We start from the raw sequence: 57,671 nt of genomic DNA on the forward strand, positions 1-57,671 counted from the left end.
CTTCATGGCCGCGCTCTCCGCCGTGCGATACAACCCCGACCTCAAGGCCTTCTACGAACGGCTTATCGGAAACAAAAAGACACCAAAAGGCGCACTCCTCGCCGTGGCCAGAAAGCTCGTCACCATCGCAAACGCGGTCCTCCGGCCTCAGCCCGAACCCGCCACAAACTGAGTTGATGACACATTTCAATTTTAGGGGGTCATCCTGAGGGAGCCCCCGCGACCATCGTTGCGATGGTCGCGCGCCTTTGCGGCGACGCGACGCGTCGCCGGGGGCGACCGAAGGATCTCGTGAGGTGGGGTCCCCTTCCACCGTGTCACGGAACGGCAATCCCAGTTCGGAGCCCTGGCGGGGATTGGGCCGGGATTGGCGCGACCCGCGCGGCGTACTATACCAATCCCCTCGACCAAAGCCGGGGGCGCGGATCATTGGCCCCCGGTGCCGCCGCCGTCGCCGCCCAGCCGAGGGGGAACCGCCATGCCGACCGAGGACCAAGCCCTGAGCCTGGCGCAGGGGCTGTGCACCCGCCTGTGTCATGATCTGGCCGGCCCGGTGGGCGCCATCGGGTCCGGGGCGGAGCTGCTGTCCGAGGAAGGCGGCGCGGACCCCCAGGTGGTCGCGCTGCTGTCCGACAGCGCGGCCAGCGCCACCGCCCGCCTGCGGCTGCTGCGCGCGGTGCTGGGCGCGCCGACGGGGCGCGGCCTCGCCCCCAGCGAGGCCAAGGCCCTGCTCGCCGCCCACCTGATGTCGCGGGCGGGCCATGCCCGGGCGCCGAGCCTGGACTGGGGCGTGGTCGGCACCGGCGACGACGACGCCATCCGGGCGCGGGTGCAGGTGCTGCTGAACCTGTGCCTCGCCGCGCTGGACGCCGTGCCCCGCTGCGAGCGGCTGACGGTCACCGACCAGGGCGGCGGATCGTTCGAGGTCACGGCCAGCGGGCCGGGCGCGCCGCGCGAAGCGCCGCTGGGGGCGCTCACCGACGGCGCCGCCGGGACCGACGACGGCGACCTGGATCCGATGACCGTCCAGGCGGTCTACGCCGGCCGGCTGACGCGAGCGCTCGGGTTCGGGCTGCGGGTGGAGCGTCTGCCGGGCGTGCTGCATATCCTGGGGCGGGCGGGTGGCTGACCCGGGTCAGCCCGGCCGCCCCACCGCGCACAACAACCGGATCCTTTATTTTTCCGGAAAGGATTCTCGTGGTATAAGTCACCGGACTATCGTGCGGCATGGTCCGGTTTCGTATGCCCTGTCTTTCCGTGCCCTGTTTTTCCGTGCTTCGTGCTGACCGCCTTGGTGATGACCGCCTTGCGGCCCTTTTTCCGCTGCCAGAAGGCAGGCCCCCCATCGCCCCTCGGATGTCTGTGGCCGGCACGTCGGTCGCCGCGCCCGCCTCCGGGGCTCAGAGGAGAATCCCGATATGGATGATCTGCTCAGCGAATTCCTGACCGAGACCTCGGAAAGCCTGGCCACGCTGGACGTGGAACTGGTCCACCTGGAGCAGAACCCCAACGACCGGGACATCCTCTCCAACATCTTCCGGCTGGTGCACACCATCAAGGGCACCTGTGGGTTCCTCGGCCTGCCGCGCCTGGAGAGTCTGGCGCACGCCGGCGAGAACGTGTTGGGCAAGTTCCGCGACGGGGAACTGGAGGTCTCGGCCGAGGCCGTGACGGTCATCCTGCACACCATCGACCGCATCAAGGACATCCTGAACCACCTGGAGCAGACCGAATCGGAGCCCGAGGGCACCGACCAGGACCTGAAGGAGCAACTGAACGCCCTGGCCGCCGGCCGCTCCATCGCCGACGCGGCCCCGGCCGCCGCCGCCACGCCGCCGGCCGCGAAGGCCGAGCCCGCGCCCTCGGGCGGCGGTCCGGTCCAGGACGACAAAGGATACCCGGTCGCCGCCGAACTGCTCGCCGAGGTGGAAGAGGCCCTGAACAAGGGCAAGCGCGCCGCGACGGAAGAGGAAATCGCCGCCGAGGCCGCCGCCGAGGCCGCGCGCGAAGCCGCCGCCCAGGCCTCCAAGGCCGCCGCCGGCATCCCCGACGATCCGGGCGCGGCCGCCCCGCAGGCCGAGGCCCCCAAGGCCGACGCCCCGAAGGCGGAGGCGCCCAAGGCCAAGAAGGCCCCGCCCGCCAAGGCCGCCGTGCCCGCCAAGACCGATCAGGCCCCCGCCGGCGACGGCGCCAAGAAGGAATCCGTCGCCGCCCAGAGCATCCGCGTCAACGTGGAGCTGCTGGAAAAGCTGATGACCCTGGTCTCGGAACTGGTGCTGACGCGCAACCAGCTCCTCCAGATGGTCCGGGGCAGCGACGATTCGGAATTCGCCGCCCCCCTGCAGCGGCTGTCGCACATCACGTCCGACCTGCAGGAAGGCGTGATGAAGACCCGCATGCAGCCCATCGGCAACGCCTGGGCCAAGCTGCCGCGCATCGTGCGCGACCTGGCCACGGAAATGGGCAAGAAGATCGACCTGCAGATGTTCGGCGCCGACACCGAACTGGACCGGCAGGTGCTGGAGCTCATCAAGGACCCGCTCACCCACATGGTGCGCAACTCCGGCGACCACGGTCTGGAGTACCCGGATGAGCGACTCGGCGCCGGCAAGCCCGAGGTGGGCATCATCAAGCTGAACGCCTATCACGAGGGCGGGCACATCATCATCGAGATTTCCGATGACGGCCGCGGTCTCAATCTGGCGCGCATCAAGGAAAAGGCCGTCGCCAACGGTCTCGCCAGCGAGGCCGAGATCGAGGCCATGAGCGACCAGCAGATCGCCCAGTTCATCTTCAAGGCCGGTCTGTCCACCGCCGAGAAGGTCACCAGCGTCTCCGGGCGCGGCGTCGGCATGGACGTGGTGCGCACCAACATCGAGAAGATCGGCGGCACCGTCGAGCTGAAGACGTGGCCCGGCAAGGGCTCCACCTTCATCATCAAGATCCCGCTGACCCTGGCCATCGTGTCCGGCCTGATCGTGGAAAGCTCGGGCGAGCGCTTCGCCATCCCGCAGATCTCGGTCCTGGAACTGGTGCGCGTCACCGACAAGTCCGAAACCCGCATCGAGCGCATCAACCGCGCCCCGGTGCTGCGCCTGCGCGACCGCCTGTTGCCGCTCACCTCGCTCGCCGTGCTGCTGCGCCTGGACGAGGACCGCGACAGCATCGAGGATGAGGTCAAGGGCCAGGACGAGACCTTCATCGTCGTCACCCAGGTCGGCACCTATACCTTCGGCATCATCGTGGACCGGGTGTTCGACACCGAGGAAATCGTGGTCAAGCCGGTGGCGCCCATCCTGCGGCACATCAGCATGTTCTCGGGCAACACGATCCTCGGCGACGGCAGCGTCATCATGATCCTGGACCCCAACGGCATCGCCGGGGCGATCGGGGAGACGACCATGGGCACCGCCGGCGCCGCCGCCGAGACCATGACCGCCCGCGAGGGCCATACGGCCACCGACACCACCTCGCTGCTGATCTTCCGCGCCGGCTCCAACGAGCTGAAGGCCGTGCCGCTGGGGCTGGTGGCCCGCCTGGAGGAAATCGAGGTCGAGAAGGTCGAATACAGCTACGGCAAGCCGGTGGTGCAGTACCGGGGCGAGCTGATGCCGCTGATCGGCGTGGACGGCATGATGGGCATGAAGACCGAGGGCCGGCAGCCGGTGCTCGTGTTCTCCGACCGCGAGCGCTCCATGGGCCTGATGGTGGACGAGATCGTCGATATCGTGCAGGAGCACCTGAAGGTCGAGCTGAAGGCCGAGCAGATGGGCGTGATCGGCACGGCCGTCCTGAACGGCAAGGCGACCGACATCATCGACACCGGCTACTATCTGACCCAGGCGTTCGGCGACTGGTTCGGCAGCCTGGACGGCCAGGAGCAGGGCGGCGGCAAGGCGCGGTCGGTGCTGATGGTCGATGACAGCCCGTTCTTCCGCAACCTGCTCAGCCCGCTGCTGTCTGCCGCCGGCTTCAACGTCACCACGGTGGGCAGCGCGGCCGAGGCCCTGGACCTGCACGAGCGCGGCAAGACCTACGACGCCATCATCAGCGACATCGAGATGCCGGAGATGAACGGCTTCGAGTTCGCCGAGGCGGTGCGCGAAACGGCCAACTGGTCCGAGTTGCCGCTGATCGCCCTGTCCTCGCATGCCACCGAACAGGACCTGGAACGCGGCCGCGCGGCCGGGTTCGACGACTACGTGGCCAAGTTCGACCGCGACGCCCTGCTGGTCTCGCTGCAGCAGATCATTGCCGAGCGGACGGGCGAGCACCAGGACGCGGACACCGGCGCGATCTAGGCGCCGGCCATCGCGGAGACCCGTAGGGCGGGTTCGCCGCGCCCGTTTCCCTTGGGAAACGCGGCGGGGCAACCCGCCGACGGCGGAGACCCGCGGGGACTCCGTGGCGCCTCAGTCCAACGGTGAGAGGGTCCGTCCCTCGCCGTCTCTTTCGGGCTGTGTCCGCCGCCGCTGCTGACCTTTGCCGGTTGCGTCGATACGCGGACCGCTCTGTGTTCTTCGTGTCTCTGTGGTGAACCCTGCGCCGCCGAACCGGGGAACACACCACAGAGGCACAAAGGACACGGAGCGTTGGTCACTCGGCCGATCCCGTCGGCAGGCTGACGAAAGGGGGTTCGCGAGGACCGGCGAAGGCGGCGCGATGCCAGGGTTTCGGGCGGGTGATCACCGCCCGCCCGGCATCATGGCCGGATCCCCCGCCGCCGCGCCTACTCCGCCGCCCCGGCGGTGGTGGTGGCGGTGGCGTCCTCCTTGACCTTCTGGGTCGAGCGCGCCCCGCCCGAGCTGCCGGCCGCGTTCAGGCGGCGCACCCGGTTCACCGACGACAGGATGGCGTTCAGCGAGGCCTGCACGATGTTGGTGTGCCGTCCGACGCCGTACATGGGCGCGTGCCCCTCGGCCTTCATCTCCACATAGGCATAGGCCTGCGCGTTGGCGCCCACGCCGAGCGCGTGCTCGGAGTAGTTCACCACCTCAAGCGCCATGCCCAGGTCCTGGCGCAGGGCATCGACGAAGGCATCCAGCGGGCCGTTGCCGCGCCCGCTGATCTTCCGCTCTTGGCCGCTGACGCTCAGCACGGCGTCCAGCACGCGCACGTCCGAGGCGTGGGTGTCGGGCACGGTGCGGTATTCCTTCAGCGCCATGTCGCCTGGATGCTGGGCGAGGTACTCCCCTTCGAAGATGTCCCACAACTGCTTGGCCGTGACCTCGCCTTCGCTCTCGTCGGTGATGTGCTGCACCACGCCGGAGAACTCGACCTGCAGGGTGCGCGGCATCTGAAGGGCGTGGTCCCGCTCCAGGATATGCGCCACGCCGCCCTTGCCGGACTGGCTGTTGATGCGGATGACGGCCTCGTACGTCCGGCCCACGTCGGTCGGGTCGATGGGCAGGTACGGCACCTCCCACACGCCGCTGTTGGACTGGCGCAGGGCGCGCAGGCCCTTGTTGATGGCGTCCTGGTGCGAGCCCGAGAACGCCGTGAACACCAGTTCGCCGGCGTAGGGGTGGCGCGGATGGATCGGCAGGCGGGTGCAGTACTCGGACATCCGGACCAGCTCCGGCATGTTGGAGCAGTCCAGGCCCGGGTCGATCCCCTGCGTGAACATGTTGAGCGCCAGTGTGACCAGGTCCACGTTGCCGGTGCGCTCGCCGTTGCCGAACAGGGTGCCCTCGACGCGCTGGGCTCCGGCCATGAGCGCCAGTTCCGTGGCGGCGATGCCGGTGCCCCGGTCGTTGTGGGGGTGGACCGAAATGATGAGGCTGTCCCGGTTCTTCACGTGCCGGCAGAACCATTCGATCTGGTCGGCATAGACGTTCGGGGTGGCCATCTCCACCGTGCTGGGCAGGTTGACGATCAACCGCTTGTCGGGCGTGGGCTGATAGACATCCATGACCGCCTCGACGATCTCCACCGCGAAGTCCAGTTCGGTGCCGGTGAAGCTCTCGGGCGAGTACTGGTAGACGATCTCGGTGTCGGTCTCGTCGGCGAGGCGGTGGATCAGTTCGGCGCCCTGGCGGGCGATGTCGATGATCCCGGGGCGGTCCATGCCGAACACCACGCGGCGCTGCAGCGTCGAGGTCGAGTTGTAGACGTGGACCACCGCGCGCTTGCAGCCCTCCAGCGCCTCGAAGGTGCGACGGATGAGCGGTTCGCGCGCCTGCACGAGCACCTGAAGGGTGACGTCCTCGGGCACCATGTCGTGCTCGATCAGGTAGCGGGCGAAATCGAAATCGGTCTGCGAGGCGGCCGGGAAGCCGATCTCGATCTCCTTGAAGCCCATCGCCACCAGGGCGTTGTACAGCCGCGCCTTGCGCTCGATGCCCATGGGCTCGACCAGGGCCTGGTTGCCGTCGCGCAGGTCCACCGAGGCCCAGATGGGCGGCTGGGTGATGGTCGCCGACGGCCAGCGGCGGTCGGGGAGGGCGATGGGCGGGAACGGTTTGTACTTGGTGGTGGGGTCCACTCGCATGGGACGGTCTCCGGTCGTCGCGGGGGCGTCTGTCGCCCGGGTCTACAGGATCATCTACAGGAATCGGGGCGTGGCCGTGATACGGCCGCCGGCGGGCCACGGCGAAGCGGGCCGGCGACCGCGCCCTAGTCGCGGCGGCGCGGGACGCGCGACAGGCGCGGCGGGAGACGGGCGGCCCGGATCGGCCGGACGGTCGGGATGGGAGCTCATGGGGCGGACCTTGCGGGACGGCGGGGCTCTGGACGGGCCGTGGGCAGTGCGGAGCACACGCGCACGGTGGGGCTCGCTAGCGGCTTAGAGCCAGCGAGAGGTCCAGGCGTAGGGCCAGCGTCCTGATCGGCAGGGTCGTGAACATACGGGAGACGATGGCGATCCGGGACGGAGGCGTCAAGCCCTGAATGCCCGCGCCCAGGGCAACGGGTTCAGGTTAACATGACGGCCTGTTCCGCGCCGCCTGAGCAGGCCTCTCGAGATCCCTCGTCTCGCTTCGCTCACTCGGGATGACACACTAAAATGATAGGATGTCATCCTGAAGCCGCGAAGCGGCTGAAGGATCTCGGGGTGCAGGTCTCCGACCCCCTGCAAAGACCTGGAAGAGCGATCCCGTTCACCTGAGCCCGTCGCCCTGTGCCCGCGCCGCCGAGGCCATCGGATGTCGGGCGGGTTCGCCCCGCCCATTTCCCAGGGGGAAATTGTGGCGGGGCAACCCGCCGCAAGGCAGCGATACGGCGGGTTGGGCCTTCGGCGCGAACCCGCCCTACAAGGTCTCGCCGGTCGCCAAACGTGCCTTCACCCGGTTGCCCTGTCCCTGCCCCGGCGCCGCCGTCAGGTCCCGCAGAAGGTGCGGTAGCGCCCGGGGCCGGCCGGGTCCGGGGCGGTGTAGGCCTCCAGACCCGGGCGGGGCTCATGGGGGGCCGCCAGCACGGCCAGCAGGGCGTGCAGGGGGGCGAGATCATCCCGCTGGGTGGCGGCGGCCAGGGCGTCTTCCACGATGTGGTTGCGCGGGATGTAGGCCGGGTTGGCGCGGCGCATCGCCGCCACCGTCGCGGCGTCCGCCTCGCCCCGCCGGGCCCGCCAGCGGTCCAGCCACGCCCGGGCGCGGTCGTCCGGATGCGACCCCGCCGCGCCGGGCAGCGTGCCGGCGTTCGTCAGGGTCCGGAAGGTGTTGGTGTAGTCCGCCCCGGTCTCCTGCATCCAGGCCAGCAGGTCGTCGATCAGGCTGCCGTCCTCCGGCGCGGCGTCCGGCAGCCCCAGCTTGCGGCGCATCATGGCGGTCCAGCGGGTCTCGTACAGGTCGCGGAACGCGCCGATGGCCTCCTCCGCCCGGGTCACCGCCTGATCGGCGTCGGTGTGGATCAGGGGCAGCAGCGCCTCGGCCAGCCGCGCCAGGTTCCATTGCGCGACGGCCGGCTGGTTGCCGAAGGCGTAGCGACGGCCGTGGTCGATGGAGCTGAACGCGGTCGCCGGGTCATAGGCGTCCATGAAGGCGCAGGGGCCGTAGTCGATGGACTCGCCCGACAGCGTCATGTTGTCGGTGTTCATGACGCCGTGGACGAAGCCGACGCGCATCCAGTCCACCACGAGGTCCGCCTGCCGCGCCGCCACCCGGCCGAGCAGGGCGAGCGCCTGGGCGTCCGGCGATGCCTCGGACAGGTCGGGGTCGTGGCGCTCGATCGCATAGCGCACCAGCGCCGCCAGCCCCGCCGTGTCGCGCCGGGCGGCGGCGTACTGCACCGTGCCCACGCGCAGATGGCTGGCCGCGACCCGGGTCAGCACGGCGCCCGGCAGGGCATCCTCGCGGTAGACCGGCTCGCCCGTGGCCACGACCGCCAGACTGCGGGTGGAGGGAATGCCGAGGGCGTGCAGGGCCTCGCTGATGACGTATTCCCGCAGCATCGGCCCCAGCGCCGCGCGGCCGTCGCCCATGCGCGAATAGGGCGTGCGGCCCGAGCCCTTGAACTGGATGTCCACCCGGCGGCCGTCCGGGGCCAGGTGTTCGCCGAGGACGATGGCGCGGCCGTCGCCCAGCATGGTGAAGTGCCCGAACTGGTGCCCGGCGTAGGCCTGGGCGAGGGGCGTCGCGCCCTCCGGCAGCGCGTTGCCGGCGAACAGGGCCGCCAGGGTGTCGGCGTCCGGGGTGGCGTCGGCCGGAGCCAGGCCGAGCGTCGCCGCCAGCCCGTGATTGAAGATCACCAGCCGGGGCGCGCGCACCGGCGTGGGGCCGAGGCGGGTGTAGAAGGCGTCGGGCAGGCGGGCATAGCTGTTGTCGAACCGCCAGGTCAGGGCCGTCATGGGCGGGGGGTCCTTGTTCTCCTGATCGGCGAAGAACCGGACTCGCCCGGTTCTTCGCCTCCGCCGCTTCGCGGCGCCGGCGCGGTCGCGCCGGCCGCTCGGCGACCAGACCAGGCTGGTCGCCGAGCGGGACTGCACTCTCCCCGTCGAGGTGGGAACGCGGGGCGGCCCGTCCAAGGCCCGCGCGCGCGGGGGGCGGTTACATCCGCGCGAAGCGGTGCAGGCCCAGCCCGCGGATGTCGATGGCCGGGACCCGCCCGGCGATCAGGTCGGCGGTGATCTGGGCCGAGCCCGCCGCCATGGCCCAGCCCATATGGCCGTGCCCCGTGTTCAGGAACAGGTTGTCCAGGCCCGGCACCGGCCCCAGCAGCGGCACCGAATCGGGCGTGGATGGCCGCAGGCCGCACCAGGGTTCGGGGTTGCTGTAATCGCCGCCCTCGGGGAACAGGGCGCGGGCGTTGCGCAGGGTCAGGGCCACCCGGGCCGGGTTCATGTCGGTGGTCCAGCCCTCGAAGGCGGCGGTGCCCGCGCAGCGCAGCCGGTCGCCCAGCCGCGCGTAGACCATGCGCACCTCGTCGTCGATGAGGCTGACCGTGGGGGCCCCGGTGGCCCCCCGGGTGTCCAGGGTGATGGAATAGCCCTTGGCCGGGTAGATCGGCAGCGCCAGCCCGATGGTGCGGGTGACCCGGGGCGAATGGCTGCCCAGCGCCAGCACCACCGCGTCGGCGGAGATGGGGCCGTCGCTGGTCGTCGCCCCCATGACCGCGCGCCGCGTCCTCAGCGAGCGATAGAGCCCGTGCACCGTCACCCCATAGCGGAAGGTGGCCCCGTGCCGCCGCGCCTCGGCCGCCATGGCGCTGGTGAAGCGGTGGGCGTCGCCGGTCTCGTCGCCCGGGCTGTAGAACGCCCCGGCCAGCGAGGGCGCGGCGTGGGCCAGCGCCGGTTCCATCGCCACGGCCTCGTCCACCGAGATGGGGCGGCGCTCCAGCCCGGCCAGGGTCATCACGTCGGCGACGGCGCGCGCCCGCGCGAAGCCGCGTGGGTCGCGGTGGATGTGGATGATGCCCGTCTGAAGCGCGTCGTAGTCCGGGTCGATGGCCTCGCGCAGGACGGCCATGCGCTCCCGGCTGTACAGGGCGAGGCGCACCGCCCGTTCCATGTTGCGGGTCTGGGCGCCGCGTCGGCAGTTGAGCAGGAAGCGCAGCATCCAGGACCACAGGGCGGGGTCCGGCCGCAGCCAGCAGACCTGCAACGGGGCGTCGGCGCGCGCCAGCCACTTGAGCAGCAGGCGCGGCACGTGCGGCCCGGCCCAGGGCTCGGCGTGGCTGGCGGCGAGCTGGCCGCCGTTGGCGTAGCTGGTCTCCAGGCCGGGACCGGGCTGGCGGTCCACGACGGTGACCGCGTGCCCGTCCCGGGCCAGCAGACAGGCGGTGGTCGCGCCGATCACCCCGGCGCCGAGGACGAGGACGTGCAAGGAGGAGACTCCGCTCGACCACAGGGCGCGATCGGCATGCCGGGCGCGTGGAGGACCGCCCCCACCTGGGGCGGCGCCCCGCGCGCGCCGGCCCGACCGGCCCCGCCGGTCAATCCTTCAGGGCCGCGACCCCCGGCAGGGTCTTGCCTTCCAGCCACTCCAGGAAGGCGCCGCCGGCCGTGGAGACGTAGGAGAACTGGTCCCCCACCCCCGCGTTGGCCAGGGCCGAGACGGTGTCGCCGCCGCCGGCCACGGTCAGCAGCGTCCCTTCGGCGGTCATCTTGGCGGCCGCCTGGGCGACGGCGTTGGTGGCGGCGTCGAAGGGCTTGATCTCGAACGCGCCCATGGGGCCGTTCCAGACCAGCGTCTTGCAGCCGGCCAGCTTCTGGATGACCGTCTGTGCGGACAGCGGGCCCACATCCAGGATCATCCTGTCCGCCGGCACGGCGTTGATGTCCACGGTCTCGTTGGCGGCCCCCTCCTTGAACTCGGCGGCGACCACGGCATCCACCGGCAGCACGATCTCGCAGGATTCGGCCTTGGCCTTCTCCAGGATGGCGCGGGCGGTGTCGGCCATGTCCTTCTCGCACAGACTGGAGCCGACCTCGACGCCCTGGGCGTGCAGGAAGGTGTTGGCCATGCCGCCGCCGATCACCAGCATGTCCACCTTGGCGACCATGTTGCTCAGCAGGTCCAGCTTGGACGAGACCTTGGCGCCGCCGACGATGGCGGCCACCGGGCGGACCGGGTTTTCCAGCGCCTTGGCGAGCGCCTTCAACTCGGCTTCCATCAGGCGGCCGGCGGCCGAGGGCAGCAACTGGGCCAGGAACTCGGTGGAGGCGTGGGCGCGGTGCGCGGACGAGAAGGCGTCGTTGACGTACAGGTCGCCCAGCTCGGCCAACTGGCGGGCGAACGCGGGGTCGTTCTTCTCCTCGCCGGCGTGGAAGCGCACGTTTTCCAGAAGCGCCACGTCGCCGGGCGCCAGGCCGTTGACCAGGGTTTCGGCGCCCGCGCCGATGCAGTCGTCGGCGAAGGCGACGGAGACCCCGCCCAGCGCCTGGGACAGCGGCTCCAGCACCGGACGCAACGTATAGTCCGGATTGCGCTGGCCCTTGGGGCGGCCGAAGTGGGACATGATGACGACGCACGCGCCCTTGTCCATCAGGGCCTTGATGGTCTCGGCGGAGCGGTCGATTCGGGTGGTGTCGGTCACGACACCGTCGCGGACCGGCACGTTCAGGTCGGCGCGCACCAGCACGCGCTTGCCGTTCACGTCCAGGTCGTCGATGGTCTTGAACTCGGGCATGAGCGTCTCTCCGGATCACAGCGGGCCAGACGGGCCGCACCCCTTCAGACCGCGCCCGCGCACCCGGACCCGGGCACGCGGGCGAGGCCCCTGGGGGCGGTCCGCCGTCGCGGTCTTTTCCCTCGGACGGCCGACGCTAGATGGTCTTGGCCATCGCGATGGCGGTGTCGGCCATGCGGGTGGAGAAGCCCCACTCGTTGTCGTACCAGCTCATGACGCGGACGAAGGTGCCGTCGATCACCTTGGTGCCGGTGGCGTCGAACACCGAGCTGAAGTCATTGTGGTTGAAGTCGCTGGAGACCAGCGGCCCGGTATTGACGTCCAGCACACCCGTCAGCGGGCCGGCCGCGGCGGTGGTCATGGCGGCGTTGATCTCGTCGGCGCTGGCGGACTTGGTCAGCTCGCACTTCAGGTCCACGAGCGAGACGTTCGGAGTCGGCACGCGGATGGCGACACCGTCCAGCTTGCCGGCCAGTTCGGGCAGCACCAGACCCACCGCCTTCGCGGCCCCGGTCGAGGTCGGGATCATGTTGTCGGCCGCACCGCGGGCGCGGCGCAGGTCCTTGTGCAGGGTGTCCACGGTGCGCTGGTCGCCGGTGTAGCTGTGGATGGTGGTCATGAAGCCGCGCACCAGGCCGAACTGGTCGTTCAGCACCTTGACCACCGGAGCCAGGCAGTTGGTGGTGCACGAGGCGTTGGACACCACGGTGTGCGCGGCGGTGAGCTGGTCGTGGTTGACGCCGTAGACCACGGTCAGGTCGGCGCCGCTGGCCGGCGCGGAGACCAGCACGCGCTTGGCGCCGGCGTCCAGATGGAAGGCGGCCTTGTCGCGGTCCGTGAAGATGCCCGTGCACTCCATCACGATGTCCACGCCCAGGTCGCCCCAGGGCAGGTTCTTCGGGTCGCGCTCGGCCAGGACCTTGATGGCCTTGCCGTTGACGACGATGGAATCCTCGGTGGACGACACGTCCATGGGCAGCACGCCGTGGACGGTGTCATACTTGAGAAGGTGCGCATTGGCCTCCGCGGAGCCGAGGTCGTTGATCGCCACCACCTCGATGTCGGTGCGGCCATGCTCCAGCAGCGAGCGGAGCACGAGACGTCCAATGCGGCCGAAGCCGTTGATGCCAACACGAACAGCCATTCAGTGTTCCTCCTCGAAGACGCGGTCCGGGGGACGGGTCTTTGTCTTTGATGTGACGATTGAGAGGCGGCTTCCGCGCAGGACGACTCGCGTCGGGAAACGGGGGGTCCGACGCGCCTTCCTCCCATCCAACCGGCGGGCCCCATCGCAACGGACGCGAAACAAGGCCCGGCCGGGGGAAACCTGCCCTCCAGGGTGGCGACACCCTAGCAGAGCGCTCCGAATTTTCCCACCCCCAAGCGACCGACCGCGACCCACGACAATCCCATGACATCGCGGGGGTTCCGGCGTTACGCTCGCCCGTCCGACGCCAGGGGGAGGCCGCCATGTTCCGCACTGCCGAACTGGGCCGCAAGGTCAGCAAGGAAGAGTTCGACCGTCAGGCCGGACCGTTGCGCATCGAACTGCTGGAACTGCAGCAGACCCTGCGCGCGGCGGACTTTCCGGTGATCCTGGTGTTCGCCGGCGTGGAGGGCGCCGGCAAGAGCGAGAGCATGAACCTGCTCAATGAATGGCTCGACCCGCGCTGGATCGTCACCCGGGCCTACGGGCCGCCCTCGGACGAGGAGCGCGAGCGCCCCGAGTTCTGGCGCTTCTGGCGCGACCTGCCGCCCAAGGGGCGGATCGGCCAGTTTCTGTCGGCCTGGTACTCCCGGCCCTTCATGGAGTTCGCCACCGCCGCCATCGACGACACCACCTTTGACGAGCGCATGACGCGGGTGCAGGCGTTCGAAAAGACCCTGGCCGACGACGGCGCGCTGATCCTGAAGTTCTGGATGCACCTGGGCAAGGACGCCCAGAAGAAGCGCCTGAAGTCGCTGGAGAAGGACCCGCGCCAGAGCTGGCGCGTCACCGCCCAGGACTGGAAGAACTGGGAGATGTACGACTCCTTCATCCGCGCGGCCGAACAACTGATCGCGCGCACCTCGGTGTCGGCGGCGCGCTGGACCATCGTCGAGGGCCAGGACGACCGCTACCGGGCGCTGACCGTGCTGTTCAGCCTGCGCGACGCCCTGTTGCACCACCTGGAGCGCCGCCGTCTGCAGCGCCAGACCCGGACCGAGGCCTACGCCAGCCTGGTCGCCCGTGATGCGACCGGCCCCGGGGCGCGGGCCGCCGCCGGTGTCGGCGCCGGGATGGGCGGGCAGGTGCTGCCCAATCTGGTGGCGGGGCTGCCGACCGTGCTCGACACCCTGAAGATGGACAGCGCCCTGGAGAAGAAGGACTACCGCGCCGGCCTGGCCCAGCAGCAGGGGCGGATTGCCTTGCTTCAGCGCCGGGCCCGGGTCCAGGGGGTGTCCACCGTGCTGGTGTTCGAGGGCTGGGACGCCGCCGGCAAGGGCGGCTCCATCCGCCGCCTGACGCAGGCCCTGGATGCCCGGCAGGTGCAGGTGATCCCGGTCGCCGCGCCCACCGACGAGGAACGCGCCCAGCATTACATGTGGCGCTTCTGGCGCCAGTTGGGCCGCGCCGGCCGGGTCACCGTGTTCGATCGCTCGTGGTACGGCCGCGTGCTGGTGGAGCGCGTGGAGGGTTTCGCCGCCGAGGACGAGTGGGCGCGCGCCTACGCCGAGATCCGCGATTTCGAGGAACAGATGGTGCAGCACGGCATGGTGCTGTGCAAGTTCTGGCTGCACATCACCAAGGACGAACAGCTTTCCCGGTTCAAGACCCGCGAAGAGACCCCGTACAAGCGCTGGAAGCTGACCGAGGAGGACTGGCGCAATCGGGAACAGTGGGAGGCCTACGAGCACGCCATCAACGAGATGGTGGAGCGCACCAGCACCCACACCGCGCCCTGGACCCTGGTCGAGGCCAACGACAAGCGCCACGCCCGCGTCAAGGTGATCCGGACCGTGGCCGACGCCATGGAACGCGCGATCGGCAAGCCCAAGGGGTCGGGGTGACGCGGTAGGGCGGGGCACCCCGCCGCATTGCCGCCACGCGGCGGATTTCCGGATGGTGGTGGTCAGGCTCCTCACCCCCTCCTCAGCCCTCCCCATTCCATGGCGATCACGTCCACTCCTATTTTTCGAACCGGAGCGGCCGTCTCCGGCACGATGATGGAGGGCGATCCCTATGATGATTGAGCCGCGCTCTTGGTGTTCTTTGTGTCTTGGTGGTGAATGATCCGACGCTGCCGGATCATCCAGCGCCCTCCCTGAAGACGTGTGAATCAGATAGGCATTCCCTGGGCAGGGAGTCCGGTGGGCGTTGCGTGGACCCGGACTCCTGCCCCATTGATGGGGGAGGTCGGGAGGGGGGCCGGGCGGCGACCGCGACGCCAGAGGGGCGGCCCGGACCGGGCGGAAAAATGTCCCGGGGTGCCGTCCCGTCCGGTCTCCGGATTCGCGGGATGGTCTCGGCGGGGCCGCACCGAAAGGCCTGAGGGCCGACATGGTGCTCTGAACCCGTGGCCCCGGGCGCTGTCGCCGGGGCCTCGACAGGACGGACGGGCGTGCCTACATCTGGCCCGAAATGATTGCCGTCCCCGGCCCTCAGACCAGGAATCCCGCCATGGCCGCCACCGAGACCCTGACTTCGGACCGCCCCGACGCCGCCGCCCCCGAGGAGGTGGTGCCCGCGCCCGATGCGCTGGCCATCACCCCGGCCTGCGCCGCCCGCGTCAAGACGCTCATCGACGGCGAGGGCGGCGACCCCGCGCTGATGCTGCGCGTGATCGTGGATGGCGGCGGCTGCTCCGGGTTCCAGTACCGCTTCGACCTGGACCGCACGGTGGCCGAGGACGACCGCGTGTTCGCCGAGCACGGCATCCGTCTGGTGATCGACGAGGCCTCGCTGGAGCTGCTGGGCGGCTCGGTCGTGGACTACGTCGAGGACCTGATGGCCGCCGCCTTCACCATCCGCAATCCCAACGCCACCGCCACCTGCGGCTGCGGCACGTCGTTTTCGGTTTAGGAGGCGTCGCCTCCGCCGCGCCTCGCGGCGCCGCTGCGGTCGCCCTTGCCTCGCCCCAGTCCGGCGTCATGCTGACCGTTGAGGCCACGGCACAGGAAGAACAGGCAGAGAGAGCATGCGGCGGCGATGGGTGGTCCCGATCCTTCTGGGACTGGCGATGAGTCTGGGGGCCATGGACGGCGACAGCACGGCAAACGCCCAGGTCCCGACCAGCGCGCGCGCCGCGCAGGCCATGGCGCGGGTGACCCCGGACCTGAAGGCCGACGTGGCGGCCGCCGACCTGCCCTGGGGCGCGCCGGTGTTCCTGCGCGTGTTCAAGCACGAGCGGGTGCTGGAAGCCTGGCTGGAGACCGCGCCCGGCGGGCCGTTCACTCTGTTCCGGACGTGGCCGGTCTGCGCCGTTTCGGGCGATCTGGGGCCCAAGACCGCCGAGGGCGACGGGCAGGCGCCGGAAGGATTCTACTTCGTGCCGCCGGGCCGGATGAACCCCCACAGCCGCTTTCACCTGTCATTCAACCTGGGCTACCCCAACGCCTTTGAGCAGGCCCGGGGCTGGACCGGCAGCGCGCTGATGGTGCACGGGGACTGTGTGTCGATCGGGTGCTTCGCCATGGGCAAGCGCCTGCTGCCGATCGGGGCGGACCGCAACGACCCGATCAACGAGATCTGGACCCTGATGACGGCGGCCTTCGAGCACGGCCAGCCCTTCGTGCGGGTCCATGCGCTGCCGTTCCGCCTGACGCCGGAGGCGCTGGCGGCGCGGGCGGATCATCCCTGGGCGGGCTTCTGGGCCAATCTGGCCGAGGGATCCCGCTGGTTCGAGGACACCGGCCGCCCGCCGGACGTGACCGTGCGCGACGGCCGCTACGTCTTCGGGGCGGATTAGAGCGGGCCCACCAGTCACGCCCGCCCAGCGATCGGGGTGACCCTGCCCGATGGCATGGGTTCGGTTTGATCGAAATCAATGTGGGGTCCGGGACAGGAGCGTAACAGAGTTTCCTCATACACGGTCCGGCGTGCGGCCGGACTCCACGCCCCCGGGGCGCGGCGGCGGATCGCGGACGGTGCGCGCCGCCGTGTGATCCTGGGGCCGTGCGATCAGGAAAAGGGTCAGCAGGCATGACGGCACCCGACAGCGTGGCCCGGACGGCCACCGGCGGCGCAAAGCCGGGCGAAACAGGCGGATCGGACGGCCAGCCCGCGAAAATCTCCCTCTACGGCGATTACGAGAAGGTCTACCCCCGCAAGAGCGAGGGCCCGTTCCGCCGCATCAAGACGGCGATGAACTGGGTGTTGCTGTCGATCTTCTTCATAGGGCCGTGGCTGCGCTGGGACCGGGGATCGGATGCGCCCGATCAGGCCATCCTGATCGACATGCCGGGGCGCAAGGCCTACTTCTTCGCCATCGAGATCTGGCCGCAGGAGGTCTACTACCTCACCGGCCTGCTGGTGCTGGCGGCGATCTCGCTGTTCTTCGTCACCGCCCTGCTGGGGCGGGTGTGGTGCGGCTTCGCCTGCTTCCAGACCGTGTTCACCGACATCTTCGTGGCCATCGAACGCGCCATCGAGGGCGACCGCAGCACCCGCATGCGCCAGGATCGGGGCCGGATGACCGGCGCCCATCTGCGCCGCAAGGTGGTCAAGACCGCGGCCTGGCTGGGCGTGGCCTTTCTGGTCGGGCTGGGCTTCACGCTCTATTTCGGCAACGCGCCCTCTCTGCTGCTGGATATCCTGACCTTCGACACCGGGCTGGCGCCCTACGGCACCATCGCGGTGGTGGGCGGCTTCTGCTTCCTGCTGGCCGGGTACGCCCGCGAGCAGGTGTGCATCTACATGTGCCCCTATGCCCGCTTCCAGTCGGCGATGGTGGACGACGAGTCCATGATCGTGACCTACGAGGCGTGGCGCGGCGAGCCGCGCGGCAAGGCCCGCAAGACCGAGGACTTCAGCCAGCGCGGCCACTGCGTGGATTGCACGCTATGCTATCAGGTCTGCCCCACGGGCGTGGACATCCGCAAGGGCACCCAGCTCGCCTGCATCGGCTGCGGCCTGTGCGCCGACGCCTGCGACAGCATCATGGACCGCTTCGACCTGCCCCGGGGGCTGGTCCGGTTCGACTCGGTCAAGAACCAGGCCCGCCGCGTCCAGGGCGAGCCGGTCACCGTGCGCTGGCTGCGGCCGCGCACCCTGATCTACACCGCCGCCCTGGCCATCGCGGTCGTGGTCATGGCGGTCGCGCTGAGCACGCGCTCACGGCTTGAGGTGAACATCCAGGCCGAGCGCAGCCCGCTCTATGTGCAACTCTCGGATGGCTCGATCCGCAACGGCTATACCGTCAAGATCCTGAACATGGAGCGCATCGACACGCCGTTCGTGCTGGCCGTCGAGGGTCTGCCCGAGGCCGAGATGGACGTGATCGGCTACGACACCGATCCCGGCCAGGACGCGCGGGCGACCCTGCCGGTCACGGGCGACAGCGTGGGCTCGTTCCGGGTGTACGTGTCGGCGCCGCCGGAGACGCTGGACGGCGCGGCGACCCCGTTCACGTTCCGGGTGGAGAACGCGGCGACGGGCGAAACCACCACCCAGTCGGCCAACTTCAACGCGCCGGAGTAGCGCGCTCCGGGGCCGCCCGCCGTCCCGGCGGGCGGCATCAGGGGGCTTCGGGATATGCCAGGAGGCGGGCGCACAGGCCGCGCAGGTCGATGACCGTGATGTCCCCGGACTTCCGGTATTCGTCGTCGCCGGAATAGACAATGAACGATCGGTCGGGTCTCAGGTCGTCGCAGGCATGATGGAAACCGCGGTCAAGCTTCGGGGTCAGGCCGCGCTTGATCTCGACGGCCCACCGCGTCCCGCCGGGGAGATCAAGGAGGAGGTCGATCTCCGCCCCGGCGGTGGTGCGGTAGAAACTTGCCTCCGTGCCCGCCGGCGCCGCGCCCAGCAGGTTTTCGATGACGAAACCCTCCCAGCTTCCGCCCGCCACCGGATGGCCGAGCACGGCGTCGCGATCGCCGAGCCCGAGAAGGCTGTGGATGATGCCGGAATCGCGGACATAGACCTTGGGCGAGCGGACGAGGCGTTTGCCGACATTGGCATGAAACGGCGGCAGGCGGCGCACCAGCAGCAGGTCAACCAGCAGGTCGAGATAGCGCGCGACGGTCTTGCCATCGACGGCCAGCCCCCGGCCCAGATGCGCGGCGTTCAGCAAGCCGCCCTGGTCATGGGCGAGCATGGTCCAGAACCGCCGCAGAGTCTCCGCCGGAATGCGCGGGCCGAGGTCGGGGATGTCGCGTTGCAGATAGGTCCGGATGAAGGCCTCGCGCCAGACCGTGCTGGCCTCGTCGCTGTCGGCGAGAAAGCTGTCCGGAAAACCGCCGCGCACCCACAGACGTTCACGCGCCGCCGGATCGACCTCCAGCACGTCGAGCGGGTTGAGGTCCACATAGGCGATGCGCCCGGCCAGACTCTCCCCGGACTGACGCAGCAGGTCCATGGACGCGGAGCCGAGCAGCAGGAACTGTCCGGCCTTGCGGCCCTTGCGCCGCCCCTTGTCGATCAGGCCGCGCAGCGCCTGGAACAGCTCCGGCATGCGCTGAACCTCGTCGAGGATGACGAGTTTGTCTGAATGGCCGGAGAGGTAATAGACGGGGTCGTCGAGCTTCTCGCGGTCGGGCGGGGATTCGAGGTCGAGATAGACGCTCTCCCGCCGTTCCGCGATCCATTCGGCCAGGGTCGTCTTGCCAACCTGCCTCGGGCCGAGCAGAGCGACGGCCGGAAACTGGTCAAGACGGGCCAGCAGCGTTTCGGTCAGGCGGCGCGGTATCATCCTTGCAAATATGGCATGATGTGCCGGATTTGCAAGGATGATTGACGGGGAGACAGGGCTCCGAATCCAGAGGACAGGGGTGTCATGATTCGTGCCTCATCACGAGATCCTTCGCGCCCTTAGGGCGCTCAGGATGGCACACTCTATTAATAGTGCGTCATCCTGAGGGAGCGAAGCGACCGAAGGATCTCGAGAAGTGGGTTCGACCCAATCAGTGTCACAGAACCGTAATCCGGGTTCGGAGCCCTGGACGGCGAGGCGGATGGCGGAACCGGCCTCCGCTCCCCGCTTGCGGCCCCGGCCCGATACGGCGACCCGATGACTCGGGGTCACCCGATCAAACGGACGACGCAGGGGAGGGACCCGTCCGGTCTGCCCCCTCCGCCGCCTTTTCCAGCACGGCGACGAAGAAGCCGTCGGTGTCGTGGTCGGCCGGGGACAGGCGCAGGGCCGTAGCGTCCGGCCCGACCGGGCAGGTTTCGGCGGGCAGGCCCGCCTCGCCCCAGGCCCGCGCGACGGGGACCGCCGTGAAGCCCTCGCCCGCCGGGCCGTTCAGGAACGCCGCCACGCGGTCCTCGTTCTCGCCCCGCAGCACCGAGCAGGTCACATAGATCAAGCGGCCGCCCGGCTTGACCAGCCGGGCCGCGCGCGCCAGCAGGCCGTCCTGCTCGGCGGCCAGACTCTCCAGGGACTCGGGCGCCAGCCGCCAGCGGGCGTCGGGATTGCGCCGCCACGCGCCGGTGCCGCTGCACGGCGCATCCACCAGCACGCGGTCGAACCCGCCGGTCTGGCGCTTCAGCCACTTGCGGCCGGTCTCGTCGAGCACATGCAGGGTGGCATTGTGGACGCCCGCGCGGCGCAGGCGCACCTTGGCCCGGTCCAGGCGCGGGGCCGAGACATCGCAGGCGACCAGACGGCCGCGCCCGGCCATGGCGGCGGCCAGGGCCAGGGTCTTGCCGCCGGCCCCGGCGCACAGGTCGCACACCGCCATCCCGGGCGTCACCCCCGCCAGCGCGGCCGCCACCTGGGAGCCGGCGTCCTGCACCTCCACCAGCCCGTCCCGGAAGGGGGCCGTGGCGGCCAGATTGACCCGGCCCGCCACCCGCAGCGCCAGGGGCGCCAGCGGGCCGTCCGTGGCCTTGATCCCGGCTTCGGCCAGGGCGGCGCGGGCGCCGTCGCGGTCGGTCTTCAGGGTGTTGGCGCGCAGGTCGAGCGGCGCTTCGGCATTGAGCGCCGCCAGCGCCGCCCGCCAGTCCGGCCCCAGGCTCTCGGTCAGGGCCGGCAGCAGCCAGTCGGGCAGTTCCAGGCGGGCGGCCTCGGGCATCTCCCGGGGCTCCAGCGGCTGGCCCACCAGCCGGTCGGCCAGCGTACGCTCCGCCGAGGTCAGGGGCTCGGGGTCGTGCCCCTGCCCGGTGAACAGCGCCTTGATGGCCTTGGGCGGCAGCCGGTCGGTCAGCACCAGATCGGCGATCAGCCGTTCGCGCGGGCTGCCGTCGCCGGTCCACCAGCCCAGCCGGGCGTGACGGCGGAGCAGGCCGTAGACCCGCTCCGTCACCGCCCGGCGGTCGCCCGCCCCCATATAGCGCCGCGCCCGCAGGAACGTCTGCGCCACGGCATCGGCCGGGCGCGGGTCGGCGGCGATCTCGGTCAGCAGGTCGAGGCTGGCGGCCAGCCGGGCACCGGGGGTCATGGCAGGGATCCGGACAACGGGACGGGGGGCGATGAGCCGTCCCGTCTACCGCGTGCGGACGTCCACCGCCAGCCTTTCCACGGGCGCCGTGGCCTCGATCATGCCCCGGTCGGCCAGGAACCGCCCGAAGGCGGCGTAGCGCGGCCCGTCCACCACCGCCGGGCGCAGGGCGAAACGGGGCAGGGTGTCGGCCCAGGCGCGGCGGTTCAACTCGTCGTCCAGGTCCGGATAGGCGCCGATGAACATCTCCCAGGACTCGTCGGGGTGATTGATGAGGTAGGCCGTCGCCTGCTCCAGCGCCCGCAGCACACCGGGGAGCCGGGGGTCGTCCAGGCGGTCGGTGTTGGCGACCAGGATCAGCTCGTCATAGACCGGCACGCCGTGTTCCTCGGGATAGAACGCGCGGCCCGGCTGGCCGACGATGTCCATCTGGTTCAGCTCGAAGTTGCGGAAGGCGCCGACCACGGCATCCACCTGCCCCGAGAGGATCGAGGGCGACAGACTGAAGTTGACGTTGACCAGGGTCACATCGTCCGGGCTGACGCCGGCGTCCTCCAGCATGGCGCCCAGCAGCGCGTCCTCGAACCCGCCGACCGAGAAGCCCACGGTCCGGCCCTCCAGGTCGGCGAGCGTCTCGATCGGGCCGTCCGCCAGCACGACCACCGAGTTCAGCGGCGTGGCCACCAGGGTGCCGACGCGGGCCAGCGGCAGGCCCCGGTCCACCTGGATGTGCAACTGCGGCTGATAGGACACGGCGAGCAGCGCCTGTCCGGCCGCGACCAGCTTGGGCGGGTCGTTGGGATCGGCCGGGGCCACCAGGTCCACATCCAGACCCTCGTCGGTGAAGAATCCCTTCTCCTTGGCCACCACCAGCGGCGCATGGTCCGGATTGACGAACCAGTCGAGCAGGATGGTCAGGGATTCGTCGGCCGCCCGCGCGGGCAGGGCGGTCAGAGCCAGGGTGGCCGCCAGCAGGGGCGCGGCCAGGGTGCGGACGGACCGCGACAACCGGCAATCAGCGAGCGTCATGAGAGTATACACCTGTTTAAAGCATCCATAGGAGCGGGGCACCGTACGGCGGCCCATCCCACAATGCCACGACGAAACTCCAGGTCGTCGCGAAAAATGCGGACGCCGGGCCCGCCGTGGAAGAGTCGCCCGGCTGGGTCGCATGATTCCTGTCAATGCGCGCGCCGCCGGAACGGGATACCCGTGGGCCCATGAGTCGCGGGCGTCGGCCCGCGCGATGTCCAACCGGCGAAGGAGGTCTTTTCATGGCCATCCGCGATACCCGGGACCGCTTCGGTCTCGTCTCCGTCTTCAACCACTGGGTCCTGGTCGCCGTCGTGCTCGGCCTGCTGGTCACCGGCCTGCTGCTGGCCGAGGTGCTGCCCGAGTCGGCGCGGCCCTATCTGGTGCCGCTGCACAAACAGGTCGGCCTCGTTTCCGCCGTCCTGATCGGCTGGATGGTGATCTGGCGCTGGACCCAGAAGAGCCGCCCGGGCCCCATCGAGGGCACCAGCAAGCCCGAGGCCCTGGCCCGCGCCGGCATGCATGCGCTGCTGCTGATCGGCGCCGGCGTGCTGGTGGTGTCCGGCGTGATGATGTCGATCCTGTCCGGCCACGAGGTCAGCGTGCTGGGCCTGTTCACCATTCCGCCGATCGGCGAGGACAAGGCCCAGGCCGCCCTGCCGCATCTGGTGCACGAGGTGGTCGGCTGGGCGATGGTCGCCGCCGTGGCGCTGCATGCGGCCGTCGGCGTGAAGCATCACGTGCTGAACAAGGACGAGACCCTGACCCGCATGCTGGGCCGGGGGGCCTGATCGCGGCACGACACCCTTTCGCCGCGCGGTCCGGCCCCCGGGTCGGTCCGGCGCGGGCCCCGGCCGGCGGGATGTCTCCCCCCGCCGGCCGGTTTTTTCTTTGATCGCAGGCGGCGCCCCGATTTGGGGCCGGGGTCAACTCGCCCTGCTGACCAGCGTCGGTCCGCGCCGCTCGCGGTCCTGGCCGTGGCGCGCGGCGCTCCGGCGCTCTTCGTCGGTGATGTAGTCGCGGGTGATCGGCACCGCATCCAGCGCCTGGGTCAGTTGCGCCTGGAACACCACCTGCCGGTCGAAGCGGAACACGGCCTCGCAGCCCGCCAGATAGAACGTCCACATGCGGAAGAACCGCGCGTCGTAGAGGTGGGCGACCACCTGCTCGCGCTGGGCCTCGAAGCGCTCGCGCCAGTGCCGCAGGGTCTCGGCGTAGTGGACGCGCAGCACCTCCAGGTCGCACATGACCCAGTCGGCCCGCTCCAGGGCATCGCTCATCTCGGACAGGGCCGGCGTGTAGCCGCCCGGGAAGATGTACTTGCGCAGCCAGGCGTTGGTGCCGCCCGGACGCTCGGCCCGGCCGATGGTGTGCAACAGGAAGACGCCGTCCTCCTTGAGCAGGCGGCGGGTCTGCCTGAAGAACGCAACGTAGTGGTTCACACCCACGTGCTCGAACATGCCGACCGAGACGATGCGGTCGAAGGTCTCCGTCACATGGCGGTAGTCCTGAAGCCGGAACGCCACCAGATGGGACAGCCCCTCCGCCTGGGCGCGCTCGCGGGCCACGCGCAGTTGCTCGGTGGACAGGGTGATGCCGGTGACTTTCACCCCGTGTTCCCGCGCCAGATGCAGCGCCAGCCCGCCCCAGCCGCAGCCCACGTCCAGCACGGACAGGCCCGGTTGCAGATGCAGCTTGGCGGCGATGTGCCGCTTCTTGGCGAGTTGGGCGTCCTCCAGCGTCTCCACGCCCGGCGGCCAGTAGGCGCAGGAGTACTGCTGGTCCGTATCCAGGAACAGCCGATACATCTCGGCCGACAGGTTGTAGTGGTGGGCGACGTTGCGCTGGGCGCGCTCCACCGGGTTGTGCTGGTGCAGCCAGCGCAGCGCCCGGTTCACGGCCCAATGCAGCCGGATGAAGCGGCTGTCGCGGCTGTGGCGGAACACGTTGTGGACCAGCGTCGCCACCATGTCGTAGACCGAGCCCTCCTCCAGGATCAGGGTCCCGTCCATGTAGGCTTCGCCGATGGCCATCTCGGGTCCGGCCAGGAACCGGCGAGGGAAGGCCGGATCGGTCACCCGCAGGGTCACGGGCCCGGGGGCCGGTCCGGTCCTCGCGCTGGTGTGGATGGGCGGCCCGCCGTAGTGCCGCGCGCGGCCCTTGTGGTCGATGAAAGTGATCGCGCCCTCGCGCAGGATCCGTTTCAGGAGCATGTGCAGGATCATGGTCCACCTCTCCCCGTTCCCGTTCGACCAGGGGCGGGGGGCGCTGGGATGGTCCATGCCCTGCGGTGTCCTGCGATCCGATCTGGCAGGGGTCAGCCCCGGATACCGGCTGACCAAAAGACAGGCCTGCTCCCGCCGCCCTCTCCCGACGTCGAGACCCTGGTCTTTGGTGTCTGGTGGTGTTGCCCTCCATGGGGTGCCGACGGCACCGCCGGATCGAGTCGGGCCCGGGTCATTCCGGCCCCGCATACCTTAAGAGGATGGGGAGTCGCCGCCACCGAATCAAGCCGATCCGGGGGCGGACACCGCGCCACGGCCCGGAATCCCCAGCCCGTGAGCCCCGGGTCTTGGCGGGAGACTGGGCGGCGCGGCGGGCCGGTGATCCCGCGTCTGCGACGATGGCACTGATACTGGAACTTGTCTTGCGCCCGCGCAGTCGCCCAAGTCAAGCCGTGGGCGCGGGCAAGTCACCATGACGGGGGCGAGGCCGAGTCTCTGGACGAAGCGCACTAAAAATAAACAATTCCAAGGAAAAAAATACTTATACGTGCGCGCGCGTCCCGGTATACTGGAGGCCGTTTCCCCATCCACGGAGGCTTGCCATGCGCGATGCTCCCCTGGCCCGGCCCGACGCGGCGGCCGAGCGCACCGCCTATGAACAGCGGCTCGCCCAGGCGACGGCGCCCAACGAACGGGCCATCGCGCGCCTGCTGCTGGGCAGTCTAGCCGAGCGGTGCCAGGACTGGCCGGAGGCCGTCACCCAGTACCGGCACGCCCTGGACGCGGCGCCGTCGGCGCGGGATCTGGCCTATTTCGGGCACAACAATCTGGGGTTCTCGCTGATCCAGATGCAGCGCTTCGACGAGGCCGAACCGCACTGCGAGGCCGCCATCCGCCTCAACCCCGACCGCCACAACGCCTTCAAGAACCTGGGTCTGGTGCGGCAGGCGCAAGGCCGCTGGCCGGAGGCCGCCGGGCACTTCATCACCGCCTATGAGGTCTGCCCCAGCGACACGCGGGCCTGGCACCTGCTGTCCGCGCTGGTCAGCGCCCATCCGGAGGTGCTGCGCCCCGACACGGGGATCGCGGCGCGCATGGTGGCGCTCGACCCGCCGGGCGCCCGTCGGGAGGGCCGGGCCGATGGTTGACGCGATCCGCAATCCCACGCCGGAGCAGGTCCGGGACATGATCCGCGCCTCCGGGCATCAGGCGGTCCGGCGCATCACCGACCCCCGCACCGGCGACGTGTATTGCTGGCCGGCGGAGCAGGCCACCCACGCCGAGGGCGCGGCCGACCTGCTGGTGCCCTATGACCGCCCACCCGGCGCCGGCGACATCCTCACCCTTGATGACTGATCGGCGGTGAACCGGCCTCCACACGGGAGCATCCGCATGTTTCACACCTATGTCACGAATGCCCGGGGTGTCGCCATCGACATCGACCGGGCCCGGTTCCTGGCCGACACCGACCTGTGGAACGAGGCGGTGGACCGCTGCAGCGCCCGGGGTGAGACGGCGGCCCAGCCGGTCTGGGACGCCTACTGTGCGCTCCACGCCGAGGCCTACGGCGCGCCTTTCCCGCCCCAGGAGCGTGAGACGCCGCTATAAGCGGCGTCTCACCGCCTCCCGCGCCGTCAGTTCAGTGTCATGGCCGTGCGCACCAATTCGACGAAGCGCGCGCGGTGGCCGTGGGGGTCGTCGCCCAGGGCGCCGGAGGCCAGTTCGGCCACATCCCCGAAGCCGTAATCGCCCACCGCCGGGTTGTCCTGCAGGATCTGGGCGAACCCGGCGACGGCGACCGCGAAGCGGGCGTCGTCCGACTGCTGGGCCATGGGCGCGCGGTCGGCCTCGGTCACCGCCCGTTCCATCAGGCGCGAGGCGGTCGCCCCCGGGTCCTTCCAGCGCAGGCGGAGGAAGGCGATCTCGGCGTCCCGGCCGCCCGCCGGCGCGGCGCTGCCGTCGTCGCCGTACCGCCGCTCGGGCAGGCGCAGCCCCGCCGACCCGGGCGCGGCGATCTCGTAGATGGCCGTGACCGCATGGCCGTCGCCGATCTCGCCGGCGTCCACGGCGTCGTTGGCGAAGTCCTCCTCGCGTAGGGCGCGGGTCTCGTAGCCGACCAGCCGGTATTCGGCCACCTTCGCGGGGTTGAACTCGACCTGGAACTTGACGTCGTCGGCGATGGGCTGAAGCTGGGCGGTCAGCTTCTCGACCAGCACGCGGCGGCCTTCCGCCAGGGAGTCCAGATAGGCCGCCATGCCGTTGCCGGCCTGGGCGAGCTGCTGCATGGTCTTGTCGTTGTAGTTGCCGCGCCCGACGCCGAGGATGCTGAGATAGATGCCGGTCTCGCGCTTGCGGGCGACGTAGTCTTCCAGGCGGCCGTCGTCGATCACGCCCAGGTTGAAGTCGCCGTCGGTGGCCAGAATGATGCGGTTGACGGCCCCCTTGCGGAAGTTCTCCTCGGCCAGCCCGTAGGCCGTGGCGATGCCCTTCGACCCCGCCGTGCCGCCGCCCGACGTCAGGGTGCCGAGCGCGCCGCAGATGGTCTCCTTGTCGTCGGCCGGGGTGGGCTCCAGCACCACCCGGTCGGCCCCGGCGTAGGTCACCAGCGAGATATAATCGTCGCCGTCAAGCTGATCGACCAGCAGCGCCATGGAGCGCTTGACCAGCCCCAGCCGGTCCGGCCCGTGCATGGAGCCCGACACGTCCGCCAGCAGCACGATGTTCGCCGGGGGCGGCTCGGTCCGTTCCGGCGACCAGCCGCGGATGCCGATCACCATCAGGTCGCGCCCGGCCCCCCAGGGCGAGGGCATCACGCTGACCGACGGCGCGAACGGATCGGCGGCGGTGGACGGACGCGGGTAGGCATAGTCGAAGTAGTTCACCAGCTCTTCCGCGCGGATGGCGTCCGATGGCGGCCGGTCGCCGTCGCGGATGAAGCGGCGCACCACGCCCATGGAGGCCGTGTCCACGTCGGCGGAAAAGGTCGAGACCGGCTGATCGGTCACGCGCACCACGCCGTTCAGGGGCACGTCGCGGAAACGGTCGCGCTCCACCGCCTCGTCCATGGCGGTCAACGGGGGGACCGGAGACGGGGCGATCGAGGGCATCGGGGCGACCTCGGCGGTCGGCGGCGGCGCGGCCATGGGGGCGGTGCGGGTCTGGGCCGACCGAGATGGCCCCAACAGGCGCTGCACCGCGCCGCCCAGGCCCGTGCTCCCGCCGCCCTGGCCGTCCATGGCGGCGGCTTCGCTCTGCTCGACGATGGCGAGGCACCTGCCCGCCGGGGCCTCCGCCTCCGCGCGGGCCGGTGCGCCCGGCCATGCGAGTCCGATCGCCGCCCCGGTCAGGGCCAGCGCCATCATGGCGGTTCGCCCGAGTCGATCCCGGGTCCCGTCAGCCTGTTGCGTCATGCTCGTTTCTCCCCTCCTGTCGGACCGCCCACGGGGCCGCGGGGCCCGGAGCAGACTCCACCAAAGCCCGAAATCACGCCGACATGATGGCAACACCCGCCCGTTTCCGGGGCGTCGATCGGCGCGCGTCGGCCGGGACGGTTCAACCGGACGGGGATCTGTCCTAGATATGCAGAGCCCGAAGGATGAGTCCGCCGCCCAGGGAGCCGCCTCGCCATGTACAGCGCCACCACGCACGACGTCCGGGTGACGGTCGCGCCCCTGTTCCTGGAGAACCAGTCGGAGCCGGACGAGGGGCATTTCGTCTGGGCCTATCAGGTGACCATCGGCAACGAGAGCACCGCGACCATCCAGCTCATGCGGCGGCACTGGATCATCACCGACGCGCACGGCCACGTGCAGGAGGTGGAGGGGCCGGGGGTCGTCGGCCTGCAGCCCGTGCTGCCCCCGGGCGAGGTGTTCGAGTACACCAGCGGTTGCCCGCTTTCGACCGCGTCGGGCTTCATGGAGGGCACCTACAAGATGCGCTGGCCCGACACCAACGAGATGTTCGAGGTCCGCATTCCCGCCTTTTCCCTCGACAGCCCGCACGGCGGACACAGCATTCATTGACCGCCCCGGCATCGGAGGGGCCGGCCGACACCAGTGTGGTGATTTTGCATCGTGTCGTGATCGTTCCAACCAGTCCGTCGGAACGCCATTGACCGAATTGTGCCGGTTTTGTGATATTTCCGACGACTCTTTATGTGTCGCACCGGCGACACAGGGGCTCGAAGCGACGGGGGCGTTCCATGTCTGGCAGCACTGTCCTGTTTTCCAGGAAAACCTTGGCGGCCCTTGCGGCCGCCGCCGTATTGACGGTGGGCGCCCCGGCGTTCGCACAGGAGTACTCGGTCAACTGGCTCGATTCGTATGATCCGGACGGCATCACGTCGGGCGGCATCATCAACGGCAAGGACTGGTACATCTCCACGGGCGAGACCAGCCAGGTCTGGTCCATCGATGGCGAGATCATCTTCTCGGGCCTGATTGGATCCGAAACCGATGCCGACTGGGAGCGCTTCTTCAACGCCCTGGGCATCGGCACCGCCACCACGGAACGCGCGATCGAGGACTCGTCGGAGACGAACACCCGCATCAGCACCCGCACGCTGGTCATGAACATCGCCAACCGCGCGGCCACCCTGGCCCGCGCGGTGCGCGGCACCTCCCTGGCGCAGGGCGGCGGGCTGTCCGATGACGAGGGCGGCGCGTCGCTCACGGGCCTCGCGGGCGGCGACATCGGCGAGTGGGCCATCGGCCGATTCGGCATCTGGGCCGACGGGTCCGGCACCATGTTCTCGGACCGGACCTCGTCCGACGACTTCTGGGGCAACCAGCTCAGCTTCATGGGCGGCGCCGACTACCGCTACACCGACCGCTTCATGGTGGGCGCGGGCCTGGGCTTCGAGCGGGTCGAGGTGGACTTCAAGAGCAATCGCACCCGTCTGGTCACGTACATCAACACCACCCTGTACGGGGCCTATCTGGTCACCGACTCGATCTCGCTGAACGCCTTCGGCTCGTACGCCCCGGGCCTGAACTCCATGCACTGGGCCGCGGGCGACGGCGAAGGCTTCATGTCCCACCGCTTCATCACGTCCGGCAACGTGGCGTACAACAACGCCTTTGACCGCGTGACCACCAACGCCTTCGCCGGTCTGTCATACAGCTACGAGACCTTCGATTCGTACGAGAATAACGGCGGCACGACGATCGAGCCCGACGACAGCCAGCTCGCGCAGGTCTATGCCTCGGGCGACGTGGGCTACATGTTCGAGACCGACGGCGGCGCGCTGGAGCCGTTCGTCTCGGCCCGTCTGGAATACGATTTCGTGAGCGAAGGCAACAACGACCGCTTCGGCTCGGTGCTGGGCGGCGGTGTGCGCGCGATCTGGACAGAGGGCCTGTTCGTCGAAGCCTTCGGCAACACCGAAGTGGCGCGTTCCGACGAGTCGGCGACCAGCTTCGGCCTCAACATGCGGGTGCAGTTCTAGCACCGGCGGCGGATACGGAAGGGTCTTCAACCCCGGGCGCCCCTTTGGCGGGCGCCCGTTCTTTTTTTCGGAAGCGCGCCGCGCGCCGGGTCCGGCGATGACACCGGCCCGTTGCATCGCTGGTCCGGAGGGGCCGGAAGACCGCGCGCCCCGGACTCCGGGCTAGACCGCGATCAGGCCGGCGGAGATGGCCAGACTGGTGGCGTGGGTTCGGTTGTTGGCGTCCAGCTTCTTGCCCGCGTTGGCGAGGTGGAAGTTCACGCCGGAAATGGAAATCCCCAGCGCCTCGCCCACCTGCCGGGTGGTCAGACCCTTGGCGCTCAGGGTGAGCACCTCGCGTTCGCGGCGGGTCAGCCGGGGCGCGTTGCCCGGCAGGGCCCCCGACAACTGCGCGACCCGGATGTGCGTCTGGATGGCGGCGAAGGCCAGCGGAACCTGTCCCTCCTCCAAGAGGGCGTCCAGGCGGACGCTGTCGCCTTTCACCAGCAGGACCATCCCGGACACGCAGGTGCCGGAGCAGTACCGGACCGGCACCGCCATCAGTCCGTCGTATCCGGCGGCGGCGGCCGCGTCGAGGACGCCGGTCGCGTGGTTCGACCGCGCCCGGCTCGGGCCCAGGGGCGCGATCACGCGCGGTCCCAGCGCGGTGGCCAGATGCGCCAGCACGGCATCGCGCGGCACCGGCGAGGGATGGGCGCAGGCCTCCACCACCGCCGGATCGGCCTCGGCCAGCAGCGCGGGGGTTCCCTCGCAGCCGCCCGCCCGGGGCGCGCACCGCAGGTTGACGAGGCCCGTCACCCCGAGCGGCAGGAAGTGACCCAGCGCCTCCTGCCAGGCCTGCGACGCGGATTCCGCGCTGGCCAGGCGGAACAGGAAGCCGTCCAGGCTGTCGGCGATCGATGTCATGTACATGGACTCGTTGTCCTGGCAGGGCAGGAAAAACAGACAATTTTCACAGACTTCGCGCCAAATACGCCGAAACCAGTGGCCCGCTTTACTGCCGAAGTGTATCCAATACAGACTTTGACACTAGAGGATTGTACGGCAAACCTGCATGTCCATACAATTCGATCAAAAGTCATAACAGCCGGTCTTTCGGGTATGCACTTTGGCTGAGGTCAGCCGCATCTGACGAGGCCCCCTGACGTCCCGGCCGGACCCGGTCCCGGGGCGGTTTCGCCTTCCAAGCCGGGGCGTCTTGGTATAGGACCCGGATCATCACCCGACCCCGTCCACAACGCCGGAGATCCCGCCCGTGTCCGCCCCCACCGCCGTGCCCGCCGCTCCCGTCCAGGACCTCGTGCCGATTCGGCGCGCGCTGATCTCGGTGTCCGACAAGACCGGGCTGGCCGCGCTCGCCAAGGCGCTGCACGGCCACGGGACCGAGATCCTCTCCACCGGCGGCACCGCCCGCGCCATCGCCGAGGCCGGCGCGCCGGTCACCGAGGTGTCGGACCACACCGGCTTCCCGGAGATGCTGGACGGCCGCGTCAAGACCCTGCACCCGACCATCCACGGCGGCATCCTGGGCCTGCGCGGCAACCCCGAGCACGAAGCCGCCATGGCCGAGCACGGCATCGCGCCCATCGACCTGGTGGTGGTCAACCTCTATCCGTTCGAGTCCACGGTGGCGAAGGGCGCCGACTTCGCCACCTGTGTCGAGAACATCGACATCGGCGGCCCGGCCCTGATCCGCGCGGCGGCCAAGAACCACACCGCCGTCGCCGTGGTGACGGACCCCGAGGACTACGAGGCCCTGCTCGCGGACCTGAAGACCCACAGCGGCTGCGTTTCAATGGACCTGCGCCGTCTGCTCGCCGCCCGCGCCTTCGGGCGCACCGCCGCCTATGACGCCGCCATCGGCCGCTGGTTCTCGGGCGAGGTGGGCGAGACCTTCCCGCGCCATCTGGTCGCCGCCGGCCGCCTGAAGCAGTCCCTGCGCTACGGCGAGAACCCGCATCAGGAGGCCGCGTTCTACGTCCACGGGCTGGCGCGCCCGGGGGTGGCCAACGCCCATCAGGTGCAGGGCAAGGAACTGTCGTACAACAACCTGAACGACACCGATGCGGCCTTTGATCTGGTCAGCGAGTTCAGCGACCCGGCGGTGGCCATCATCAAGCACGCCAACCCCTGCGGCGTCGCCGTCGGCGAGACCCTGCGCGGGGCCTATGAAAAGGCGCTGGCCTGCGATCCCGTCAGCGCGTTCGGGGGCATCGTCGCCGTCAACCGGGCGCTGGACCGGGCCGCCGCCGAGGCCATCACCAGCATCTTCACCGAAGTGGTGATCGCGCCCGACGCCGACGATCAGGCCAAGGCTGTGTTCGCGGTCAAGAAGAACCTGCGCCTGCTCATCACCGGCGTCATGCCGGACCCGACCACGCCCGGCCTGACGATCCGGTCGGTCGCCGGCGGCATGCTGGCGCAGACCCGCGACACCGGCCGGGTGGACGAGGCCGACCTGAAGGTGGTCACGAAGCGTGCGCCGACACCGGCCGAGATGTCCGACCTGCTGCTCGCCTTCCGGGTCTGCAAGCACGTCAAGTCGAACGCCATCGTCTATGTGAAGGACGGCGTGACCGTGGGCATCGGCGCCGGCCAGATGAGCCGCGTGGACAGCGCCCGCATCGCCGCGCGCAAGGCCGACGACGCCGCCCGCGCCGCCGGCATCACGGTGCCGCTGACGCAGGGCTCGGTGGTGGCCTCGGACGCCTTCTTCCCCTTCGCCGACGGCCTGACGGCGGCGGTGGAGGCCGGGGCGACGGCGGTGATCCAGCCCGGCGGCTCGGTGCGCGACGACGAGGTGATCGCCGCCGCCGATGCGGCCGGCCTCGCCATGGTGTTCACGGGCATGCGCCACTTCCGGCATTGAGTGATCCGTTCATCGCTGAGCGGCGATGAATCCGGATCGTCATCCTGAGCCCCGAAAGGGGCGAAGGATCTCGGGCCTGGGCATGCGGCAGGGGCTTGGTCTCCTTGCCTCCCGAGGTCCCTCGCCGCCGTTGGCGGCTCGGGATGACACGACACATTGGGCGTGGTCAGCGCGCCATTTGAACCGCCGGGCCCGCGCGCTAGAACGGGCCAACACATGCTCAGGAAAGGACCCGCCATGGAGCCGTTCAAGACCCTCACCGGAGTCGCCGCCCCGCTGCCGATCGTCAATGTCGATACCGACATGATCATCCCCAAGCAGTTCCTGAAGACGATCAAGCGCACCGGCCTGGGCAAGAGCCTGTTCTTCGAGATGCGCTATGACGACGACGGGGCGGAAGCGCCCGACTTCGTGCTGAACCAGCCGGCGTACCGGGGGGCGTCCATCCTGGTGGCGGGCGACAACTTCGGCTGCGGCTCGTCGCGCGAGCATGCGCCGTGGGCGCTGCTGGACTTCGGCATCCGCTGCATCATCGCGCCCAGCTTCGCCGACATCTTCTACAACAACTGCTTCAAGAACGGCATCCTGCCCATCCGCCTGCCGCAGGAGGACGTGGACAAGCTGATGGACGACGCCCGGCGCGGCGCCAACGCCACCGTGACCGTGGATCTGGAGGCGCAGGAGATCCGCGGGCCGGACGGCGGCGTGGTGACGTTCGACATCGACCCGTTCCGCAAGCACTGCCTGCTCAACGGCCTGGACGACATCGGCCTGACGCTGGAGAAGGCGGACGCCATCCAGGCGTTCGAGGACCGGCGCGCCACCCAGTTCCCCTGGCTGACCCCGGCGGCGGAGTAGCGCGATCCCGGCGGGCGGGGCAGCGGCCGGACCGGCCCCGCCCCGCCCCGCTCCCGCCTTTAAGCCGGTTTGTGGGCCGCGATCATGTAGTTCACGTCCAGGTCGCGGGTCAGCGACCAGGTGCGGGCCAGCGGGTTGAAGGTCATGCCCGCGAAGCCGTCCACCGCCAGCCCGCCGGCGCGCAGGCCGGCCGCGAACTCCGACGGCTTGACGAACTTCTTCCAGTCGTGGGTGCCCCGGGGCAGCCAGCGCAGCACGTACTCGGCGCCCACCTTGGCCAGCGCGAACGCCTTGGCGGTGCGGTTCAGGGTGGCCCCGATCAGCAGGCCGCCCGGCGCCACCAGCGCGCCGCAACTGTGCAGGAAGGCGTCCACGTCGGCGACGTGCTCCACCACCTCCATGGTCAGCACCACGTCGAAGGTCCGACCCTCGGCCACCAGGGTTTCGGGGGTGGCGCAGCGATAGGCGATGTCCAGGCCGCTCTGTTCGGCGTGGACGGCGGCGATTTTCGTGTTCTTCTCGGTGGCGTCGATGCCGGTGACGTCGAAGCCCATCCGCGCCATGGGCTCGCACAGCAGACCGCCGCCGCAGCCGATGTCCAGCAGGCGCAGCCCGGCGAAGGGATGGCGCTGGCCGATGTCGCGCCCGAAGCGCTCGGCGGCGTTGTCGCGGATGTAGGTCAGCCGCGTCGGGTTGAACGTGTGCAGCGGCTTGAACGGGCCGTCGGGGTCCCACCAGGTGTCGGCCATGGCGGCGAACTTCGCCAGTTCGGCGTCCACCGCGGAACTGGCGGGAGCGTTGGAGGCGGGGGCTGCGGACATGGCGGCGGCGGTCTCCGGACAGGCTGCGACGAGGTCTCCGGCGGCGGCCCATGGCCTTGCCTCCGGAAGGGCGAGCGGGTATGAAGGGGCCGCCCGACGGCCCCGTGATGCGACCCGTTTACAGGGATACGCGCACGGCGGCAACCGGATCGCCCCGGCGGCCGGGTCCCGGGGGCCTCGGTGGGGCGCCACCGCCCGCCGGCTCTCCGCCCACCGGCCGATCGTCAGCCTCGGACAGACACGGATAGACAAGGACCAGGCCAGCCATGGCGCGTATCGTGATGAAGTTCGGCGGCACCTCGGTCGGGGACATCGAGCGGATCAAGACCGTGGCCCGGCGCGTCGCCGACGAGGTCGAGGCCGGCAACGAGGTCGCCGTGGTGGTCTCCGCCATGTCCGGCGACACCAACCGTCTGGTGGGCCTGTGCCGCGATGTCTCGGCCATGCACGACGCGCGCGAACACGACGTGGTCGTCTCCACGGGCGAGCAGGTCACGGTGGGCCTGCTGTCCATGGCGCTGCAGGACCTGGGGGTGGAGGCGCGCTCCTGGATGGGCTGGCAGATCCCCATCCGGACCGATGTGGCCCACGGCCGCGCCCGCATCCTGGACATCGACACCACCACCCTGCTGGAGCGCATGGCGCAGGGGCAGGTGGCCGTGGTGGCCGGCTTCCAGGGCATCGGGGACACCGACAACCGCGTGACCACCCTGGGGCGCGGCGGCTCGGACACCTCGGCGGTGGCGCTGGCGGCGGCCCTGGAGGCGGACCGCTGTGATATCTATACCGACGTGGACGGTGTCTACACCACCGACCCGCGCATCGTGCCCAAGGCCCGCAAGCTGGCCCGCGTCACCTACGAGGAGATGCTGGAAATGGCGTCGCTGGGGGCCAAGGTGTTGCAGACGCGCTCGGTGGAAATGGCAATGAAGTATGGGGTGCGGGTTCAGGTGCGCCATAGCTGGCCCGAATACTGGACCGTGCCCGGAACCCTGGTTTGCGGCGAGGACGAGATCGTGGAAAAGGAACTTGTCAGCGGGATCACCTACAGCCGGGACGAGGCCAAGGTCACCCTGACCAAGGTCTCGGACCTGCCCGGAGTCGCCGCGCGCATCTTCGGCCCCCTGGCCGAGGGCAACATCAACGTGGACATGATCGTCCAGAACGTGTCGGACGACGGCCACTCCACCGACCTGACCTTTACGGTGCCCACCGGCGACCGGGACAAGGCCGTGCGGCTGCTGGAGGACCGTCAGGAGGAGCTGGGCTACAAGGCCCTGGCCGCCCATGACGGCGTGGTCAAGGTCTCGGTCATCGGCGTCGGCATGCGCAGCCACGCCGGCGTCGCGCAGACCATGTTCAAGGCGCTGGCCGACCGGGGCATCAACATCCAGGTCATCACCACGTCCGAGATCAAGATCAGCGTGCTGATTTCCGAGGAATACACCGAACTGGCGGTGCGCGCGCTGCACACCGCCTATGGGCTCGACGCCGCCTGAGCCGACCGATCCGCCGGACGGGGGCGCGCCCGCGCGCCTCGCCCGCCGCTCCGCCCCCAGCCACCGGACCCGACACCCATGACCACCCGCCCCGCCGAGACCTCTCGCCAGACCCTGGACCGCCTGTGGGCGCGCGGCTGCGCCCTGCTGGGCACGCCGACCGCGATCATGGGCGGGGCCATGTCGTGGGTCTCGGAGCGCCATCTGGTCGCCGCCATCTCCAACGCCGGCGGCTTCGGCGTGCTGGCCTGCGGCTCCATGGGGCCGGACCTGCTGGCGGCGGAGATCGACGCCACCCAGGCGCTCACCGACAAGCCGTTCGGCGTCAACCTCATCACCCTGCATCCCGAGCTGGACGCCCTGATGGACGTCTGCAAACAGGCGCGGGTGGGGCACGTGGTGCTGGCCGGCGGCCTGCCCTCCGGTCCGGCCATCCGCCGCCTGAAGGACGGCGGCGCGCGCGTGCTGTGCTTCGCCCCGGCGACCGCGCTGGCGCGCAAGCTCATCAAGTCGGGCGTGGACGGCCTCATCATCGAGGGCACCGAGGCCGGCGGGCACATCGGCCCCGTCTCCACCAGCGTGCTGGCGCAGGAGATCCTGCCCGAGGTGGCGGAGCAGGTGCCCGTGTTCGTGGCCGGCGGCATCGGCCGCGGCGAGGCCATCGTGTCCTATCTGGAGATGGGCGCGGCCGGCGTGCAGCTTGGCACCCACTTCGTCTGTGCCACCGAGAGCATCGCGCATGCGAATTTCAAGGCCGCCTTCATCAAGGCCAACGCCCGCGACGCCATGCCCACCGTGCAGGTGGACCCGCGCTTCCCGGTGATCCCCGTCCGCGCCCTGCGCAACAAGGGCACCGAGCTGTTCATGCAGACCCAGCGCGACGTGATCGCCCGCTTCCAGGCCGGCGAGATGGATCAGAAGACGGCCCAGCTTGAGATCGAGCACTTCTGGGCCGGCGCGCTGCGCCGCGCGGTCATCGACGGCGACGTGGAAAACGGCTCGCTGATGGCCGGCCAGAGCGTCGGTCTGGTCAGGGAGGAGCAGCCGACCCGGGTCATCATCGACACCCTGATCGCCCAGGCCGAAGCCGCGCTGACCCAACGCGCCGGCGGTGCGCCGCACCCGGTCCCCATCGCCGACCCGGTTCCCTGATGCCGTTCGCCGACGATACCGGCCGGCGCCTGCTGGGGCGTTTGCGCGAGTACATGGCCGGCGGCGGCACGGTGCAGGACCGCCTTGACCGCACGGTCCGTCTGATCGGCGAGGAACTGCGCTCCGACGTCTGCTCCTGCTACGTCATGCGGGCCGGCGAGGTGCTGGAGCTGTTCGCCACCCAGGGCCTGTCGCAGGACGCCGTCCACGTCACCCGCCTGCGCGTCGGCGAGGGTCTGGTGGGCGAGATCGCCGCCCGCGCCCGCCCGCTCAACGCTCCCAACGCCTGGGACCACCCCAGCTTCGCCTATCGGCCGGAGACCGGCGAGGACGTCTATGCCTCGCTGATGGGTGTGCCCATGATCCGGGGCGGGCAGGTGATCGGCGTGCTGGCCGTGCAGAACCGGGACCGGCGGCCGTACCAGGACATCGAGATCGAGACCCTGGAAACCGTCGCCATGGTGCTGGCCGAACTGCTGGCCGGCACCGACCTGATTCCGCGCGACGAACTGGGGCCGGTCACCGGCAACGCCGTGCTGCCCTTCCGCATGGAGGGCCTGGGCCTGAACCCGGGCGGCGTGCTGGGCACGGCGGTCTATCACCGCCCCAAGGTGCATATCGAGCGCCTGCTGAACGACGACCCGGAAGAGGAACTGCGCCGCCTGCGCGAGGCGCTGAAGGATCTGCGCCACGCCATTGACGAGTTGATCCAGACCCACGTGGACCTGAGCGGCGACTACCGGGAGATCCTCGAAGCCTACCGCATGTTCGCCGACGACGCCGGATGGGTGTCGCGCATCTCCGACGCCATCCGCTCGGGCCTGACGGCCGAGGCCGCCGTCCGCCGCGTGGACGACGACATGAAGGTGCGGCTGTCCCAGGCCAGCGACCCCTATATCCGCGAGCGCCTGCACGACCTGGAGGACCTCGCCAACCGCCTGCTGCTGCACCTGACCGGGCAGGGCATGACCTCGGCGCACGCGCAGTTGCCCGACGATACGGTGCTGATCTGCCGCTCGCTGGGCCCGGCGGAGCTGCTGGACTACCCCCGGGGCTCGGTGCGCGGCGTGCTGATGGAAGAGGGCGCGCCCACCATGCACGCCGTGATCGTGGCGCGCGCGCTGGACATCCCGGTGATCGGGCGGCTGGATGGCGTGTTCACCCGCATCGCGCCCTTCGACACGGTGGCGCTGGACGCCGACAACGGGCAGGTGTTCGTTCGCCCCAGCGACGATGTGCGCGAGACCTTCAGCCGCAGCGTGCTGACCCGGCAGGCCCGGCGGCAGGTCTATCTCGCCGAGCGGCATCTGCCGTTCGAGACCCGCGACCGTGTGTCGGTGCGGGTCATGATGAACGCCGGCCTGCTGATGGACATGGGCCATCTGGAGGACGCCGGCGCCATGGGCGTCGGCCTGTATCGCACCGAACTGCCGTTCATGACCCGGCCCAGCCTGCCGGACGTGGCCACCCAGACGCTGCTGTACCAGAAGATCCGCGAGCAGGCGGGCGGCAAGCCCGTCGTGTTCCGCACCCTGGATGTGGGCGGGGACAAGCTGCTGCCGTACTGGACCAACGACGGCGAGGACAACCCGGCCATGGGCTGGCGGTCGATCCGCATCACGCTGGACCGGCCGGCGGTGCTGCGCGCCCAGATCCGCGCCCTGCTGCGGGCCAGCGCGGGGCAGGACCTGCGCCTGATGTTCCCCATGATCGCCACCGTGCAGGAGTTCCGCCAGGCCCGCCGCCTGCTGGACGTGGAGGTGGAGCGCGAACGCGCGCGCGGCGGCCTGCTGCCCCGCCAGGTGCGGGTGGGCACCATGCTGGAGGTGCCGTCGCTGCTGTACCAGTTCCCGGAACTGCTGCCCGAGGTGGATTTCGTGTCCGTGGGCAGCAACGACCTGCTGCAGTTCCTGTTCGCCACCGACCGAGGCAACCCGCGCGTCTCGGGGCGCTACGATCCGCTGTCGGTGCCCGTGCTGCGGCTGCTGCGCGACGTGCGCTGGCTGTGCGAGGCGGCGGGCAAGCCGGTCACGGTCTGCGGCGAGATGGCTGGGCGCCCGATCGAGGCCATGGCGCTGATCGGGCTGGGATACCGCTCGCTGTCCATGGCCGCCCAGGGGGTGGGGCCGGTCAAGCAGATGCTGCGCTCGATGGACACGCGCGAGGTCACGGCCTATGTCACGGCGCTGGCCGAGTCGGACGACCCGAACCCGCGCCGGGGCCTGCGCGCCTTCGCCCGCGATCACGGCATCAAGATCGAGTAGGGGCGGCCGCTCGGGTCGAGACCGCCCGGTTCACCCCGAAAACGGCGCGACCGTGTGGCCGTGGTTCATGGGGCCGTGGCCGCTGCCGAAGCCGGGCGCGGTTTCCATGGCGCAACGGACATAGGCGCGGGCGCGGCTGACCGCCTGCTCCAGCGGCAGGCCCTGGGCGATGCCGCAGGCCAGGGCCGACGCCAGCGTGCAGCCGGTGCCGTGGGTGGCGGTGGAGGCGATGCGGGGCGCGTCCATGCGGACCACGCCGTCCGGGCCGATCAGCAGGTCCGTGACGGTCTCGCCCTCAAGATGCCCGCCCTTCATCAGCACCGCGCGCGGCCCCATGTCGAGCAGGGCGCGGCCCGCCTCTTCCAGGTCGGCCACGGTGGCGATGGGGCGGCCGGTCAGGGCTTCGGCCTCGGGCGCGTTGGGGGTCAGCACGGTGGCGCGCGGCACCAGGCGGGTGCGCAGCGTGGCCTCGGCGCTGGGATCGAGCAGGGCGTGCCCGCCCTTGGCCATCATGACCGGGTCCACCACCAGCGGTACATCCGGGGCCAGATCGGCCAGCGCGTCGGCCACCGCCTCGATCACATCCGGCAGGCCCATCATGCCGGTCTTGACGGCATCGGCGCCCAGGTCGTCCAGCACCACCCGCATCTGCTGCACGACGAAGTCCACGGGGATGCCGTGGACGCCGTGCACGCCCCGTGTGTTCTGGGCCGTCAGGGCGGTGATGGCGGTCATGGCGAAGCCGCCGAGCGCGGTCACGGACTTGATGTCGGCCTGGATGCCGGCGCCGCCGCCCGAATCGGAGCCGGCGACGATCAACACCCGCCCCCGGGGAGCGGGCCGGTCCTGCTGGGTCATGTCTGAATGGGTCCGGTGGGATCTCGTGCGTGCGGTGGACGACAGCGCTTCATCCACCGCGCGGGGTCGGGGGGGGAGACATCAAGAGCCGAGGGCCCGGCACCTCCGCCCGGTGCCGGGCCGCCTCGCGGTCTTGACGGGGGATGTCTTTGGGCCGCCGGGGCTCAGGCCGTCGCGGTGCCTTCGCCGCCCTGGTCGTTGCGCGCGATTTCATCGTGCACGGCGGCCATATCCACGGCCTTGCCCTGTTCGACCACGCTTTCCAGCGCGCTTTCGGGCAGGGCGCCGGCCTGATTGAACAGCACGACGCGATCGCGCAGCACGGCCACCGTGGGAATGGAGCGCACACCGAAGCTCTGGGCCAGTTCCATCTCGGCGTCCACGTCCACCTTGGCGAAGGTCACGTCCGGATGGTCCTCGCTGACCTTTTCGAAGGTCGGGCCGAAGCTCTTGCAGGGCTCGCACCAGTCCGCCCAGAAGTCGAGAATGACCATATTGTCCGAGCGGATGACGTCTTCAACATTGTCCTTGGTCAGAGTGACAGTCGCCACTGGACCCTCCCTTGCGCATCGATGAAGTGGAATGACGGGGCGTGGAACGGGTCCGGTTGTCCGTGTGGACCGGGCGAACCATGGGGGGGATCAGCCGGAAACACGCCGGTGGCCCCATCAGCGTTGTCTTAACCTGACCGTATCCGGCGGGCGATTCAACCCCCGGCCGGGAATTTCCGGGGGGCGGGCGCGACGGGGGCGCGACGGGGGCGGCCTCAGGCGATCATGCCGTCGCCATCGGCCGGGCCGAGCAGGAACGCTTTGCTGCCGCGGACGGGCCGCTCGATCTGGAAGGCGGACGTGTTCCCCAAGCCATGCCTTGCTTCTGGTGGAGGTGGTCGGTGATGCCGGGCGGGCGTTGCACTCCCGCCCGGACCGTTCATCCCTGTCGCAAGGGAAAACGGTCCGGACGGGGCTGCAAGCCCCGTCCGGCGCAGCGTCGCGGCCTCAGGCGATCATGCCGTCGCCGTCGGCCGGGCCGAGCATGAAGGCGCGCAGGGCGTCGGCGCAGGCGTCCGGGGCCTCCTCCATGACGAAGTGCCCGCAGGGCAAGGCGGTCTCCGTCGCCTGTTCGCACCAGTTGCGCCACGTGGTCAGGGGCGACTGCCCCATCTTGTCCGCCAGATAGCCCGTGCCCCAGATCACCGTGGTCGGGCACAGGATACGCCGGCCGGCCCGCCGGTCCGCCTCGTCCAGCGCCCAGTCCACGGTCGCCCCGGCGCGGTAGTCGGCGCAGGTGGCCGCCACCACGGCCGGGTCCTCGAACTGCGCGATGTAGGCGGCGCGGTCCTCCGGATCCAGAGGACGGATGCGGCCCACCCAGCGGTCCAGGAGGTGGCCGATGTAGAGCGCCGGGTCGGCGGAGATCATGCGTTCGGGGACCGGCGCGGGCTGGGCCAGGAACAGCCAGTGGTGCGTCGCCAGCGCCCGCTTGGCGGTCATCATGGCCCACACATCCGAGGTCGGCAGGATATCCACCACCGCCAGACGGCGCACGGCGCGGGGGTGGTCCAGGCACAGACGGTAGGCCACCCGCCCGCCGCGATCGTGCCCGGCGACGTGAAAGGTCTCGTGGCCCAGGGCCGCCATCAGGCCCACCATGGTCCGGGCCATGGCCCGCTTGGAATAGGCCACGTTGCCCGGATCGGGAGCCGGCCCCCGGCTGCGGCCATAGCCGGGCAGGTCGGGCAGGATCACCGTGAAGCGGTCGGCCAGCCGCTCGGCCACCGCGCGCCACGCCCGGTGGGTCTGCGGATAGCCGTGCAGCAGCAGCAGCGGGGGGCCCTCGCCCGCGGTGACGTGGTAGACGTCCGTTTCGCCGATGCGCAGCGTGTTTTCGTGGAACTCCAGCGCCAAAGCCTGCCTCCCCGGTCACGACCGTTCTGTCCCGCGTGACGATGCAGGCCGACGGGGCGGTGTCAAGGGAAAGCGGGCGCTCAGGCCGAAGCCAGGGCCTCGGGGCCGGCGGCGCCCAGAACGGAGTCGCAGCCGAGCCGGCGCGCCTCCGCCGCCGGGTCCGCCGTCTCGTCCAGGGCCTGGACCACCACCCAGCCGTCCTGGCGCAGCCGCGCCGCCGCCGCCCGGTCGTGGTCGAGCGGGGCCAGCACCCGGCGCGTCGCCTCCACCTCCGGGATGGCATCCAGCACCGCGTCCATCATCAGGGTGAACCCGGCGGCGGGCTCGCCCCGGTCCTCCGGGCCGGCCCGGTAGCGGCCGCCGCGCGCCAGCTCGCCGCGCGCGCCCCGGGCGAACACCGAGAAGCCGACGCCCGTGTAGTACTCGAACCCCCGGCTTTCCAGCGCATCCACGGTCAGGGTCAGGCCGGGGTGCGCGACCTCGACCCGATCCACCAGCGCGCCCAGCGCCGCCACGCGGGCGGCGGCCTCGGCGGGCAGGTCGAGCGCGGCGATCTCCGCCAGCGCCTCGCGCGCGGGGCCGGTGGCCTGGATCAGCGCCACCAGCAGCGCCCCCAGGGCCGGGGTCTCGGCGGCGGCCTCGCGCACCGCCGCCACGTCCTTGTGATCCACCGCCGGGCGCAGCGCCGCCCGCACCGCGTCGGGCACGGCGTGGGCCTCGCACAGCACGCCCAGCAGGGTGGGCAGGTTGAGGTCAATGGTGGCGTCCACGACGCCCACGGCCTCCAGCGCCTCGGCGGCGAGCACCACCACCTCGGCCTCGGCGGCCGGGCCGTCGGCGCCGATCAGCTCGGCCCCCACCTGGGTGAACTGGCGCTCGGGCCGGAGCTGGGTGCCCCTCACCCGCAGCACCTGCCCGGCGTAGCACAGGCGCAGCGGGCGCGGGTCATGGCGCAGGCGCGTCGTGGCGATGCGGCCGATCTGCACCGTGAAGTCCGGCCGCACGCCCATCATGCGCTGCGAGACCGGATCCATGACGCGGAAGGTGTCGCGCACAAGGGCGCCGCCGGCCCCGGTCAGCAGGCCGTCCTCGAACTCGATCAGGGGCGGCTTGACCCGGCGGTAGCCGAACGCGCGGACGAAGGCCATCAGGCCGTCCACGACGTCGGCCTCGCGTTCGGCGCGCGGCGGCAGGCCGTCGCTCAGGCCGTTGGGCAGCAGGGCGGGATGAAGCGTGTCGGTCATGGTCATGACGGACCTGTCTGGCGGCGGGACATGGTGCCCCGGTGTTTAGTCCCTCCGGCGGGGCGCCGCAAACCAAAACCTGGAGGCACCCCCGGGACCCGGGAACGCGCGCACCGTCGGGCGCGTTGTGGCAACAGCCCCGCCCCCGGACTTCACCCTTGGGAGAGAGTGCTCATGGACGCGATCCGATCCGCCCTCGTGCCCGTGCTGAACCACCCGGCGACGCTGTCCGTCTGGGTGGCGTTGAACGCCCTGTGCGTCGTCTGGCTGCTGTACGACCTGCGCACCCGCAATCCCCAGACCCACGGGCTGATGCGCTGGGTCTGGATCCTGACCGTGTCCTATTCGGGGCCGATCGGACTGGCCGTGTACTATTGGTCCGGCCGGGCGCAGATCGCCCGCGACAGCCTGTCCCGGCGCGCCTTTCGGTCGGTGTCGCACTGCTACGCGGGATGCGGCATCGGCGAGATCGCCGGCGTCATCATCGCCGCCGGGATCCTGGCGCTGGGCACCCTGGCCGTCGGGGCGGTCAGCTTCGCGCTCGCCTACGTGGCCGGGTTCGCCCTGACCATCGGCCCGCTGATGGCCGCCGGCGAGACCTTCCCCGTGGCCCTGAAGGATACCCTCGTCAGCGAGACCATCTCCATCACCGTCATGGAAGTGGTCGCGATCAGTGTGGATATCTGGCTGGCGGGCGGCGCCGGCATGAGCGAGCCGCTGTTCTGGACCGGCCTGCTGGTGTCGCTCAGCGCCGGGCTTCTGGCCGCGTGGCCGGCGAACGTGCTGCTGATCCACTTCGGCATCAAGGAGGGCATGGGCCATCCGGGCGAGGCGCACGCGCACTGATGACAGGACTTTCGCCGCAGCGCCCCTGCGGGGCGCGCGGCTCCGGGCCTTCGGCCCGCCGGCGCGGTCGCGGAGGATTTTTGATGTTTTTTCGCCGTCGCGCCGGTTTGGTGTGCATGCGAATGGGCCGAGTGCCGTAAAGGAGCAGGACAACGAGCGCAGGTTAACATGACGGCGCAGTCCGCGCCGGCAGAGCACGCCTCTCGAGATCCCTCGTCTCGCTTCGCTCGCTCGGGATGACGAAATAAAACGAATAGATGTCATCCTGAAGCCGCGAAGCGGCTGAAGGATCTCGAGCGTGGGTCTCCGAACCGCTGCAAAGCCTCGCAGGAGGGGTGCCGTTAACCTTAGCCTGTCGCCCTGCGTAAAGGAGCGGGCGCGTTGACGACCCGGGGCGGGATGCCTACACACGCAGGATCGTACCCGTCCCCTGGCTCCCCCCGCCCGACCGGAGAAAGCGACGCGCCATGCCTGAACAGATGCCCGCCGCGCTCGACGCCCTGACCCTGGACGAGGTCGCCGCCGGCGGCAAGGCGGCCCTGGCCCGCGCCCTGGCCATGCTGGAAAGCCAGCCCGACAGCGGGCACACCGCCGACCTGCTCAGCGCCGCCTATCGGGCGCCGCGCGCCCATGTGGTCGGCATCACCGGCCCGCCGGGGGTGGGCAAGTCCACCCTCATCAGCGGCCTGATCGACACCTGGCGCGGGCGCGGCCAGACCGTGGGCGTGATCGCGGTCGATCCCTCGTCGCGGCGCTCCGGCGGCGCGCTGCTGGGCGACCGCACCCGGCTGAAGAACAACCCCGAGGATCAGGGCGTCTTCGTCCGCTCCATGGCGGCGCGCGACCATCTGGGCGGGCTTGCCGGGCTGACCACGGCGGCCATGGTGCTGATGCGGGCGCTGTATGACATCGTGCTGGTGGAGTCGGTCGGCGTCGGCCAGTCGGAAACCGAGATCGTCGGCGTCGCCGACACGGTGCTGTTCTGCGTCCAGCCCGGATCGGGCGACAGCCTGCAGTTCATGAAGGCCGGCATCGCCGAGATCCCCCACATCGTGGTCGTCACCAAGGCCGACATGGCGGTCGCCGCCGAGCGCGCCCGGGCCGATGTGGTGGGGGCGCTCAGCCTGGGCGAGCACTGGAGCGACTGGGATGTGCCCGTGCTGAAGGTCTCGGCCAGCCGCCAGCAGGGCATTGACGAGCTGGTGGCGACCATCGACGCCCACGCCGCCCACCTGGATGCGGACGGCCGTCGGGCGAAGGCGCGCCACGCCCAGGGCGAGTCCTGGCTGGTCGAGTTCGTCCGCGAGCGCTTCGGCCGCGAGGGGCTGCGCAAGGCCGGCACGCTCTCGCTGGCGCGGGACGAAAGCCCGTTCGCGCGGCTGGGCGCGGTGGCCGCAACGCTCGGCGCGGGCGGATGACCGCCGGGGCCATCGTCGGCGGGCCGCTGGCGACATCCGGCGGGCGCTGGGCGCTCGGGCTGTTCCTGGTGCTCGGGCATCTGGCGCTGACGCTGGGGCTGTCCAGCGGGCTGGGCCGCGACGAGCTGGAGAGCATGCTGTTCGCCCAGGGCTGGGCCTGGGGCTACGATGTCGAACAGCCGCCGCTCTACAACTGGCTTCAGATGGCGGTGACCGAGGCCGTCGGGCCGTCCCTGGCGGGCTCCATCCTGCTGCGCTGGGGGATCATCGTCGTTGGGGTCCTGGCCCTGTACGACGCCGTCCGGCGCATGGCGGGCGGCGATGCCGCCCTGGCCGCCGGGGCGCTGGCGGGTGTGGGCGGGACGGCCCTGTTCGGGTTCGAGGGCGCGCGCCACTTCACCCACACCACCCTGCTGCTGACCGCCACGGCGCTGATCCTGTGGACCGCCGTGCGCGTCGTGGAGCGCCCGGGCGCGGGCCGCTTTGTCGCGCTGGGGGCGGCGCTGGCCGTCGGCGCGCTGTCCAAGTACACCATCGCCGTGTTCGTGCTGGCGCTGGGGCTGGCCGCCCTGGCCGAGCCCGCGACCCGCGCGGCCCTGCTCGACCGCCGGGTGCTGTGGGCGGCGGTGGCGCCGCTGCTGGCCGTGCCGGGGCACCTGATCTGGCGGCTGGGGCAGGACAGCTCCCTGACCGAGCGCGTGGCCAGCATCACGAGCCGGGGCGAGCCGGTGGGCTGGCTGGAGGCGATGCCGGGCCTGCTGCTCAACGTGGTCGCGGACCCCATCGCGGGCATGGCGCCGCCCCTGGTGCTCGCGCTGGCGCTGGTGCCCTGGCGGCGGGTGTGGGGGGGGCGTGCGGAACCCACGCCCGGCACGCCGCGCTGGGATCGGGTGCTGCTGGTGTACGTGGCCGCCGCCATGGCGCTGACGCTGGCCGTGGTGCTGGCCTCCGGCGGGCACCGGCTGCGCTATCATTATCTGATGCCGGCCGCGCTGGTGATGCCCGCGATCCCGCTGCTGTGGATGCGGGCGCGCGGCCTGACCCTGGCGCCCTGGCGGCGGCGCGCGCTGGGCTGGGGGCTGGTCGGGCTCGCCCTGGTGCTGCTGGCCGGGACGGCCGTCCACCGCGCCTGGATCGAGCCCGCCGGCTGCGGCCGCTGCCTGCCCCTGCTGCCCGCAGACCGGGCGGCCGAGGCCGTGCGGGCCGCCGGGTTCTCGGACGGCACCATCGTCGCCGCGTCGCTGGACTGGGGGGCCAACCTGCGCCCGGCCTTTCCCGAGGCCCGCATGCTCGCGCGGCACTATCCCCACTGGCGGCCCCCGGGGCGACCCCCGGGTGGGGTGCCGGGCGCGGGCGCCTGCCTGATCCTGCTGTCCCCGCGCGAGGCGGCGGCCCTGCGCGACGGTGCGCTGGAGGCGGACCCCATCGCCACCACCCTGACCGGGATGGTCGGGGCCGCGCCGCCGGAGGGATGGCTTTCCTCGGTGACGGTGCGGGACCTGCCCCTGACCCTGGCCCCGGACCGCAGTGTGTCCTTCGCGTTTCACCTGAGTCCCGAGGGTCTGGGCACCTGCCGTTAGGCACCGCGCCGCGACTTGAACGCCCGCGCGGGATGGAGTAGGTGTCTGTCCGTGACCGTTCCCGGGCCGGGTCGAGGTATCGCCCCCGTTTTCCCGACGGAACGGCCAGCCTTGATAGTGGGGGAACACCGCGGATGGCGACCAAGTCTCAGGCACTCCTGGCGGGGGCGGGTGCCCTGGCGGCCGTATCCGTCGGCACCGTGCCGGCAGCACCCGCGCACGCCGATGCGCTGTTCAACATGCTGGCCGGCTCGGCGGCCGCGGTCGTCGCGGCGGGCCTGGTGGGGGACGCCATTCGCGGCAACGATATCCTCGCCTCGGGGCCGGACGAGCCGTTCCGTGTGACCTTCGGCGTCGGCGGCCATAACGTCTACGTGGACAACGGGGAAGACGACGGCAACGAGACCACCGGCATGATCCGACTGGAGGCCCGGCTGCCCTACAAGCTGTGGCGGTTCACGCCCTTCACCGGGATCGAGGTCAACCACCTGGGCTCGGTCTACGGCTACGGCGGCTTCGGGCTGGACGTGTACTTCGGCGAGAACTTCATCGTCACGCCCAATGCGGCCCTCGGCCTGTACAGCGCCGGGGCCGGCCGCGACCTGGGCTATCCGCTGGAGTTCCGCTCGGGCATCGAGGCCGCGTGGCAGTTCGACGACGGCAGCCGGCTGGGGATCGCCGCGCACCACATCTCCAACGCCGACCTGGGTGACAGCAACCCGGGCGTGGAGAACGTGACCCTCAACTATTCGATCCCGTTCGACTCGCTGTTCGGGAACTGACGGCCCGAATCGCCGGATGCGGGACCGCTTGCGGCGGCTTGCGCCTTCGGCGCGAAGCCGCCCTACGGACGGCCCGAACGGCCTGTGCGAGCCTGTAGGGCGGATTAGCCCGGCATCGCCGGGCAATCCGCCGGATGCGGGACCGCTTGCGGCGGCTTGCGCCTTCGGCGCGAAGCCGCCCACCGGAGACCGGCGCGCAGCCGGCCTCAATCCGCCGGGACGAACAGGAACGACCGCGCGATCTCGTTGGACAGTTGCCCGTTGCGGGTGACGAAGTCGGTCAGGAAGCGATGCAGGCCGCGCCGGGTCACGTCCTGGGGCCGGTCGTAGCGCAACCGGGAGTACATCTGCCCGGCCATGCGCTGGCATTCGGGCTCGGCGCTCAGGGTCTCCAGGATCGGCACGATCTCGGCGTAACAGGCGTGCAGCGCGCGCGGAAACTCCCGCCGCAGCACCAGCAGGTCCACCACCTGGCGCGGCTTGATGCTGTCGCGGTAGATCATGCGGTAGGCCTTGAACGCCGACAGCGCGCGCAGCAGGGCGCCCCACTGGTAGTAGTCCACGGCCTCATCCGCCTTGTCCTCGTCCGGCACCAGCACGTGATATTTCACGTCCAGCAGGCGGGCGGTGTTGTCGGCGCGCTCCACCATCACGCCCAGGCGGGTGAAGAAGTAGGCGTCGGTGGTCAGCATGGACCCGCCGATGACCCCGGCGAACAACTGGCTGCGCTCCTTCACCCACTCGAAGAACTCGCGGTAGCCCAGCTCGACCAGCCGGGAATACTGGATGTCCTGCATCTCCAGCCAGGTGCTGTTGATGGATTCGAACACCTCGGTCGGCAGCATGTTCCGCTCGGCCCGGGCGTTCTCACGCGCGGCCCGGACCGTGCTGCGGATCGACGACGGGTTGTCCGGATCCAGCGCCATGTAGGCGATGACGTGCCCCGCGCTGACATCCGCGTACTTGGTCTCATAGTCCTCGTGCTGGCCGGAGATGACCAGCGCCGGCAGCCACTCGCGCGAGGCGTCCTGGCCGCCCGGCAACTGAGACATGCGGTGGCTGACGTCCAGGATGCGGGCCATGTTCTCGGACCGCTCCATCATGCGGGCCATCCAGTAGAGGTTTTCGGCGGTCCGGCTCAGCATGATATCAGCGCTCCAGCACCCAGGTGTCCTTGGTGCCCCCGCCCTGCGACGAGTTCACCACCAGCGAGCCCTCGCGCAGCGCGACCCGGGTCAGGCCGCCGGGCACGACCGTGGTCTTCTCGCCGGTCAGCACGAACGGCCGCAGGTCCACATGACGCGGCGCGATGCCCTGGTCCACGAAGGTGGGGCAGGTGGACAGGGCCAGGGTGGGTTGGGCGATGAAGTTGCCCGGATCGGCCATGATGCGCTCGCGGTAAGCGCTGATCTCCTGCGTGCTCGCCTTGGGGCCGACCAGCATGCCGTAGCCGCCGGAGCCGTGGACCTCCTTGACCACCAGGTCGGCCAGGTGGTCGAGCACGTACTTGCGGTCGGACTCGCGCTTCAGGAACCAGGTGGGCACGCTGGCCAGGATCGGCTCCTGCCCCAGGTAGAAGCGGATCATGTCCGGCACATGGTGATAGATCGCCTTGTCGTCAGCGATGCCCGTGCCGATGGCGTTGGCCAGCGTCACCCGGCCCTTGCGATAGGCCGCGAACAGGCCCGGCACGCCCAGCATGCTGTCCGGGCGGAAGGCCTTGGGGTCCAGGAAGTCGTCGTCGATGCGGCGATAGATCACGTCCACCCGGCGCGGCCCCTTGATGGTGCGCATGTAGACGGTGTCGTCCTCGACGAACAGGTCCTGGCCCTGCACCAGCTCCACGCCCATTTCGTCGGCGAGGAAGGCGTGCTCGAAATAGGCGCTGTTGAACTGCCCCGGCGTGAGCAGCACCACGGTCGGGTCCTCGTCGCGCGCGGGCGGAGCCACATAGCGCAGGTTCTTCAGAAGCTCCTGGGGATAGTGGTTCACCGGGGCGACCGAATAGGTGTCGAACAGGTCCGGGAACAGCCGCATCATGACGTCCCGGTCCTCCAGCATGTAGGAGACACCGGAGGGCGTGCGCAGGTTGTCCTCCAGGACGTGGAACTCGCTTTCGCCGGTGCGCACCACGTCGATGCCGCCGATGTGGACATACACCCCGCCCGGCGGCGTGAAGCCCTTCATCTCCTCGCGGAACAGGTCGTTCTGAAGGACCAGATCGGCCGGGACCTTGCCGGCCTTCAGGATCTCCTGGTCGTGGTAGACGTCGTGGATGAAGCGGTTCAGCGCCTCGATGCGCTGGCACACGCCCTTGGACAGCACCTTCCATTCGTCGCGGCTGAGAATGCGCGGGATGACGTCGAAGGGGATCAGGCGTTCGCTGCCCGCCGCCTCGCCGTAGACCGCGAAGGTGATGCCGATGCGCCGGAACAGCATGTCGGCCTGGGCATGCCGGCGCGACAGCAGGTCGTCCGGCATCTTCTTCAGCCACTTGGCGTAGGTCTGATAGGGGGCGCGGACCTTGGTCGCGGTCTTCTGCATCTCGTCGAATGCCGCCGATGCCTTCGGCCCCATGGTCTGCCCCCTCTGCCCCGATCCACCCGCAAGGCCCCGGCCCGTCGGGTGGTGCGCCCCGATCGCGCCCCGGAAAAAGGCTGCACCAGTGATGAGTTTCCCGTCAATTGGAAATGCGTGCCTGCAAAGGAGGCACCCGGGCCGCTGGTCCCTCGCTCCCGCGTCTGGTACTGCTGGGGCAGCCCGCGCCGCCCCCGGACCCTCATGAAGATCAAGCCCGCCAGCATCCCCGGATTCCTCAAGCGCCCCGACCCGGCCGCGCGGGCGGTGCTGGTCTATGGCCCGGACCGGGGGCTTGCGCGCGAGCGGGTGGATGCCCTGACGCGCACGGTGGTGGCGGACATCGCCGATCCCTTCCGCGTGACCGAGGTCCCCGCCGCACGGCTGACCGAGGACCCGGCCCGGCTGGCCGACGAGGCCGCCGCCCAGTCCCTGATGGGCGGGCGCCGGGTGGTGCGCGTGATGGACGCCGGCGACGCCTTCACCCGCACCCTGACGGCCTTCCTGGAGGACCCGCCCGGCGACGCCCTGGTGGTGGTGATGGCCGGCGACCTGGGGCCGCGCTCCAGCCTGCGCAAGCTGTGCGAGGGCGCGGACGCCGCCGCCGCCCTGCCCTGCTATGCCGACGACGGCCGCGCGCTGGAGGACGTCATCCGCGACACCGTGGCCCGCCACGGCATGTCGCTGGAGCGGGACGCCATGGCCTTTCTGCTGGGGCACCTGGGTGGCGACCGGCTGCTGACCCGCGCCGAACTGGAAAAGCTGGTTACGCTGAAGGGCGAGCCGGGCGAGATCACGCTGGACGAGGCATCCGCCTGCATCGGCGACAGCGCGGCGCTGGGGCTGGATGACCTGTCCATGGCGGTGGCGGACGGCGACGACGCCCAGGCGCAACGGGTGTTGGACCGGCTGCTGAAGGGCGGCACCGGGCCGATCCCGGTGCTGCGCGCGGTCTCGCGCCACTTCCAGCGGCTGCATCTGGCCGCCGGCGGGGTCGCCGCCGGGCGCTCGCCGGAGCAGGCGGTCTCGTCCCTGAAGCCGCCGCCGATCTGGAAGCACAAGGACCGCCTGACCGCCCAGGTCCGGCGCTGGGACGGGGCGCGGCTGGGCCAGGCCCTCGACCTGCTGCTGGAGGCCGAGGCCGACTGCAAGAGCTTCGGCCCGCCGCCGGAGGTGGTGTGCTCGCGCGTGCTGCTGCGTCTGGCCCAGGGGGCGAGACAGGGCGCGCGGACCGGCCGGGGGCGCGGCCGGTAGCGGGGATCAATCCGGCGGGGCCAGCCGCACCAGCCGACCGTCGGCGGCGTCGGTCAGGAGGTACAGCGCGCCGTCCGGTCCCACCTCCACGGCGCGGATGCGGCCCAGCGCGTCCTTCAGCAGCCGTTCCTCGGCGATCACCTCGCCGTCCTCCATCTCCAGGCGGGCGAGCAGACGATACTTGAGCGCGCCCACGAACACGTCGCCGCGCCAGTCGGGAAAGGCGTCGCCGTCATAGATGGTCATCCCCGACGGCGCGATGGACGGATCCCAGTAATACACGGGCTGTTCCATGCCGGGCTTGTGGGTGCCCTCGCCCATGGGGGTGCCGTTGTAGTTCATGCCGTAGGTGATGACCGGCCAGCCGTAGTTCGCGCCCGCCTCGGCCACGTTGAGTTCATCGCCGCCGCGCGGGCCGTGCTCGTGAAACCAGATCACGCCCGTGTCCGGGTGCGCGTCCATGCCCTGGGCGTTGCGGGTGCCGTAGGCGTAGATCTCGGGCCGCGCATCGTCGCGCCCCACGAAGGGGTTGTCCTCCGGCACCGAGCCGTCCGGGTTCAGCCGCAGCAGCTTGCCGGCCAGATCGGTGAGGTCCTGGGCGCGCGGGCGGTCACCGCGCTCGCCGGTGGTCACGTACAGCGTGCCGTCGCCGCCGAAGGCGAGCCGGGAGCCGAAGTGCCGTCCGCCCCGGCCCACCGGCACGGCGTCCACGATCACCGTGACGTCGCGCAGGGCATGGGCGGCGCGGTCGAAGACGGCGCGCACCACCCGGGTGTGGGCGGCTCCCCGACCGTCCGGATGAGAGAACGACAGGTAGATCCAGCCGGTTTCGGCGAACGCGGGATGGGCCACCACGTCCAGCAGCCCCCCCTGCCCCGTGGACCACACCTCCGGCACGTTGGCGATCGGGCGCGGGTCCAGCGCGCCGTCCGCCCACAGGCGCAGGGCGCCGGTGCGTTCCGTAATCAGGGCGGCGCCGTCCGGCAGGAAGGTCAGGCCCCAGGGATAGGAAAGCTGGTCCGTGAGCACCGTGACCGTAAAGGCGTGCTGCTCGGACTCCACCGTGCGGGCGGCCGCGGGGGGCGCGCTCCAGGGGCCCAGAACGGCGAGCGCCGCCACGGCCGCGCCCAGCGCGGCGCGGATCCGGGGAGCGGCGGAGCGGGTCGGTCGATGCGGCATGGCTGGCCTCCGGTGTCCCGTGATGTCGGCCGACGGAGGGGCTTCCTTTTCGTCGCCGATCAGCATGACAAGGGCGGCGCGCCAGACGACGCGCCGCCCCTGAAGCGGGATATGGGAAGCCCGGCCCGGTTGGGAAGTGGTCCCACCGGGACGGGGCTCGGACCGGCCTACTGCGCCGGGGTGGTGGCGTCCAGCCCCGGCGTGGGAGAGGGCGCGGCGGCCGCCTGCTGGCGGGCGCGGGCCAGGGCGTCGCGGGCCTCCTCGATGCCCAGGAAGGGCTCTTCGGCGTTCACGGCCTGCTCAAGTCGCGTCACAGCGCCGTGCGGGTCACCCAGCTTCAGCAGCGCCAGCCCGAGGTGATACTGGGCCTCCGGCATGTCCCCCTTCATGGCCAGCGCCCGCTCCAGGTAGGCCTGGGCCTGACGGGCATCGCCGAGACGCAGCAGCACCGCGCCGATCGAGTCCAGCAGGTAGGGGTTCTGGGCCCGCTGGTACGGGTCGAGCAGCGCCCGGGCTTCGGTCAGTTCGGCCGTGTTCTGCGGCTCCAGCGCGGCCAGCAACGACGCGTAGTTGTTGACCGCCAGGGCGTTGTCCGGATACGTGGTGGCCGCTTTGCGGAACGTCGACAGCGCGGCCCGGTGGTCATCCTGCGAGGCCTGCAGCGAGCCCAGTTCCATCAGCAGAAGAATGCTCTCGGGCGCGGCCTCCAGGCCGTCCTTCAGGGTCGCCATGGCGGCGGCCATGTCGCCGTCCGCGCGCTGGGTCCGGGCCAGCCCCACATAGGCGCGCGGCGCCTGCGGGGCGAACTCGAGGGCGACCCGGAAGCTCTCGGCCGCGTCCTCCGGCTGGCCCTGTTCCAGCAGAAGATCGCCCTCAAGCTGGGCCAAGGCCGGGTTTTCCGGCATTTCGGTCCGGATCGAGGCCAGATGGTCGAGCGCCCGGTCGGGCTGGCCCGCGGCCATCAGGGCGCGCACACCGCCGGTGATGGCGACCATCGAGTCGGGCGACTGGGCGCGGACCGCCTCGAAGCCCTGGAAGGCGTCCTCGTAGCGGCCCTGCTGGTGGCGCAGGCGCGCCAGCAGAAGCTGGCCCACGTTGTCCTGCTCTGGCAGGGCCTTCAGGGCGGCAATGGTTTCCTCGGCGGTGTCAAAGCGGCCCTCGGCGGTCAGCAGCGAGGCCTTGGCCCCCAGCAGTCCGGCCGCGTCCGGCGTGACACCCAGCGCCCGGTCGAGCGTGTTGAGCGCGCTCTGCGGGTCGCCCTGACGGGCCTGCAGCGAGGCCAGGGTCTGCAGCGCCTCGGTATCGGAGGGATTGACCCGGACGAGGCGGTTCAGGGTCTGGGTGGCCAGGGCCGCATCGCCCTGGGCCAGTTCGACCCGGGCCAGCAGCGCCAGGGCCTCGGTGTTTTCCGGGTTGCCGCGCAGCACGGTGCGCAGGTCGGAAACGGCGGCTTCCAGGTTGCCGTCGTTCACGTTCATCTGCGCCTGCACGAACCGCGCGCCGGTGTTCTCGGGGTCGATCTCCAGGACCTCGGCGATCAGGCGGTCGGCCTCCTCCCGGTTGCCCTCGGACAGGGCGAGCCGGGCGAGCGCGGTGCGGGCGTTCAGGCCGTCCTCTTCCGTGCCGGCGCGCTCCACGATCTCGGTCAGGGTGGCGCGCGCGGCGTCGAAGCGCTCGGACTGGAACTGGGTTTCGGCCAGGGCAAAGCGGTAGACGGAGGCGTCCGGCCGGGCCTCGATGCCGGCGCGCAGTTCCGCGATGGCGGCGTCCGGTCCCTCCAGGCCGTTGAGCATGCTGGCCAGCATGAGGCGCGCGTCTTCGGGCGCCACATGGGCGGCGATGGCGTTGCGCAGCACCTGGATGGCGCCCTCGGTGTCCTGGCGCTGCAACAGGAAGCGGGCCAGATCGGCGCGCGGCTGGAACTCGTCGGGCGACTGGGCGATGACCTGGCGGTACTGGGCCTCGGCCTCGTCCAGCTTGCCGGTCTGAACCAGCAGGCGGATCAGCAGGGCCTGGAGGGTGTTTTCCTCGGGCTTCTCGGCCAGGGTCTGGCGCACCCGCTCGATGGCCTGGTCCGGCTGGTCGCGCTCGAACAGGATGCCGGCCATGATGGAGGTCGCCTGCACCGAGTCCGGCTCCTCGGCCAGCACCTCGGCCGTCAGGCGCTCGGCCGTCTGCAGGTCGCCGTCCTTCAGGGCGATGCCGGCGCCGAGCATGCGCACCTCCCGGTCCTCGGGGGCCAGGGTCAGCAGCGTTTCATACTGCGCGCGCGCCTGTTCGACCTGATTGCCCAGAAGGGAATACTGGCCCATGCGCAGGCGGGACTTCACGTGGGTCTCGTCCATCTGCGCAACGGTGTTGAAGAACCGATAGGCGGTCCGGTAATCCTCGTTCTTCTCGGCGATCATGCCCAGATAGTAGATGCTTTCGGCATCCTTCGGGTTGATCTGGAGGACGTTGCGGAACTCGACCCCCGCCCGGGAGTAGTCCCCGGCCTCGAACAGTTCCTTGCCGCGCGACAGGTATTCCTGTTGCAGCGTTTCCGGATCGTCGCAGGCGGTCAGGGCCAGCGCGAGACCGCCGACCAGAGCCACGTGACGGGTCGTCTTCAGAACGGTGCCAAGAGCGGTCGTGAGAGAGAGCATGGGTCTGCGGTTCCTCGGTTCTGGGGTCCGACACGACGAGGCGGCCCGGGGATCGCGCGCGCTCCACCGATGGCCCGGGGCGGCCCCGGAACGGGACCGGGGGCGGCGTCATCGGCTCCGGTGATACCTGCCCCGCCTCAACCAATCAATTCCAAACGCGGCCGACACGCCCGTCGGCAAGGGTCGGTGGCTCAGCGATGGTCGATCGCGCGGTCATTGCGTCGGCAGGCGCACCATCTTGCGCCAGAAACTCTCGATTCCCTGGACCACTTCGATGAACCGATCGAAATCGACGGGTTTGACGATATAGCAATTGGCATGAAGATCGTAGCCGTGCTGGATGTCCGACTCCGCCTGCGAGGTCGTCAGCACGATCACGGGCGTGCGTTTCAGGTCGGCATCCTGCTTGATCTCGGCCAGGACCTCCCGGCCGTCCTTGCGGGGCAGGTTGAGGTCCAGCAGGACCAGATCCGGCCGCGGCACGTTGGCGTAATGTCCCTGACGCCGCATGAAGGCCATCGCCTCCAGCCCGTCCTGGACCACATGCAGCCGGGTTTCCGATCCTCCTTCCTTGAAGGCCTCCGAGGCGAGTCGTGCATCGCCCGGGTTGTCCTCGACAAGAAGGATGTCCATAACCGTTCCGAACTCCGTCACGCGGCGGCCCCGGCCCTGCCGGCCTGGCCCCTGAGTCCACAAGCCTGAGGAGAGAGAACCAGCCGAAACGCGGTTCGGCGGTTCCTGACGCCAATGAAGCCCAGGGGTCCCGCGCTCTCCAAGCCGGAGTCTTAGCACGCGGCGGCCCGTCCCGAGAAGAACCGGATCGTGTTTTTCCCGGACCGTTTGGCATCGTACATGGCGGCGTCGGCGGCTTCGACGAGCCGGTCCTGGCTGACCCCGTCGTCCGGGATCATGGCGATGCCGATGCTGGCGGTCAGGTGCGTGCCGTCGATGTTGGCGGCGAACGGCTTCCGGATCTCGTGGACCAGCTTTTCCGCCACCGCCGCCGTGCTGTCGCGGCCCGTCACCTCGGGCAGGATGACCACGAACTCGTCGCCGCCCAGACGGGCCACCTCGTCGGAGATGCGCACCGAGCGGCGCAGGCGCACGGCGATCTCGCGCAGCACCGCGTCTCCCACGGCATGGCCGCGGGTGTCGTTGATGGCCTTGAACCCGTCCAGGTCGATGAACAGCAGCGCGGCCTCGCGCTGGTAGCGCGAAGCCTGCTCGATGGTGCTGGTCAGCAGGCGGTTGAAGAGTTGGCGGTTGGCCAGGCCGGTCAGCGGGTCGGTGGTGGCTTGGCGCAGCAGGTCCTGTTCGGCCCGCCGGCGGAAGGTGATGTCGCTGAAGATGGCCACATACCCGGCCGTGCCCCCGGCGGCGTCGGTCACCACGTTGATGCGCAGCCATTCGGGATAGATGCGGCCGTCCTTGCTGCGGCCCCAGATCTCGCCCTCCCAGGCGCCGGTTTCGCGCAGTTGGCCCCACAGGTCCTCGTAGAACCGGGGTTCGTGCACGCCCGCATGCAGGATGTTCGGGCGCGTGCCCACGATGTCGTCGGCGGTGAAGCCGGTCACGCGCGTGAACGCGGCGTTGACGCGAACCGCGCGCCCGGCCGCGTCGGTGACCATCATGCCGGTGTCGATGTTGCGGAAGGCGGCCTCGGCCAGCAACAGGCGCTGGTTGGCCCGCTGCCGCTCCACCGCGTAGAGGATCGCGCGCTTGACGGTCTGGCCGTCGCCGCGCCCCTTGATGAGGTAGTCCTGCGCGCCGCGCTGGACGGCGCCGATGGCCACCTCGGTCGTGTCCAGGCCGGTCAGGACCACGATGGCGATGTCGGCGCGAGCGTGGTGGATCGTCTCCAGCGTGCCCAGACCCCGCGAATCGGGCAGGCTGAGGTCCAGCAGGATGACGTCATACGATTCGCGCGCCAGCAGGCCCAGGGCCTCGGCCAGCGTCGAGACGTGCGTGAAGGACAGCGCCGTCCCGTCCGCCTCGTCGAGCAGATACTGGATCAGATGCGCGTCGGCCGCATGGTCCTCGACCAACAGGCAGGAAAGCCCCTCATGCGTAT

The 57,671-nt window shown here is 70.4% G+C and carries 43 protein-coding genes and 1 pseudogene (1 of these 44 running past the window's edge); 22 read left to right on the forward strand and 22 right to left on the reverse strand.

What is annotated here, in order from left to right:
- Positions 1-478: 478 nt before the first annotated feature.
- Together GHC57_RS07040 and GHC57_RS07045 are read left to right on the forward strand one after the other, a co-directional pair.
- Complete coding sequence (locus GHC57_RS07040; RefSeq protein WP_153342613.1) at positions 479-1,129, forward strand: histidine phosphotransferase family protein; 651 nt, start codon at positions 479-481, stop codon at positions 1,127-1,129.
- Positions 1,130-1,418: 289 nt separating this feature from the next.
- Positions 1,419-4,301, forward strand: coding sequence for a hybrid sensor histidine kinase/response regulator (locus GHC57_RS07045; RefSeq protein WP_153342615.1), 2,883 nt, complete (start codon positions 1,419-1,421; stop codon positions 4,299-4,301).
- A 527-nt stretch (positions 4,302-4,828) separates the two neighbouring features.
- On the opposite strand, the pseudogene leuA reads toward GHC57_RS07045, so the two are convergent.
- The 5 genes and pseudogenes from leuA to gap all read right to left on the reverse strand — a co-directional run.
- Positions 4,829-6,490, reverse strand: a pseudogene (gene leuA, locus GHC57_RS07050) (2-isopropylmalate synthase); the annotation flags it as partial.
- Between the two features lie 825 nt (positions 6,491-7,315).
- On the reverse strand, positions 7,316-8,782 hold the full coding sequence (locus tag GHC57_RS07055; protein ID WP_153342623.1) for a protein adenylyltransferase SelO: 1,467 nt from the start codon (positions 8,780-8,782) through the stop codon (positions 7,316-7,318).
- A 199-nt stretch (positions 8,783-8,981) separates the two neighbouring features.
- Complete coding sequence (locus GHC57_RS07060; RefSeq protein WP_153342625.1) at positions 8,982-10,256, reverse strand: D-amino acid dehydrogenase; 1,275 nt, start codon at positions 10,254-10,256, stop codon at positions 8,982-8,984.
- A gap of 109 nt (positions 10,257-10,365) precedes the next feature.
- Positions 10,366-11,562 (reverse strand): phosphoglycerate kinase, encoded by a 1,197-nt coding sequence (locus GHC57_RS07065; protein WP_153342627.1) that lies wholly within the window; start codon positions 11,560-11,562, stop codon positions 10,366-10,368.
- Positions 11,563-11,698: 136 nt separating this feature from the next.
- Entirely contained in the window at positions 11,699-12,706 is a 1,008-nt protein-coding gene (gap, locus tag GHC57_RS07070) for a type I glyceraldehyde-3-phosphate dehydrogenase (RefSeq protein ID WP_153342629.1), read from the reverse strand.
- A 326-nt stretch (positions 12,707-13,032) separates the two neighbouring features.
- On the opposite strand from gap, the gene GHC57_RS07075 reads away from it, so the two are divergent.
- From GHC57_RS07075 to ccoG, 4 genes are all read left to right on the forward strand, one after another.
- Positions 13,033-14,613, forward strand: a complete 1,581-nt coding sequence (locus GHC57_RS07075) for a polyphosphate kinase (RefSeq protein ID WP_153342631.1) — start codon at positions 13,033-13,035, stop codon at positions 14,611-14,613.
- A gap of 610 nt (positions 14,614-15,223) precedes the next feature.
- Positions 15,224-15,625 carry an iron-sulfur cluster insertion protein ErpA gene (gene erpA, locus GHC57_RS07080; protein ID WP_153342633.1) on the forward strand — a complete coding sequence of 134 codons (402 nt, stop codon included), beginning with the start codon at positions 15,224-15,226 and terminating at the stop codon, positions 15,623-15,625.
- A 115-nt stretch (positions 15,626-15,740) separates the two neighbouring features.
- The gene (locus GHC57_RS07085) at positions 15,741-16,511 is read left to right on the forward strand and encodes a L,D-transpeptidase family protein (protein WP_211369136.1); all 771 of its coding nucleotides are present in this window, start codon (positions 15,741-15,743) and stop codon (positions 16,509-16,511) included.
- A 233-nt stretch (positions 16,512-16,744) separates the two neighbouring features.
- Complete coding sequence (gene ccoG / locus GHC57_RS07090) at positions 16,745-18,241, forward strand: cytochrome c oxidase accessory protein CcoG (RefSeq protein ID WP_153342635.1); 1,497 nt, start codon at positions 16,745-16,747, stop codon at positions 18,239-18,241.
- 37 nt (positions 18,242-18,278) lie between these two features.
- Here ccoG and GHC57_RS07095 read toward each other — a convergent pair whose 3' ends face one another.
- From GHC57_RS07095 to GHC57_RS07105, 3 genes are all read right to left on the reverse strand, one after another.
- Positions 18,279-19,454 (reverse strand): ATP-binding protein, encoded by a 1,176-nt coding sequence (locus GHC57_RS07095; RefSeq protein ID WP_153342637.1) that lies wholly within the window; start codon positions 19,452-19,454, stop codon positions 18,279-18,281.
- 337 nt (positions 19,455-19,791) lie between these two features.
- Positions 19,792-21,144 carry an RsmB/NOP family class I SAM-dependent RNA methyltransferase gene (locus tag GHC57_RS07100; RefSeq protein WP_153342639.1) on the reverse strand — a complete coding sequence of 451 codons (1,353 nt, stop codon included), beginning with the start codon at positions 21,142-21,144 and terminating at the stop codon, positions 19,792-19,794.
- Between the two features lie 45 nt (positions 21,145-21,189).
- On the reverse strand, positions 21,190-22,173 hold the full coding sequence (locus GHC57_RS07105; protein WP_153342641.1) for an ABC transporter substrate-binding protein: 984 nt from the start codon (positions 22,171-22,173) through the stop codon (positions 21,190-21,192).
- A 245-nt stretch (positions 22,174-22,418) separates the two neighbouring features.
- Here GHC57_RS07105 and GHC57_RS07110 point away from each other — a divergent pair, with 245 nt between their 5' ends.
- A complete protein-coding gene (locus GHC57_RS07110) occupies positions 22,419-22,967 on the forward strand; it encodes a cytochrome b (RefSeq protein WP_170294735.1) in 549 nt (182 codons plus the stop codon).
- A 135-nt stretch (positions 22,968-23,102) separates the two neighbouring features.
- On the opposite strand, the gene GHC57_RS07115 is transcribed toward GHC57_RS07110, so the two are convergent.
- Positions 23,103-24,401, reverse strand: coding sequence for an SAM-dependent methyltransferase (locus tag GHC57_RS07115; protein WP_153342645.1), 1,299 nt, complete (start codon positions 24,399-24,401; stop codon positions 23,103-23,105).
- 602 nt (positions 24,402-25,003) lie between these two features.
- On the opposite strand from GHC57_RS07115, the gene GHC57_RS07120 reads away from it, so the two are divergent.
- The 3 genes from GHC57_RS07120 to GHC57_RS07130 are packed head-to-tail and all read left to right on the forward strand — an operon-like array spanning position 25,004 to position 26,009.
- On the forward strand, positions 25,004-25,549 hold the full coding sequence (locus tag GHC57_RS07120; RefSeq protein WP_153342647.1) for a tetratricopeptide repeat protein: 546 nt from the start codon (positions 25,004-25,006) through the stop codon (positions 25,547-25,549).
- On the forward strand, positions 25,542-25,757 hold the full coding sequence (locus GHC57_RS07125) for a hypothetical protein (RefSeq protein ID WP_153342649.1): 216 nt from the start codon (positions 25,542-25,544) through the stop codon (positions 25,755-25,757). The genes GHC57_RS07120 and GHC57_RS07125 overlap by 8 nt, the downstream gene beginning before the upstream one ends.
- A 36-nt stretch (positions 25,758-25,793) precedes the next feature.
- A complete protein-coding gene (locus tag GHC57_RS07130) occupies positions 25,794-26,009 on the forward strand; it encodes a hypothetical protein (protein ID WP_153342651.1) in 216 nt (71 codons plus the stop codon).
- A 26-nt stretch (positions 26,010-26,035) separates the two neighbouring features.
- Here GHC57_RS07130 and GHC57_RS07135 read toward each other — a convergent pair whose 3' ends face one another.
- A complete protein-coding gene (locus GHC57_RS07135) occupies positions 26,036-27,811 on the reverse strand; it encodes a vWA domain-containing protein (RefSeq protein WP_211369137.1) in 1,776 nt (591 codons plus the stop codon).
- A gap of 216 nt (positions 27,812-28,027) precedes the next feature.
- On the opposite strand from GHC57_RS07135, the gene apaG reads away from it, so the two are divergent.
- Both apaG and GHC57_RS07145 read left to right on the forward strand, forming a co-directional pair.
- Positions 28,028-28,423 (forward strand): Co2+/Mg2+ efflux protein ApaG, encoded by a 396-nt coding sequence (gene apaG / locus GHC57_RS07140; RefSeq protein ID WP_153342653.1) that lies wholly within the window; start codon positions 28,028-28,030, stop codon positions 28,421-28,423.
- A gap of 215 nt (positions 28,424-28,638) precedes the next feature.
- A complete protein-coding gene (locus tag GHC57_RS07145; protein WP_153342655.1) occupies positions 28,639-29,847 on the forward strand; it encodes an autotransporter outer membrane beta-barrel domain-containing protein in 1,209 nt (402 codons plus the stop codon).
- A gap of 162 nt (positions 29,848-30,009) precedes the next feature.
- Here GHC57_RS07145 and GHC57_RS07150 read toward each other — a convergent pair whose 3' ends face one another.
- Positions 30,010-30,759: a helix-turn-helix transcriptional regulator gene (locus GHC57_RS07150; protein WP_153342657.1), complete on the reverse strand. Its 750-nt coding sequence runs from the start codon at positions 30,757-30,759 to the stop codon at positions 30,010-30,012.
- Positions 30,760-31,147: 388 nt separating this feature from the next.
- Between GHC57_RS07150 and purH the strand changes: the two genes are divergently transcribed.
- Together purH and leuD are read left to right on the forward strand one after the other, a co-directional pair.
- On the forward strand, positions 31,148-32,716 hold the full coding sequence (gene purH, locus GHC57_RS07155; protein ID WP_425500656.1) for a bifunctional phosphoribosylaminoimidazolecarboxamide formyltransferase/IMP cyclohydrolase: 1,569 nt from the start codon (positions 31,148-31,150) through the stop codon (positions 32,714-32,716).
- A gap of 237 nt (positions 32,717-32,953) precedes the next feature.
- A complete protein-coding gene (leuD, locus tag GHC57_RS07160) occupies positions 32,954-33,574 on the forward strand; it encodes a 3-isopropylmalate dehydratase small subunit (RefSeq protein WP_153342715.1) in 621 nt (206 codons plus the stop codon).
- A gap of 59 nt (positions 33,575-33,633) precedes the next feature.
- Here leuD and ubiG read toward each other — a convergent pair whose 3' ends face one another.
- Positions 33,634-34,395: a bifunctional 2-polyprenyl-6-hydroxyphenol methylase/3-demethylubiquinol 3-O-methyltransferase UbiG gene (gene ubiG / locus GHC57_RS07165; protein WP_153342659.1), complete on the reverse strand. Its 762-nt coding sequence runs from the start codon at positions 34,393-34,395 to the stop codon at positions 33,634-33,636.
- Positions 34,396-34,661: 266 nt separating this feature from the next.
- Here ubiG and GHC57_RS07170 point away from each other — a divergent pair, with 266 nt between their 5' ends.
- The 3 genes from GHC57_RS07170 (at position 34,662) to ptsP (ending at position 39,310) form a co-directional block, all read left to right on the forward strand.
- Complete coding sequence (locus GHC57_RS07170; RefSeq protein ID WP_153342661.1) at positions 34,662-35,894, forward strand: aspartate kinase; 1,233 nt, start codon at positions 34,662-34,664, stop codon at positions 35,892-35,894.
- A 78-nt stretch (positions 35,895-35,972) separates the two neighbouring features.
- Positions 35,973-37,046, forward strand: a complete 1,074-nt coding sequence (locus GHC57_RS07175; protein WP_153342664.1) for an NAD(P)H-dependent flavin oxidoreductase — start codon at positions 35,973-35,975, stop codon at positions 37,044-37,046.
- Complete coding sequence (gene ptsP, locus GHC57_RS07180) at positions 37,046-39,310, forward strand: phosphoenolpyruvate--protein phosphotransferase (protein WP_153342666.1); 2,265 nt, start codon at positions 37,046-37,048, stop codon at positions 39,308-39,310. The genes GHC57_RS07175 and ptsP overlap by 1 nt, the downstream gene beginning before the upstream one ends.
- Positions 39,311-39,340: 30 nt before the next feature.
- Here the strand turns inward: ptsP and thiD are convergent, their stop codons facing one another.
- The 4 genes from thiD to GHC57_RS07200 all read right to left on the reverse strand — a co-directional run bounded on the left by thiD (position 39,341) and on the right by GHC57_RS07200 (position 43,325).
- Positions 39,341-40,168, reverse strand: a complete 828-nt coding sequence (gene thiD / locus GHC57_RS07185) for a bifunctional hydroxymethylpyrimidine kinase/phosphomethylpyrimidine kinase (protein WP_153342668.1) — start codon at positions 40,166-40,168, stop codon at positions 39,341-39,343.
- Between the two features lie 164 nt (positions 40,169-40,332).
- Positions 40,333-40,719: a thioredoxin gene (gene trxA / locus GHC57_RS07190; RefSeq protein ID WP_170294737.1), complete on the reverse strand. Its 387-nt coding sequence runs from the start codon at positions 40,717-40,719 to the stop codon at positions 40,333-40,335.
- 447 nt (positions 40,720-41,166) lie between these two features.
- Positions 41,167-42,075 (reverse strand): alpha/beta fold hydrolase, encoded by a 909-nt coding sequence (locus GHC57_RS07195; protein ID WP_153342670.1) that lies wholly within the window; start codon positions 42,073-42,075, stop codon positions 41,167-41,169.
- An 80-nt stretch (positions 42,076-42,155) separates the two neighbouring features.
- Entirely contained in the window at positions 42,156-43,325 is a 1,170-nt protein-coding gene (locus tag GHC57_RS07200; protein ID WP_343031136.1) for an ATP phosphoribosyltransferase regulatory subunit, read from the reverse strand.
- Between the two features lie 168 nt (positions 43,326-43,493).
- On the opposite strand from GHC57_RS07200, the gene GHC57_RS07205 reads away from it, so the two are divergent.
- From GHC57_RS07205 to GHC57_RS07220, 4 genes are all read left to right on the forward strand, one after another.
- A complete protein-coding gene (locus tag GHC57_RS07205; RefSeq protein ID WP_153342672.1) occupies positions 43,494-44,165 on the forward strand; it encodes a DUF4396 domain-containing protein in 672 nt (223 codons plus the stop codon).
- A gap of 467 nt (positions 44,166-44,632) precedes the next feature.
- A complete protein-coding gene (gene meaB / locus GHC57_RS07210; RefSeq protein ID WP_170294738.1) occupies positions 44,633-45,583 on the forward strand; it encodes a methylmalonyl Co-A mutase-associated GTPase MeaB in 951 nt (316 codons plus the stop codon).
- Positions 45,580-47,163, forward strand: a complete 1,584-nt coding sequence (locus GHC57_RS07215; protein ID WP_153342674.1) for a glycosyltransferase family 39 protein — start codon at positions 45,580-45,582, stop codon at positions 47,161-47,163. Before meaB ends, GHC57_RS07215 begins: the two co-directional genes overlap by 4 nt.
- A 134-nt stretch (positions 47,164-47,297) precedes the next feature.
- Entirely contained in the window at positions 47,298-47,945 is a 648-nt protein-coding gene (locus GHC57_RS07220; protein ID WP_153342676.1) for an acyloxyacyl hydrolase, read from the forward strand.
- Positions 47,946-48,151: 206 nt separating this feature from the next.
- Here GHC57_RS07220 and GHC57_RS07225 read toward each other — a convergent pair whose 3' ends face one another.
- Together GHC57_RS07225 and GHC57_RS07230 are read right to left on the reverse strand one after the other, a co-directional pair.
- Positions 48,152-49,090, reverse strand: a complete 939-nt coding sequence (locus tag GHC57_RS07225; protein WP_153342678.1) for an alpha-E domain-containing protein — start codon at positions 49,088-49,090, stop codon at positions 48,152-48,154.
- Between the two features lie 4 nt (positions 49,091-49,094).
- Entirely contained in the window at positions 49,095-50,522 is a 1,428-nt protein-coding gene (locus tag GHC57_RS07230) for a circularly permuted type 2 ATP-grasp protein (protein WP_153342680.1), read from the reverse strand.
- A gap of 204 nt (positions 50,523-50,726) precedes the next feature.
- Here GHC57_RS07230 and holA point away from each other — a divergent pair, with 204 nt between their 5' ends.
- Positions 50,727-51,776 (forward strand): DNA polymerase III subunit delta, encoded by a 1,050-nt coding sequence (holA, locus tag GHC57_RS07235; RefSeq protein WP_153342682.1) that lies wholly within the window; start codon positions 50,727-50,729, stop codon positions 51,774-51,776.
- A gap of 6 nt (positions 51,777-51,782) precedes the next feature.
- On the opposite strand, the gene GHC57_RS07240 is transcribed toward holA, so the two are convergent.
- From GHC57_RS07240 to GHC57_RS07255, 4 genes are all read right to left on the reverse strand, one after another.
- Positions 51,783-52,955 (reverse strand): PQQ-dependent sugar dehydrogenase, encoded by a 1,173-nt coding sequence (locus GHC57_RS07240; RefSeq protein WP_153342684.1) that lies wholly within the window; start codon positions 52,953-52,955, stop codon positions 51,783-51,785.
- A gap of 167 nt (positions 52,956-53,122) precedes the next feature.
- Positions 53,123-55,600 (reverse strand): tetratricopeptide repeat protein, encoded by a 2,478-nt coding sequence (locus GHC57_RS07245; RefSeq protein WP_153342686.1) that lies wholly within the window; start codon positions 55,598-55,600, stop codon positions 53,123-53,125.
- Positions 55,601-55,813: 213 nt separating this feature from the next.
- Complete coding sequence (locus tag GHC57_RS07250) at positions 55,814-56,233, reverse strand: response regulator (RefSeq protein WP_153342688.1); 420 nt, start codon at positions 56,231-56,233, stop codon at positions 55,814-55,816.
- A 152-nt stretch (positions 56,234-56,385) separates the two neighbouring features.
- Positions 56,386-57,671, reverse strand: partial view of a diguanylate cyclase domain-containing protein gene (locus tag GHC57_RS07255; protein WP_153342690.1) — the 3' portion only. It continues 4 nt past the right edge of the window; 1,286 of the gene's 1,290 nt are visible here — the last part of the coding sequence; its start codon lies beyond the right edge, outside the window — the gene reads right to left on this strand; the stop codon is at positions 56,386-56,388.

It is taken from the genome of Roseospira navarrensis (assembly GCF_009601025.1).
Classification (GTDB): Bacteria; Pseudomonadota; Alphaproteobacteria; order Rhodospirillales; family Rhodospirillaceae; genus Rhodospira; species Rhodospira navarrensis.

What these genes read in the sequence shown, in the direction of transcription:
- ccoG (WP_153342635.1), top strand. Translation starts at nt 16,745, where the DNA reads ATGACGGCACCCGACAGCGTGGCCCGGACGGCCACCGGCGGCGCAAAG.
- GHC57_RS07125 (WP_153342649.1), top strand. Translation starts at nt 25,542, where the DNA reads ATGGTTGACGCGATCCGCAATCCCACGCCGGAGCAGGTCCGGGACATG.
- GHC57_RS07150 (WP_153342657.1), bottom strand. Translation starts at nt 30,759, where the DNA reads ATGTACATGACATCGATCGCCGACAGCCTGGACGGCTTCCTGTTCCGC.
- leuD (WP_153342715.1), top strand. Translation starts at nt 32,954, where the DNA reads ATGGAGCCGTTCAAGACCCTCACCGGAGTCGCCGCCCCGCTGCCGATC.
- GHC57_RS07245 (WP_153342686.1), bottom strand. Translation starts at nt 55,600, where the DNA reads ATGCTCTCTCTCACGACCGCTCTTGGCACCGTTCTGAAGACGACCCGT.
- erpA (WP_153342633.1), top strand. Translation starts at nt 15,224, where the DNA reads ATGGCCGCCACCGAGACCCTGACTTCGGACCGCCCCGACGCCGCCGCC.
- GHC57_RS07085 (WP_211369136.1), top strand. Translation starts at nt 15,741, where the DNA reads ATGCGGCGGCGATGGGTGGTCCCGATCCTTCTGGGACTGGCGATGAGT.
- GHC57_RS07135 (WP_211369137.1), bottom strand. Translation starts at nt 27,811, where the DNA reads ATGACGCAACAGGCTGACGGGACCCGGGATCGACTCGGGCGAACCGCC.
- GHC57_RS07105 (WP_153342641.1), bottom strand. Translation starts at nt 22,173, where the DNA reads ATGACGCTCGCTGATTGCCGGTTGTCGCGGTCCGTCCGCACCCTGGCC.
- GHC57_RS07130 (WP_153342651.1), top strand. Translation starts at nt 25,794, where the DNA reads ATGTTTCACACCTATGTCACGAATGCCCGGGGTGTCGCCATCGACATC.
- GHC57_RS07200 (WP_343031136.1), bottom strand. Translation starts at nt 43,325, where the DNA reads ATGACCATGACCGACACGCTTCATCCCGCCCTGCTGCCCAACGGCCTG.
- GHC57_RS07205 (WP_153342672.1), top strand. Translation starts at nt 43,494, where the DNA reads ATGGACGCGATCCGATCCGCCCTCGTGCCCGTGCTGAACCACCCGGCG.
- GHC57_RS07240 (WP_153342684.1), bottom strand. Translation starts at nt 52,955, where the DNA reads ATGCCGCATCGACCGACCCGCTCCGCCGCTCCCCGGATCCGCGCCGCG.
- GHC57_RS07170 (WP_153342661.1), top strand. Translation starts at nt 34,662, where the DNA reads ATGGCGCGTATCGTGATGAAGTTCGGCGGCACCTCGGTCGGGGACATC.
- GHC57_RS07120 (WP_153342647.1), top strand. Translation starts at nt 25,004, where the DNA reads ATGCGCGATGCTCCCCTGGCCCGGCCCGACGCGGCGGCCGAGCGCACC.
- meaB (WP_170294738.1), top strand. Translation starts at nt 44,633, where the DNA reads ATGCCTGAACAGATGCCCGCCGCGCTCGACGCCCTGACCCTGGACGAG.
- GHC57_RS07225 (WP_153342678.1), bottom strand. Translation starts at nt 49,090, where the DNA reads ATGCTGAGCCGGACCGCCGAAAACCTCTACTGGATGGCCCGCATGATG.
- thiD (WP_153342668.1), bottom strand. Translation starts at nt 40,168, where the DNA reads ATGACCCAGCAGGACCGGCCCGCTCCCCGGGGGCGGGTGTTGATCGTC.
- ubiG (WP_153342659.1), bottom strand. Translation starts at nt 34,395, where the DNA reads ATGTCCGCAGCCCCCGCCTCCAACGCTCCCGCCAGTTCCGCGGTGGAC.
- GHC57_RS07230 (WP_153342680.1), bottom strand. Translation starts at nt 50,522, where the DNA reads ATGGGGCCGAAGGCATCGGCGGCATTCGACGAGATGCAGAAGACCGCG.
- GHC57_RS07115 (WP_153342645.1), bottom strand. Translation starts at nt 24,401, where the DNA reads ATGATCCTGCACATGCTCCTGAAACGGATCCTGCGCGAGGGCGCGATC.
- GHC57_RS07215 (WP_153342674.1), top strand. Translation starts at nt 45,580, where the DNA reads ATGACCGCCGGGGCCATCGTCGGCGGGCCGCTGGCGACATCCGGCGGG.
- gap (WP_153342629.1), bottom strand. Translation starts at nt 12,706, where the DNA reads ATGGCTGTTCGTGTTGGCATCAACGGCTTCGGCCGCATTGGACGTCTC.
- GHC57_RS07075 (WP_153342631.1), top strand. Translation starts at nt 13,033, where the DNA reads ATGTTCCGCACTGCCGAACTGGGCCGCAAGGTCAGCAAGGAAGAGTTC.
- ptsP (WP_153342666.1), top strand. Translation starts at nt 37,046, where the DNA reads ATGCCGTTCGCCGACGATACCGGCCGGCGCCTGCTGGGGCGTTTGCGC.
- GHC57_RS07065 (WP_153342627.1), bottom strand. Translation starts at nt 11,562, where the DNA reads ATGCCCGAGTTCAAGACCATCGACGACCTGGACGTGAACGGCAAGCGC.
- GHC57_RS07055 (WP_153342623.1), bottom strand. Translation starts at nt 8,782, where the DNA reads ATGACGGCCCTGACCTGGCGGTTCGACAACAGCTATGCCCGCCTGCCC.
- GHC57_RS07110 (WP_170294735.1), top strand. Translation starts at nt 22,419, where the DNA reads ATGGCCATCCGCGATACCCGGGACCGCTTCGGTCTCGTCTCCGTCTTC.
- GHC57_RS07250 (WP_153342688.1), bottom strand. Translation starts at nt 56,233, where the DNA reads ATGGACATCCTTCTTGTCGAGGACAACCCGGGCGATGCACGACTCGCC.
- GHC57_RS07100 (WP_153342639.1), bottom strand. Translation starts at nt 21,144, where the DNA reads ATGACCCCCGGTGCCCGGCTGGCCGCCAGCCTCGACCTGCTGACCGAG.
- GHC57_RS07175 (WP_153342664.1), top strand. Translation starts at nt 35,973, where the DNA reads ATGACCACCCGCCCCGCCGAGACCTCTCGCCAGACCCTGGACCGCCTG.
- GHC57_RS07040 (WP_153342613.1), top strand. Translation starts at nt 479, where the DNA reads ATGCCGACCGAGGACCAAGCCCTGAGCCTGGCGCAGGGGCTGTGCACC.
- GHC57_RS07220 (WP_153342676.1), top strand. Translation starts at nt 47,298, where the DNA reads ATGGCGACCAAGTCTCAGGCACTCCTGGCGGGGGCGGGTGCCCTGGCG.
- GHC57_RS07095 (WP_153342637.1), bottom strand. Translation starts at nt 19,454, where the DNA reads ATGATACCGCGCCGCCTGACCGAAACGCTGCTGGCCCGTCTTGACCAG.
- apaG (WP_153342653.1), top strand. Translation starts at nt 28,028, where the DNA reads ATGTACAGCGCCACCACGCACGACGTCCGGGTGACGGTCGCGCCCCTG.
- GHC57_RS07045 (WP_153342615.1), top strand. Translation starts at nt 1,419, where the DNA reads ATGGATGATCTGCTCAGCGAATTCCTGACCGAGACCTCGGAAAGCCTG.
- holA (WP_153342682.1), top strand. Translation starts at nt 50,727, where the DNA reads ATGAAGATCAAGCCCGCCAGCATCCCCGGATTCCTCAAGCGCCCCGAC.